Below are 48,489 nucleotides of genomic sequence, written 5' to 3' on the forward strand. Positions count from 1 at the left end.
CGGCTTCACTATAAGTAAGATTAAGCTTTTCTTTTAGTTCTAATGCTCGACGACGAAAATCAATAGAATAAGTCATGTGTTTTTACCACCTTAGTTTATAACTCATTTTATGTTGGATCGACTATATAAAGGCAAACGCAAAAATTTGAATGAAGCATTTGTCCAACTTCATCGCTACGCTCCGGCGTTAGAAAATCCGCCGCTGTTGATTGTTTCTGATATGGAGCGCATTATTATTCACACCGCATTTAATGGCACGGTGCCTAAAGTGCATTCGCTGACGTTGGAAGATTTGCGCAATCCCGATAAATTGCAATTATTAAAATGGACATTTTCTAAACCGGAGCGGTTGCGCCCAACGCTCACCACTGCAACATTAACAGAAAACGCGGCGCGACAATTCGGTGAATTGGCGCAAACCTTGCGCGAACGTGGTCACAATACTCAACAAATTGCGCATTTTTGCCAGCAAATTCTATTTTGTTTTTTCGCTGAAGATATTGGTTTGTTACCTAATCACTCGTTTAGTCAGCTATTGGAAATTGGGCAGAAGCGTTTGGAGAATTTGCTGCCAATGCTCACCAATTTATTTAATACGATGGCAATTGGCGGGTTCTTTGGTACTGAAGAAATTGATTGGTTTAATGGCGGATTGTTTGATGCAGTAACACCACTGCCATTAACCCGCGATGATGTGCGGATGTTGCGAGAATTGGCGCGGTTGAATTGGTCAGCCATTGAGCCGAGTATTTTCGGCACCTTATTCGAGCGCGGACTTGATCCCAATCAACGTGAACAACTCGGTGCGCATTACACCGACCCAGAATCCATTATGCGGTTGGTCAATCCGGTGGTGCTTGATCCATTACGAGAATATTGGCATCTTCAAAAGATTGAAATCACAGCGTTAATGAAAAAAGCAGATACAGCAAAATCAGCAAGCGCCCGCACCAAGGCAATGAAACCTGCACAAGCATTGCTATCAACGGTATTTGAACGGTTGCAAAATTTTCGCGTCCTTGATCCGGCTTGCGGTTCGGGAAACTTTTTATTATTGGCATTGCGCGGATTGAAAGATTTGGAACACGAGGTGATTTTAGACTCTGAGCGTTTGGGATTGCCGCGCAGCTTTATATCGGTCGGGCCGGAAAACGTGCTGGGCATTGAATTGAATCCCTATGCTGCTGAATTAGCACGGGTGACGGTGTGGATTGGCGAAATTCAATGGATGCTGAATCACGGTTTTTCATTGGCAAAAAATCCAATTCTGAAAACCATCAATATCATTGACCAACGTGATGCAGTGGTGAATGCAGATGGCTCGGAACCGAATTGGCCAGACGCTGATGTCATTGTCGGCAATCCGCCATTTTTAGGTGGTAGTAAAAAGCGCGGCGTATTGGGTGATGATTATTTTTCAACATTGGGAACTATTTATGCTGGGCGCATTCCCGCAGGTGCAGATTTGGTGACATATTGGTTTGAAAAGGCGCGAACACAGATTGAAACGGGAAAAGCCAACGCTGCCGGTTTAGTGTCAACGAATTCAATTCGCGGTGGTGCAAATCGTCAAGTATTGGAACGCATTTGTAAAACGACGACCATTTTTAATGCGTGGTCAGATGAGCCTTGGATTAACAGCGGCGCTGCGGTGCGCGTCAGTTTGATTTGTTTTGGGAATACAGAAGTAATGCCAGTATTGAATGGTGAAAAAGTTGCAGCAATTTATGCGGATTTGACGGCTGGCACAATTGAAGCCACTTCGGATTTAACAGACGCCAACACGTTAACTGAAAATGCTGGCGTTGCTTTTCAAGGATCGCAAAAAATTGGCGCTTTTGATATTGCAGGTGAATTAGCACGGGACTGGTTACTATTGCCAAATCCGCACAATAAACCTAATAGCGACGTATTAAAACCAAGCTGGAATGGATTAGATGTAACGCGCCGCCAGCGTGATGGTTGGATTATTGATTTTAATGTGAAAATGCCAGAAATAGATGCGGCTTTTTATGAAGCGCCATTTGATTATGTCGTAACAAATGTTAAAGCAGAACGTATTAAAAACCCGCGATTAGTGAGAGCAAAATACTGGTGGCGTCACGGTGATCCGCAACCCGCAATGCGCACTGCATTGAAAGAGTTACCGCGCTACATTGCGACGCCGCATGTTTCTAAACATCGCATTTTTGTTTGGATGCACCAATCTATTTTGCCGGATAAAATGCTGATTGTCATTACCCGCGCTGATGACACCACTTTTGGTGTTTTGCATTCACGTTTCCATGAAATATGGGCGTTACGAATGGGCACCAGTTTAGGCGCTACGCCGCGCTATACGCCGACCACAACATTTGAAACCTTTCCATTTCCAACTGGATTAACGCCAGCGGATACTGGCAGTGGAATTGAAACATTAGACAGCGGTGCAGTTATTCCAACGGTTGCAACTGCATACCGAAATCATGCAGTCGCTATTGCTGAAGCAGCATTGCAACTCAATCAATTGCGTGAGAATTGGTTAAATCCGCCAGAATGGATTGAGCGAGTGCCGGAAGTGGTGGCGGGTTATCCTGATCGGATCATTGCCAAACCAACTTACGCGGTGCTATTAAAACAGCGCACCCTGACCAATTTGTATAACAAAAATCCGGCGTGGCTGGTGAATGCGCATGTCAAATTAGATCAAGCAGTTGCCGCAGCTTATGGCTGGTCAAACGAGTTGAGCGAAACCGAAGTTTTACAGCAGTTATTGGCATGCAATAAAGCGCGGAGCAGTTAAACAATTTTGGGGCGTGTGCGTAAAATCATTTAACTGCTGGGTGCGTGGTTTATTTCGTCAACGCCATAAATAAACGCGGCAATTTTTCTGGCAACCGCTCCACGCGATCAATCACCGTAAAGCGATTACCAAAGCAATCGCGCACATATTCATCCGCATGAGCATCAAGGTTAATGCAATAGGTATAAATGCCCTGTTGATCCAATTCCTGCACCGCTTGATGGGTGTCTTCAATCAACAAGCGTTCATCGGTGACATCAATATCATGCGGCTGTCCATCGGTGAGAATTAACAGCAATTTCTTTTCCGCTTTACGCGCACTTAAATAATGCGCTGCATGACGCAATGCCGCACCCATGCGCGTTGAATAACCCGCTTCTAATGCCGCCAATCGCCCTTTGACTTGATCGTCCCATCGTTCACTATAGCCTTTAATGTGTTGATAACGCACTTCGTGGCGCGTATTGGATGAAAAACCGGCAATGGCGAATTCATCGCCCAGATGGTCAATTGCCCAACCCAGCAACGCCACTGCTTCCTGACTCAATTCCAAAATGCTCTGCGTACAACCGTCGGGAATCTGGTTAATGGATTGCGACAAATCCAATAATAGCATCACCGCAATATCGCGCCCATCGTGACGATGACTCATATTAATACGCGGATCGGGCGTTGCGCCGCCGCGATAATCAATTAACGAACGAATTGCGACATCTAAATCTAATTCGCTACCTTCTTCTTGATAACGCAGCCGAACGTATTGCTGCGGTTTCAGCAAATCGAGAATTTGTTTTAAGCGTTTGGCTAATTGCCGATGTTTATCAAGCAGCGCATCAATCAATGCCGGATCGCCGCTAGGATGCAACCCTTCATACAAACTGACCCAATCGGGGCGATAAGTCTTTGATTGATAATCCCATTCTGGATAATGACGCGGCGGCAAAGTCTCAATGTCATCTGCCCGCTGCGGCTGGCGTTCGGCGAACGTTTCCTCTTCATCACCCTCTTCGATGTAGCGCCACAGATGCCGATTGTCGTCGCGGTAATCGACGTGGGTGTCAGTGAAATAGACGTTAGAAGACAAATCCTGCTGGCGACGGGTGCGGGCGATGTAAGAAATGGCGAGATTGGCGATTTCGGCGGTGCTGGAGGTTGTGCCGTCGGTCAACGCCGCGTTAAATCGTGCAACAAAATCAAGCAGTTCCGTCTGTTCGTAACCGTGATTGGGATCAAGCGCAGCGCGAGAAAACATCGCCAGCCGATGCCGAATACACGACTCCTGCGCCGAGTCGCAATCGTCGGCGGCGGGATGCGGATGCAGCGCCAACAGGATGCGGCGCAAGCCAGGATATTCGCGCAGCGCCAGCGTATCGACGCGGCAATCCTCGAAGGTTTCAACCGCAACCCGTTGAAAAGGGCTTAAATTATCCGCGACCTGCGGCGTGCTCCAGCGCCAATGCGCAGCGATATGCGCGAGCACGGCGCGATACCGATCAATGCCGCTGACGCCAGCGCGGTCGTCATAACAATCGGGAACGCGCACGCCAAGCGCATCGAAATACGGAAGCGGTTTGCGCAATTCGTCAAATGCCTCGGAATAGGGCACAAGCATTTGATGTTCTTGCCATAAAGCGCGGAGATATAAATCAAGCTGGCGCTCGTGATCGACAAATAAAGTGCCATGCCGTTCGCGTTGTAATACGGCGCGACTATCAGCGGCTTGCAAACTAAAATACTCGCGCTGGCGTTCGGGATGATCGCCGTAATGACGCAGCCCGTAATCAATCCAATTGCGCAAGCCGTGACAGGTTAATTGGCGCAATAAATATGGAATTTGTTCCAATAAATTCGGCAAGCTGGGGCTGGGAATAGTGGTATGAAAACCATGAATAGAGCCGGTCGTGCGCTCCATAAAATCTAAAATAATGTCGATATAACGCCCGAATAAATCGGTACACGGCAAGCGCCGCGACACTTCGGCAATGCTTTGTAAAAATGGCAGAATTGCTTTGCCATTTGGACTGCGCGACATTTTCCACACTGCATCTGAAACTAATGCCAGCGTTTCCTCGCCCAATTCGGCGGCGACTTGCGGCATCTTTTCTAAATACACCAGCACTGGCTCAAAGCCGCGTCCAATGCCGCAAATGATTGAAGCACCGTGTAAATAATCGTGAATTCCCGTGGCACTTAACAGCAATTGCGCTGCTGCCATGCAATCGGGAAATACTTGATCGAGTTGTGGAAAATTGCAGCGCAATTGCTGGCGATACGGTTGGAGTTCGGCAGCAGCGAGCGGGAGGAGTGCGGACATTAGAAACTCCTAAAAAGTGGTTAGATGGATGCAGTATTAGCTGGCGTTTTGGTTAAATCATTATGTATTGAGCTGATATTCGTTGTAGCGGGTTTTGTTGCAAAAAACCAAACGCTATCTACTGGTTAGACGTGTTGAGTTTTCGGCTATTTCCAGTAAATAACGAAGAGCCTTATTGACTGCTTCATCGTTTGGAAATGCTCGTGCAATATCCGGTTCAAGAAGAACGACATTAGATTCTTCTGTAATTCGATCCGCATATTTACCGCGCACAAGTTCACCAAAATCAGACCTTTTATATTCAGACCGCAACTCATCTGTCGTTTCTACTTTAACTTTCTTCATAGATTTGCCTCTCAATGTTGGTGGCTATTCGTGCAGATATAATGCGAATTATATTTCCTCGATCTGTATGTGACACTGTAAGCAAGCGACCTCTGGAAGAAAATCCAAAGGTTATAAAACGATCCTCGTCTTCCGAATGGTCAGGATCATGGCCGGTCATTGAAAGTCGATCACGCAATGCACTAGATGCTTCCTCAAAGCTAACACCATGTTTGCGCTGATTTGCTCTCGCTTTTTTTGGATCCCACTCGAAGCTCATAACTTAACCAAATTTTATTTTTATATGACTAACCGTAACGACCAAAACGACTAAACTCAACGTTTGCATCAGACGTTCCACATAAAATTAAAGCGAGAACTTTATTCACTTTCCCCATACTTTTTTATCTCAAATTGTTTTGCTGGAATGCAGTGGCAGTTGTCAATACAACATTTTCTGACAACTGCCCACTATTTTCCGCCGCCTTATCCAAACACAGCATCAATTGCATGATGCAGCGTCGCACGAATATCATCATCATCAGTAATTGGATCAACCAACGCCATGCGGCAGGCTTCAGTTGGTGCAATTCCAGCCTCTATTAAATTCGCCGCATACACCAGCAGCCGCGTCGAAATTCCTTCATCTAATCCATGCCCTTTCAAATTGCGCGCAGCAAGCGCAATCTTCACTAAACCCGTCGCCAATTCCGTACCAATTCCGGTTTCAGTGGCGACAATCTGCGCTTCCAATTCGGCTGGTGGATAATCAAATACCAAGGCGGAAAAGCGTTGTTTTGTCGATTGCTTCAAATCTTTCATCAGCGATTGATAGCCCGGGTTATACGAAATCACGAGCTGAAAATCAGAATGCGCAGTCACCACTTCGCCTTTTTTATCCAAGGGTAAATTGCGGCGATGATCGGTCAACGGATGAATCACGACGGTTGTATCTTGTCGCGCCTCAACTATTTCATCCAGATAACAAATTGCGCCAATCCGCGCCGCAATCGTTAATGGTCCATCCAGCCAGCGCGTTCCCGTCGCATCCAATAGATAACGCCCGACTAAATCAGAAGCGGTCATATCTTCATTACACGCGACCGTGACCAGCGGTTTGCCCAACCGCCACGCCATGTATTCAATAAAGCGCGATTTGCCGCAGCCAGTTGGCCCTTTCACCATGACAGGTAAACGGCGTTGATACGCAGCTTCATAGAGCGCGATTTCATTGCCTTGCGGTTGATAAAACGGTTCCTGTTTGACTTGGTATTGCGCGATGTCAGTATTCATCATGGCAGCTCAGAATTAAAAAATGAGGAGTGAAGAGAGAGTTGGGTGAATGTTGCCCAATAAAAAGCCCCCGTAAAACGGAGGCTTTTTGAATCAATTAACGCACAGGCTTATTTGTGTTCAGCCGCTGCGCCGAGCTTGTCGCGCCAGCCCGGGAACAGCTTGTCGGCATCGTGCGGGAACGAGGTGAAGGCGCGAGCGAATTCTTTATGTTCCTTCGCAAATTCAATCGGATCCGCGCCAGCTTTCCAGCATTCATACGACTGCCGCAGCGAAATTGCGCCCGCTGCCGGGGAGTCGATGTGACCGTAAGCGCCGCCGCCAGCGGTGTTGATGACGTTGCCGTGACCCAGATTCTCGAAGAAACCGGGCAACCGCAGCGCATTCATGCCGCCAGAAATAATCGGCGTGGTGGGCTTCATGCCGTGCCATTTTTGGAAATAAACCGGCCCTTGGCATTCATCGCGCTCAATCATATACGCGATGATTTTGTCATCCGCGCCGCCTTCCATTTTGCCGTAGCCCATCGTGCCAACGTGAATACCGGACGCGCCTTGCAGACGGGAAATCTTCGCCAATACAAATGCGGTATAGCCGCGCTTGGAAGATGGCGAAGTAATCATGCCGTGACCAGCGCGGTGATAATGCAGGTATTGACCCGGATATTGACGGCGAGCGGTGGTAATCATGCCGGGGCCGCCGACAAAGCCATCGACTAAAAACGCGACCTTGTCTGCATCGGGACCAAAGGTTTCCAGAATGAAATCGGCGCGAGCGCACATTTCATAATGGTCATCGGCGGTGATATTGGCGGAGAACAGCTTGGCTTCACCAGTTTCGTCTTGCGCACGCTTGAGCGCGTCATACACCAACGGAATGACTTTTTTGGACGGGCAGAAGGTTTGATTGCCCTGCGGTTCGTCATTCTTGATGAAATCGCCGCCGAGCCAGAATTGATATGCCGCTGCCGCAAATGGCTCAGGACGCAGACCAAGTTTTGGCTTGATGATGGTGCCGGCGATGTAGCCGCCATTGACCACCGGACGACCAAGAATGCGCCACAGATCGGAGATGTCTTTTGCGGGGCCGTCGAATAATTGAATGGCGCGATCAGGGACATAAAAGTCAATCATCTGCCCGTGTTCGATGTCGCCCATGCCCTGATTGTTGCCGATGCACAGGGTCAGGAAGGACACGATCATCATGCGCCCGTCGGTTATATTGCGGTCGAAGAGATCGAGCGGATAAGCGATGCGCATATCCTCGGTCGCTTCGTCGATGTAATAAACCAGAGCATCGACGCCCTTGGTGAAATCGTCAGTGGTGCAAACTTCGACGTTGGTACCGGTCGAGGATTCGGCTGCAAAATGGGTGGCAGCCTCCAAGTAGCCATAGCCCGACTTCGGCTTCATTTTATATGCGACGAGGATATGGTTGCCGCCCGCAATCAGATCGGCTTCTTTCAGGCTCAAGTCGGAGTAACGTGCTGACTGGTCAAGTGCCATATTAAAGTCTCTGTTATCTGTAGTGATGGGCGTCAACGCCCTAAAAAGAAGCGACTACCGGGACTCGGCAAGCGCAGATTGGTGGTTCCGCGTCCAATCTGGAGGTGATTATAGAGAAATTTTGGCGGGTATATGATGATTTTCTTAAACGCTGCGATGGCTGCGCACCATAAAAAAGCAGCCCCATTGATGGGATGACATGAAGCGATTACAACCACACCGTCAGCGGTTTTTGCTCCTCGTGTTGCGCCTGTACCAGATCGTACACACGGAAGGCGTTTGGCATCTGCTGCGCAAACTCCGCCGCGCCAGCAGTGCGCAGTGGTCAATGACGCGCCAGCCGCGCCCCCAATCGGTTCCCGCCGTTGACCGCCCACTGACCACGCAACCCCAAGTGTTGCTCGTCGATCAGCACCTCCCCACGCCCGACCGCGATTCCGGCTCCCTGCGCCAGCTCAATGTCATGCTGACTTTACAAACGCTTGGGCTGCAAGTGACCTGCGCAGCCGCCAATGTCGCTGCGCCGAGTGCCAGCCATCACTTGCTCGCTGCGCACGGCATCCGCTGCCTGTCACGTCCGGCGGTACGGTCGCTGGCGCAGCATCTCGCTACCGACGGCGACCGTTATCAACTGGTGATTTTGAGTCGGGCGGATGTCGCCAGCGCCCTGCTGCCCAGCGTGCGCCAGCACTGCCCACAAGCAAAAATTGTGTTTGATACCGTTGACTTACATTTCCTGCGCGAAGGGCGACTGGCGGAACTCCATCCCCACTGGAGCAATCGCTGGCTGGCGACGCTGCGCCAACGTCAAGAGCTGGCGCTGGTCGCGGCTGCCGATGCCACGCTGGTCGTTAGCCCGTTAGAACAGGAGCTGGTGCAGGCACACTGCCCACACGCGCAGGTGCATCGCGTCTCCAACATTCACCAGATTGAAGGCAGCGCCACGCCGTGTGCCGAGCGTCACGATCTCCTGTTTATCGGTGGCTTTGCGCACGCGCCCAACGCGGATGCTGTCCGCTGGTTGCTGCGCGACATCATGCCGCTGGTGTGGGCGACGCTGCCGACGCTGCATTGCCATATTATTGGTGCCGACCCACCTGCCGACCTGCGGGCGCTGGCGTCAGAACGCGTCAGCATTCATGGGCATGTGCCTGAAGTACAAGCATTTTTTGCGCACTGTCGGCTGTCCGTTGCACCGCTGCGTTACGGCGCGGGAGTGAAAGGCAAGATCAATCAAAGTCTTGCGCACGGGCTGCCGGTGGTGGCAACGCCGATGGCGGCGGAAGGGATGTTTTTAATTGATGAAGAATCGGTATTCATTGCAGACACTGCACCCGCTTTTGCTGCCGCAATTGTGCGCTTATACACCGATATGAATAGCTGGGAACGATTATCGCGCAATGGCATTCGCATTATGGAGCAGCATTTTAGCGTTGCTGCCGCACAGATGGCATTGGGTCAACTGATTAACGAATTGAGAGTGCCAAATGCTAAAAACGGCAATTTAATCGCTCAACCCAGTTTTTTATCACCACGTCACGGCGAGAGTGAATAATGATTGAGATTGCACCCACTGCGCAGGTTTCACCGCTTGCTGATCTTGAAGATTCAGTGAGAGGCAGCGCAATTGTTATTGGCGCACACAGCAGTATTGACAGCTTTGTTAAAATTAAACCAGCGGGCGGCAGCGGTGATCTGATTATAGGTGAATACGTTAATATCAACTCAGGATGCGTGTTGTATACAGGCAATGGAATTCAGATTGGTAATCACGTTGCAATTGCTGCAAATTGCACTTTTGCACCAGTCAATCACGCTTATTCTGATCGAAATCAATTGATTCGTCAGCAAGGATTTTTGCCCAGTAAAGGCGGAGTTCTCATTGAAGATGATGTTTGGATTGGCGCAAATTGCGTATTACTTGATGGCGCAATTTTGAGACGCGGCTGCGTGTTGGGTGCTGGTTCTATCGTGCGCGGAGAATTAAATGCTTACACGGTTTATGCTGGCGCACCGTTGCGCCCAATTGGCAAGCGCACCTAACGCACAATTGTATTGAATTAGAAACTAAAAATGTTCCCTCATTCCAAGCCACACCAACTCAGCATTTTAATTGTCAATTACAACGGCGGTGAATTACTAACTGCGTGCGTTGCCTCGGCGTTAAATACTGAGTTACCGCTAGAAATTTTGCTTGGTGATAACGGCTCCACTGATGACAGTCTGCATTTTTTGCGCCGTAGTTATGGCGATAACCCGCACTTAACTATTATTGAAAATGGCAGCAATTTAGGTTTTGCAGCAGCGCATAATCGCTTAATTCAACACGCCACTGCGCCCTTGCTATTATTATTAAATCCTGATTGTTTGATTGCGCCCGGCACGTTGGAACAATTACTCAGTTTTGCAAATGCTACTCCCGATGCGGGCATGATCGGCGGCATCGTCCGCGATCCTGACGGGCGCGAACAAGTCGCCAGTCGGCGCGTGATTCCTGATCCTTGGATTGGTTTGGTGCAGGTGTTGCGGCTTGAACGCTGGCTGCCGGAGACGACGCGCCCGTTTCGTTTGAATCTGACCGCGCAACCACTGCCGACGCAACCGCAGCGGGTGGCGGCAATTTCGGGAGCGGCGATGTTGGTGCGGCGGACGGCGCTGGACACCATTGGACTGCTTGATGAGGGTTACTTTTTGCACTGCGAGGATTTGGATTGGTTTGTCCGTTGCAGTCGCGCCAACTGGGGAATTTATCTCGTGCCGACCGCGACTTTCATTCACCACAAAGGGCATTGCAGCAAGGCGCGTCCGCTGCGGGTGGAATGGCACAAGCATCGTGGCATGGCGCGATTTTTCCGCAAATTCCAACAAGATGAACATTCGCTGCCGTTTAATCTGTTGGTTTTATTCGGGATTTGGAGTCACTTTATTCTAAGCGTCAGCCGCAGCAGCCTGCACCAACTTTGGCAGCGCATCCGCCAGCGTTGAGTCGTGAACAGGCGCGACGCAATTTATTTTTTACCTTCAAAATCAACTTCATCCCAAAAATCATCCTTGCCTTCCACTGCCGGCGGATTGCCGTCGTGAACCAGACTCAGGCGGCGCTGGAGATAGGTGTCGCGCCAAAAGCTATAGGTGTCGATGGCGGCATCATCCATAATCTCGCCCGCAGCGAGATAATCCGCCCGCCGATCAATGATTTGTGTGCCGAGCAGCCCGGCGTGGAGCGGCTCATTTTTAATCTGCGTCAGCGGATCGGTCATAATGTCGCCCGCCCAGCCGACGGTGTCGCGGACGCTGCTGGGGCCAAGAATCGGCAGCACGACGTAAGCGCCTGATCCTAAACCCCAATATCCGAGCGTTTGCCCGAAATCTTCTTTATAACTGGGCAAGCCGAGGTTGGTGGCGACATCAAACAAGCCGAGTGCGCCGACGGTGGAATTGATGACCACCCGTCCGACATCGCTGCCAGCGCGGGACATTTTGAATTGCAACAAGTTATTCACCGCCGAGGTCACATCCGCGAGGTTGTAAAAGAAGTTGCTGATGCTGCGATCAAGCGGTTCTGGCGTCACGGCGCGATAGCCTTTCGCCAGCGGTTTCAAAAAGGCGTTATCAAAGTCGGTATTGAACCGGAACAAGGCGCGATTGAATGGTTCCAACGGGTCGCGGGGGTCAGGTGGGCGCTTGGAAACGGTCGCGCAGCCGCTGATGATCAGCACTGCACTGAGTGCTCCTAACCAGTGCCAACGGAATGCGTCCATTATCTTTATCACTTTTTAGTCATTGATTGCGGCGTTGTGTGGAATCCTATCACAGCGTAAATCTTGATCGCAGTTGCGCCCCCCAAAGATGCCACAATGTTTGGCATTCATCGCTGTCGCCCGTATCCTGTCCAAATGAACGCAAAAGAATCAAATTTAAGTGGTATCGCGCAGCGCTTTCGTGGCTTTCTGCCGGTAGTGGTGGATGTCGAAACCGCTGGTTTTGACGCCCAACGTCATGCGCTGTTAGAAATTGCAGCGATCATCATCCGCATGACACCAGACGGTCATTTAGAACCATCAGCGCCGCTGGCATGTCATGTGTTGCCGTTTGTTGGCGCAGAAATTGACCCCCGCGCCTTGGCATTTAATCGTATTGATCCCGATCATCCGTTTCGGGATGCGATCTCCGAACAGGATGCGCTCCAGCGGGTGCTGCTGCCCATTCGTAAAGCAGTCAAAGCAACCGGTTGTAATCGCGCCATTCTGGTTGGTCACAACGCGCATTTTGATTTGGGTTTTGTCAAAGCGGCAGTCGAACGCACCGGATTTAAAGAAAATCCATTTCATGCGTTTAGCGTTTTCGATACGGTGACACTCGGCGGCTTGGTGTTTGGACAAACGGTGCTGGCGCGGACGGCAATGGCGGCGGGATTGTATTGGCAACACAGCGCCGCGCATTCCGCAGTGTATGACGCCGAACAAACTGCGCGGTTGTTTTGCACCATTGTGAATCGCTGGCATGATCTTGATCCAGTGCATTTTTGGAATGCAAATGCCGATGAATCTCGCTTTACGGAGAATGCAGAGTGACACTGCTGCATTAACGTTTTGCCCGCAATTCTGTAAATTATCTGGCTGAATGCAATCACAACTTTAACTGCTCTTTGAAGGTGAGCAATGGGCTTATTTATTTCTCGTATCGTTCCGTTTTTATTATTGGCAATCATGCCGCTGTGGGCGCAATCCTCAACCTTATTCAATAACACCTTGGAAGCATTGCGCGATACCAAAACGGTCGCATTGGACGGCGTGCCATTGTTGTCCGGGCGGTTATTGGCGGAGTTTTATGCGCAGCGCGGCAATGCGTTGGTGTGGACACAACCGGCGCAGATCGCACGGTTACAGCAAGTGGTGCGCGACAGTCGCGCCGAAGGCTTTGATCCGCAAGATTTTCATGCCGCCACGCTGCGAACGTTGAGCGCACCTGAGGCGTTGACCACGTTGACGCCAGCGGCGCGGATCGCTGCTGACCTCAAGCTGAGTGATGCGCTGCTGCGCTATGTTCACCACACCCGCTTTGGCAAGCTCGAGCCGACCGAGGTTGATCCCAAATTCAATGACCGCGATCCGGTACCCGCCAGCCAATTGCTGGACGACATGCGCGGCGCGGTGGATGCGCCTGATTTACAGCACTTTTTGGCGACGCGGTTTCAACATCCGTTTTGGTACACGGCGTTAAAAAACGCGCTGGCGCAGTTCATTTCCCCGGCGGAATTAGCCGACCTGCCGCCGTTGCCGACTGGCGGCAAATTGGTCAAAGGCAACCGTGACCCGCGCATTCCGCTGCTGCGGGAGCGGCTGCGGGTGCTCAACGGTCAGTTCATCACGCCGACGGCGCTGCCCCTGCCGGATGCCGATTTATATGACGCGGCGCTCCACGCCGAGGTGGTTGCGTTTCAGGAGCGGCTGGGATTGTTTCCAGACGGCATCATCGGCCCGTCCACGCTGGCGGCGCTAAATCAAGCTGGCGATCCGGTGAAAGCGGAGAAAGTGCGGCTCAATTTGGAACGGATGCGCTGGTTATTCAATGATTTAGCGGCGGATTATGTGTTTGTCGATGTCGCCAATTATCAGGCGCACGTTGTCCGCGCTGGCGCGATTGCGTGGAGCACGCGGGTGATCGTGGGGGCGCAGGATTCGCCGACGCCGATGTTCCGCGATTTGATGAATCACGTCGTGCTCAATCCGACGTGGACGGTGCCGATCTCGATTCAAAAAACGATGGGGCGGGTGTCGGGGCATTACACGGTGGTGGATCGCCAAACGGGGCGCAAATTCAGCGGCGGTAATGTCAGCAATTACAAACGCTATCGCGTGGTGCAGCAGCCGGGCCCGAAGAATGCGTTGGGGCGCGTCAAGTTTATGTTTCCCAATCGTCACTCCGTCTATCTGCATGATACGCCAAATAAAAATCTGTTTGGACGCGGCAGTCGGGCGCTGAGTCATGGCTGTGTGCGGGTGCAAAATCCGCTCAAGTTGGCGGAGATTTTATTGGCGGAATCTGGCTGGGATCGTGGGCGCATCGATCAGGTGCTCAGTGGCAACAAAACGCGCTATGTCAATCTGCAAACGGGTTTGCCGGTGCTGCTGTATTACCTGACCGCGTTTGCCAACGATGAAGGCAAGGTGACATTTCGCCCCGATATTTATGGGCGCGATCAGCGGGTGACGGAGCTGCTGGCGCAGCCAGTGCTGAGTGCGCGGATTGCGTTTCCAGAAGCGACGCCGCTGTTGCCGGCGGCGGTGCCAGCGCCAGTTGATGAGGAGTTGGATGAAGAACCGATGCCTGATGAAGCGCCTGATCCCAACGCGGCACCTGCACCCAGTGCGCCGCCGTTACAAGCTGCGGTGCAATTGACGCAGGCAGATTTGCAGCTGCTGCGAGACTAAATCCCGCGAGTGGTGAAATGCGTAAAACGCCCGCTGTCAAGGTGGGCGGTGAAGGTGGCGAGGGCTGGCGGCGTGCTGAGGTGCGGATCAAGGGCATGAATTGTGTCGCAGGCTTGCAGCGCAAAATGTGTCACACCTGCATCAGCCAGTGTCTGCGCCAACTGCGCAACTTCCGCTGGCGTCCAGCCGGGCATGATGGTGGTGCGCACTTCCACTGCAATTTCCGCTTCCAGTAACAACGCCAAACTGTCCCACGCCGGAGTGCCGGAGCCGACCACGCCAGTAATCGCTGGATAGTCCAGCGGCAAGGCTTTGATGTCCAAACCGACCCAATCGAGCAGCGGTAACAACTGCCGCAAGCGGTCGGGATACGCGCCGTTAGTGTGCAATCCAACTTTGAAACCCAGCTCCCGCACTTCCGTCATCGCTGCCGCGAGCGCGTGTTGGGTCGTTGGTTCCCCGCCGCTAAACACGACTGCATCCAGTAAATTTTGCCGTTGCTTGAGAAACGCGAGAATCGTTGCCCACGACCACGCGGTCACGGCATCGGGATCAAGTAACGCGGGATTGTGGCAATAACGACAGCGCCACGCGCAGCCTTGGCAAAAGATCACCGCAGCTAATTCGCCGGGGTAATCAATGGTGGTGAGGCGAGTCAACCCGCCGATCCGCAGGGCGGCGGCGGTGATTGGAGTGGAGGTCGGTGCTTGCCCGAGGTCTAGCGATGCGCAGGTGGTAATGGTGTGCATGACATGACTTGGATGGCCGACGCAACGCGGGGCTTTACGCCGCGAGTTGCGCAAACTGCTGCTGCGCCCGTTGCGGATGTTCGGAGAAATAGCAGCGTTCGGCATGTTCGGCGCGTTTGCCGTTATTAAATGCCGACACCGGGCGGTGATAACCCATCACGCGAGTCCAGACTTCACACGCGGTGCGTTCTTCGGATTTGAGTTCGATGGTATTGGTTTGAGTCACGATGGGTCTCCTACGAGGTTGATGATCCAGTTTTAGCGGCACCAATCGGCACTGCGAGGTCGAGCCGGGGTGTGGCGCGATTATGTTCTGCCTGTTTGCGGGCGATGAGTTCTTGATCGCACAGCGGGCAAAAATGATGTTCACCGGCGATGTAGCCGTGTTTAGGACAAATTGAAAACACTGGCGTCACCGTGACATACGGCAAACGGAAATTTTCTAAAGCGCGTCGCACCAGTCGTTTACAAGCATCTGCCGAAGACAATTGCTCACTCATATACAAATGCAACACGGTGCCGCCGGTATATTTACTTTGCAGCGTTTCCTGCATTTCTAAGGCTTCAAACGGGTCATCGGTATATCCAACCGGTAATTGTGAGCTATTGGTGTAATAAGGCGATTCTTGAGTGCCGGCTTGAATGATATTAGGAAACCGTTTTTGATCTTCACGGGCAAAACGATAGGTTGTTCCTTCAGCTGGAGTTGCTTCAAGGTTATACATACTGCCGGTCAATTCTTGAAATTCGATCATTCTCGAACGCACATGATCTAGCAGGCGACACGCCAGTTGATGACCACGCACCGTCGTAATGTCTTCCGCATCTTGGGTAAAGTTGCGGATCATTTCATTCACACCATTCACGCCAATGGTTGAAAAATGATTGCGCAACGTCCCTAAATAACGTTTGGTATAAGGAAATAATCCTGAATCCATGTGACGCTGAATTAACTTGCGCTTGATTTCCAAACTATTCCGCGCCAATTCCATCAGCGTATCTAACCGCGCCAATAATCCGCGTTCATCACCGCGATGCGTAAATCCGAGCCGCGCACAGTTAATCGTGACCACGCCTAGCGAACCCGTTTGTTCTGCCGAACCAAATAAACCATTCCCGCGTTTTAGTAATTCAGAAACATCTAAACGCAGCCGACAACACATTGACCGCACCATGTGTGGGTCCATATCAGAACTGACGAAGTTGGAAAAATAGGGCAACCCGTACTTTGCAGTCATTCCGAATAACAAATCAGTATTTTTTCCTTCCCAAGGAAAATCAGAAGTAATGTTATATGTTGGAATTGGAAAAGTAAAAATACGACCTTTGGCATCGCCCTCAGTCATTACTTCAATATAAGCGCGGTTGATTAAATCCATTTCCGCTTGCAGCTCGCCATAAGTAAATGGCTGCTCTACGCCTGCAATGACGGGAACCTGATTGCGCAAATCTTCTGGACACACCCAATCAAAAGTTAAATTAGTAAAGGGCGTATTGCCGGTAATAAAGGTTTTTCCGTGTCGCCGCGCTACAAATGTACCGTTGCGCGTTGTAGGACACCATACTTTTCCTTTATAAGGACGGCGAGTAATTAACTGAATATACGTTTCACGGTTACGGATGATATTAAGTACATGCACACCGGAATCTTTACGCGTATAGACGGTGCTGCCATAACCAGCAAGAACGCATAATTCTTGTAACACATCGAGGTTCGCTTGATTATTGGTATAAATACGAATGCGACCATTCTCCTCGATATGGCCATCACCTTTAACATAAGTCTCTAAAAACAAGCGAATTTGCCGCACAGATAGCGTGCGAATGAAGTCTGGAACACATTTACTGTCCAGATAACTAAGAATAAAGTTGCTTGCATCCTTATTTAAGCGATAACGACATACTGGATAATTAGCATAGGTTCCGGTATGTTCGTATTCGTGCCAGCTTAAATTAAGGTCTTGTAACAGCCACTCAATTTCAGCGGTGTTCTTTTGATTTCCCGTTGATTGATACAAACTGACACGCCGCCGTCCGCCGCTAAAATCAAAGTTGCCTTCAGCAACGATCCAAGCAATCAGCATCACAAGGCTGTCGTCAATTTCATGTGTCGCCGCAGTTTCCCAAGCATTCGGAATCACGATTGGCGATTTTAATTGCGCAACGGTTTCAATATCTTCTAAAACCCAACGGCTCTCTGAATTAAACACTTTGCGCAGTACTTTGTGACCGGGCGTAATCCATTGTTCTTGGGTGCGATTGCGCAGCACATACATCTCACCATCAAAATCATAAGATTTCAGTGCCAGCGGTTCGAGATATTCCAAACAGTTGTTATGCCAATCAAAGGTTGCAATCCGCTCTCCTACTGTGATTTGGTCGTAGCGTTTCCAGCCATGTTCAGTTAAACATTCAGTTTCTTCATCAACACATTGGCACCCCCACCGCGAGGGAACATTCAAATTATAAATCAATTCCTGAATCGCTTGTTTTACCTGCGTATAATTCAAACCATCCACCCGTACAAAGGGTGCCATATAAGTATCAAAGCTCGAAAAGGCTTGCGCACCAGCCCATTCATTTTGCAATGTGCCGAGAAAATTAACGATTTGTCCAACTGCTGAAGACATGTGTTTAGGCGGATCGGCTTCAACTTTACCGGGGACGCCATTGAGACCTTCATTTAATAAAGTACGCAATGACCAACCTGCGCAATTATGAACGAACACCCCATCCGCTAAAGCAAAGTTTTCGTAGTCCTCAACAGTCAAACAATACACATCTTCTTGCCCAATCAATTGCGGAGCGCAGCGGACGGTATGATTATAAAAACGTCCGTCCGAATCTCTTGCGCGGGTTTTAGCAAACTGAGAAATTGTTTCTCTTTTACTGTCGCTGCGGTTGTATTCATTGAGTCGAGCGGTTTGCGCTGCACGCCAAACCTGACCGCTTGTTGTTGCGCACAGTTCCATACGTCGATGGTCAGCATCATCCATCACGCGCAAATTTTCAGGACGGTTATCTGTTTTATTGCCGTTGATATGATGAACAGATTTTCCAGTTAAATCACCGTAATAACTGGATGCAATAATGCGGTGAACATATTCGCGTAACTTTAGTTTTGCATCTGACAGTCGTAAATAACCAGAACCAATCTGGCTTACATAAAGCGGAGAGAGTGAATCATCTTGACGCAAAGCACTGGCTTTTTTATAAGTGCCGTCGCGCAACATAAATTCGTGATCAGGAGTGCATTTAATAGTATGCCCACCCGAAATGATAACGGCGACCACATCAACATTTTTACGGGTTAAGCGCGGACTATGCGCTTTGCCGGGAACAACATTCCCTTCGCTGTCTCGGCTGTAAACCCAAAAAGATTCATTTACTTTAGTTAAAGCAAGTTCTTTGAGCGTTGGCGTTGTGCCATCAAGTAAGGCAATGCGAGTATCGCCAGTGAAACAATAGCCCGCCAACATATCTAAATCGTGGATATGAAAATCACCTTCACGATGCGCTTCACCAATTTCGGGCGGATACACATGATTGAGCCAATAATTTGCAATCATTTTGCCCGATGTATTCAGAATTAAACCACCTAATGAATAACCTTGATTGGCATTTGCGGCCACACGCCAATCAGAACGATCAAGGTATTCATCAATTGAGCTGCTGACATCCACTAAAGTACGATGGTCAATGCGCAATTTATGGCGTTGTTCACGATAAATAATATAAGCCCGCGCCGTACTGAGATAATTGGCGCTAATTAATGTTTGCTCAACGACATCCTGAATACTTTCAACATCCGGCACCCGCCCCTCACCAAATCGGTGCGCCAGCACTTTAATAACCTGCGCCGTGAGCAATGCCACTTCATCTGCGCCAAATTCGCCGCTGGCTTGACCGGCACGACGCAGCGCCGACTCAATGCGAGTCGCATCAAAAGGCGTTTTCAGTCCATCGCGCTTGAGAATGTGCGGAGGTAACGCCAAAAAATCAGTCTGGGTTCCCATCGCGGTTCCTCTGGGTCTTGATCGCAGGTCGGGGAGCAAATGTCGGGGCAAAATGCGGTCGCGCTAAACGCTGGAGCAGAATGGTCAAACCACTACATATAGTGGTTTGCAAGTGTAGCGGTAACAAGATGATGTGGATAGGGCAAAAAAGAGGGGGTAAAAACGGCGATAAAAATGTCAGCAAAAGCATCCGCGCCGCAGAATTTTTCAACGACTTGTCACCTGTTCTTAACCTGATTTTTCAGATGCCCGATTTGGCACAAGAGGCTTGATTTCACAAAATTTTCACGCTGCTGCACTCCAGTGGTGCAGATTACGAAATGCCAATTTCTTGATCTGAGTCAAGAAACCAGCACAAATCGCTTGCATTGCCGCGTAGGGCGCTGGAAAGCGGTCAGGAGCGCGTGATGCGCACGATGCGAGTAATGAGCGGAATCTGGCGCAATCGCCGCATGATGCGGGCAAGATGTTGGCGATTTTTCACCACCAGCAGAAATTCAAGATCAGTCGTCATCCCGTCTTTTTCACGCGACACGACGTTTTCAATGTTCGAGCCTTGCTCCGCAATCGCGCCAGCCACCACCGCCAGCGCCCCGCGCCGATTGCCGATTTCTACCCGAATCTCGGTCGGATAGTCGCCAACAGCGTCTTCAGACCAGCGCACATCAAGACGTTGATCGCGCTTGGAATCCAAACCGCCCAAGTTCCGGCATTCCGCCCGATGTACCACGATGCCGCGTCCGGGGCTGAACAGCGCCCGGATGTCATCACCCGGAATCGGGCGGCAGCACCGCGCAAAGTTGACCACCATCCCCTCGCTGCCTTGGATCGCCAATTGATACGGCAGCTCCGCCGCTTTCGTCTCCGGCGTACCGTTATCAACCAGCCGCCGCGCTACCAAAACCGCCAGCCGATTGCCCAAACCGATCTCGTTGAGCAATTCATCCACAGTGGTCAAATGGGTGTCTTCCAAATACGCCGCCAGCCGCACCAGATCGAGATGCTCAAGATCGGTTTTGAATGCTGCGAGTTCCGCGTTGAGCAGGCGCTGCCCAAACTGATGCGCTTCAAGCTGCTGCACATTTTTGAGATAGCCGCGAATGTTCATCCGCGCCTTGGCCGTCACTACAAAATTGATCCAACTGGGATTGGGCGATTTGCCCGGCGCGGTGATGATTTCCACCGTCTGCCCGTTGCGCAGCACCGTGTTGAGATTCGCCATCCGCCGATCAATCAACGCGTGAACGCAGCGATTACCCACATCCGAATGAATCGCATAAGCAAAATCAACCACCGTTGCGCCGCGTTTGAGCGTCAAAATTCGCCCCTTCGGTGTAAAAACGTAAACCTCGCCGGGAAATAAATCGACTTTAACGTGCTCTAAAAATTCAACTGAATTACCCGCCTCACGCTGCATTTCCAATAAATTTTGCAGCCAATCGGCTGCCAATGCAGTGGGATTAACGGCAGTTTGTACTCCAGTTTTATACATCCAATGCGCTGCGATACCGGATTCCGCGATGCGCTGCATATCTTCTGAACGAATTTGGATTTCAATCTGCACGCCCTGCGGCCCAACCAGCACCGTGTGCAGCGATTGATAGCCGTTGGCTTTAGGAATGGCAATGTAATCCTTAAATCGCCCCGGCACCGGTTTATACAGGTTATGCACCAGCCCCAGCACCCGATAACAGGTGTCCACCCGATCCACCGTCACGCGAAACGCAAACATGTCGGCAACATCGGCAAAACGCCGCCGTTTCGTGCGCATCTTGTTGTAAATGCCATACAGATGTTTGCGGCGTCCCTCCACGCGTCCCGCGATGTCCTCCTGTTGCAACGCCCGTTTCAGCGCCGTTTCCACCGTGCCGACCACCTCCAAACGTGCGCCAACCAGCTTTTGTAACGCCCGCTGCAACACGCGCCGCCGCCACGGCCAATAATGCAGAAATCCCAGCTCTTCCAGCTCCACCCGCACCCAATTGATGCCCAGCCGATTAGCGATGGGCGCAAAAATGTCGAGCGTTTCGCGGGAAATACGGCGGCAGGCTTCAGGGCGCATCGACTCCAACGTGCGCATATTGTGCAAACGGTCGGCGAGCTTGATGAGAATTACCCGAATATCTCGCGTCATCGCCAACAGCATTTTGCGCAAACTCGCCGCCTGCGCCTCCGCTCGTGATTGAAAGTCGATTTGATTCAGTTTGCTGACGCCATCAACCAATTCAGCGACATCTTCGCCAAACAATTCCGCCATTTGTTCTTTTGCAATTGCGGTGTCTTCCAATACATCGTGCAAAAACGCCGCAATCAAGCAGCGATAATCCATTCGCATTTCCGCGAGAATTCGCACCACCGCCAGCGGATGATAAATGTACGGCTCCCCAGATTTACGCGTTTGTCCTAAATGCGCTTCCGCTCCAAATAAATAAGCGCGATAACATTCACGCACTTGTTCAACTGGTAAATAACTATCGAGATACGCGCACAAATCGCTGATGAGATAGCGTTGCGCCTGTTCTGGCGGCGTCAATGCAATCTTGCTGTCCGTTATCAGCGCAGCAGCGGGATCGGAATCGGATGCGATGATAGCAGACGGCATACAGCGGGCACCTGTTTTTTATTAACGTTGATGAAGTGAAGTGGTTGAAAAAAGTTGTCAGGTTTCAGTTGACAGTGACAACGTTTTTTTACTGACAACTGACAACCGCTAACTGACAACTCAAAAGCGCAAACTAATCGCGGGATTTTTCCGCACGTTCTGCACGTTCCGCACGTTTTGTCGGCGGCGCTGGCAAATCATCCGGTGGTTCTGGCTTAAAACTGGTCGCCAGCGCCAATTGTTGCGCCGCCGCCGTTTCATCAATTTCCCGCTGCGCCGCCATTACCATCGCATTGGAAATGTAGCCTGCTGCAATTTCTCGCAGCGCCATCACTGTCGGTTTATCGTTCGCCCACGGCAGCAGCGGTTCCACCCGATTGGATAATTGCCGCGCTCGTTTGGTTGCCAATAGCACCAAATCAAAACGGTTATCAACGTGCTTCAAACAATCTTCAACGGTAATTCTTGCCATTTCAAAACATCCTTAATTCAATCTGTGAATAAAGCGGTTAAATGCAATTGCTGGCGCGTCAACCGCAACCGTTCAGCCGTCACAATGGCTGCCAAGTGCTGAAGCGCGGTCTCAAATTCATCATTAACCACCACATAATCATATTCCACATAATGCGTGAGATCGGAACGCGCCTGCGCCATGCGTTGCGCAATGACCGCCGCGCTATCGGTGGCGCGACCGCACAACCGCCGTTCCAATTCCGCCACATTCGGCGGCACCACAAAAATGCCGATTGCCGCCGGAAATCGCTGCCGCACCTGCTGTGCGCCTTGCCAATCAATTTCCAACACCAAATCGCGTCCCGCCGCCAAACAAGCGCGGACATCCGCAGCGCGAGTGCCGTAGTGATTGCCGAACACCTCGGCGAATTCTAAAAACGCGCCGTCAGCAACTGCTTGTTGAAACGCAGCGGGCGATAAAAAGTGATAATGAACGCCATCAGTTTCACCATCACGTTGTAAGCGCGTGGTGCAGGAAGTTGACAGCGCCAACGCTGCATCCTGCGCCAGCAGCGCATTGATTAAGCTCGTTTTCCCCGCGCCAGAAGGTGCGGAAATAATCAATAACAACCCGTCATTCATCGTCGTGATCTATTCCAGATTTTGAATTTGTTCGCGCAATTGCTCAATCAATACTTTCATTTCAATTGCTTCTCGCGTCACCGCCACATCAGCAGATTTAGAGCCGAGCGTATTCGCCTCCCGATTCAATTCCTGCATTAAAAAATCCAAGCGCCGTCCCACTGGCTCAGTGCGCGTCAACACCTCGCGCACTTCGGCAACATGTGCCTCCAGCCGATCCATTTCTTCATCAACATCGAGCTTGGCAGCCAGCAGCGACAATTCCTGCTCCAGCCGCTGCGGATCGAGTTCAGCGCGTAATTCGACGAGACGATCCGCCAGCCGCTTGCGCACGTTGGCGAGCACCTCCGGCATCTGCACCCGCACCCGCGTCACGCTGTCTTGCAAACGGTCGCACCGCTCGCGCAGCAGCACTTCCAGCCGCGCTCCTTCACGTTCCCGCGTCGCCAACAAGGTATCCAGCGCCTCTTCCAGCAGTTCTAGCGCCGCCGTTGTCAATTGATCGACATTGACTTCCTGTTGCTGTAACACGCCGGGCCAGCGCAGCACTTCAAATGGCGCTGGCTCCGCGCCGCGCCCGATGAGATGACCGACCTCCTGATTGGCAGCCAGCAATTGTTCTACAAAGGTGTGGTTAATCCGTAAGGTGCCGACTGCGCCCACTGCCGGGACGTAGCGCAGGCTGCAATCCACCTTGCCGCGCTGTAAACGGGCAGCGAGGCGGGTGCGCACCGCCACATCCAAGCTGCGCAATTCTTCTGGCAGGCGCAGATGCGGTTCCAGATAACGGTGATTGACGGTGCGCAATTCCCAAGTGAGTTCGCCAAACTCACCACTGCGGGTTTCACGGGCAAAGGCGGTCATACTTTTAATCATGGTGGTTCAATGAGGTCTCGAAGCGGTGAAAAAGCAAATGCGCAGCGGGGTTATCCGAGCGCACGAAGGCGGTATTATAACGGGCGAATTTCACCCGCGTTTCCTCGGACAATAGCAACTGCACTCATGGCCAGCGACCGCGAGACTCTCCCCCCCGGCACCCCCGTTGGCGCGTATCGCGTCATCAAGCAGATTGCGAAAGGGGGTTTTAGTCTCATCTATTTAGCGACTGATGAAGACAGCGGTGAAGAGGTCGTCATCAAAGAATACATGCCGAATAAAATTGCGCGGCGTGATCATCTGCTGCGGGTCATCCCGATTAAATTTGATTACACCGAAAACTTTTATTACGGCAAAAAACTCTTTTTTCAAGAAGTGAAAGCCTTGGCGCTGTTGCGACATCCGAATATCGTGCGGGTATTGTCGTTTATTTTGGCGTATGACACCGGTTATTTAGTCATGCCCAATGAGCGCGGGCGCAATCTCGCCACCTATTTGCAAGAGCGCAAAGGGAGTTTGAGCACCACTTCTATTTTGGAGATTTTCATTCCGATTCTGGACGCGCTGGCGCTGCTGCATCATCACGCCATGGTTCATCTCGATGTCAAGCCCGGCAACATTCATCTCCGACATGGGCAGCAACCATTGCTGCTTGATCTGGGCGCAGTGCAGCCGCTCAATCGGGAGCGTTCTCGCGGCGGACAGGTCATCACCGCCGGGTTTTCACCGGTGGAGCAGTATTTTCAAGCCGGACAACTCGGCCCTTGGACGGATGTGTACGCGGTCGGCGCCAGCATCCGCAATTGCATGGACGGGCGCACGCCCATCCCCGCTCCTGAACGACAAAAGTTAGACCTGCTGGTGCCGGCGCAACAGGCATTAAAAGGACGTTATCCACCGTTTTTGTTAGCCGCCGCCGATTGGGCGATGCAGATGGACCCGGCGCAGCGCCCGCAAGATGCCGCTGCGTTATTGGCGATGCTGGCAAAACACGCTGATGACTCACCGCGCTCACGCTTCAGCGAACTTCCTTCATCACAACAGTTCAACTGATCTCAGACTGCCGACTTAAATAACCAACGTCACTTCAAGGATTTCAATGCGACCTTCTCTCCGCCAGCCCCACGAACTGCGCCCGCTCCGTTTCACCCGCCACTTCACCCGCTACGCCGAAGGTTCGGTGTTGATTGAATGTGGCGACACCCGCGTGCTGTGTACTGCCAGCGTAGATAACCAGATTCCGCCGTTTTTGCGCGGGCAGGGCAAAGGTTGGATCACGGCTGAATATGGCATGTTGCCCCGCGCCACGAACCAACGCTCGCCCCGCGAAGCGGCAAAAGGTAAACAGGGCGGGCGTACTTTAGAAATTCAGCGCCTGATTGGGCGCTCCCTCCGCGCTGCGGTGGATTTGACTGCGCTGGGCGAGCGGTCGATCACGCTGGATTGTGACGTGTTGCAAGCCGATGGCGGCACCCGCACCGCGTCAATTACCGGCGCGTGGCTGGCGCTGCGCGATGCGCTGAACGGTTTGATTAAAAAAGGGGATTTGACGACTGATCCGCTGCACACGCAGATCGCGGCAGTGTCAGTCGGAATATATCAGGGCGAGCCAGTGCTTGATCTGGATTACGCCGAAGACAGCGCCGCCGAAACGGATATGAATGTCGTCATGGATGAGCACGGGCGTTTTATTGAAATTCAAGGCACGGCAGAAGGAGTACCGTTTCGTCGTGAGGAATTGGACGCGCTGCTGGCGCTGGGCACGGCGGGAATTCACCAATTACAAGCGGCGCAATTGGCGGCACTGGCGACTTGAGACGAGCGAGAAATTTAATATGAAACAAACACTTCAACACACCATCGTGCTGGCCAGCAACAATGCCGGCAAGGTGCGCGAGATCGGGCAATTGCTTACCGCTGCGCAGTTGCGCGTGGTGCCACAAACGGAGTTTGGCGTGACCGACGTGGCGGAAACCGGTTTGACCTTCGTTGAAAACGCACTCATCAAGGCGCGTCATGCCGCGCAGATCAGCGGTTTGGCGGCAATCGCGGATGATTCGGGCATCGAAGTGGACGCGCTGCACGGTGCGCCGGGGATTTATTCGGCGCGTTATGCTGGCGCGGGAGCGAGCGATGAAGCCAATGTAATCAAGCTGTTGGCGGATTTAAGCGACGTTGCTGAGGCGGAGCGGACGGCGCGATTTCAGTGCGTGGTGGTGTATTTGCGTCATGCCACCGATCCGACGCCATTGATCTGTCACGGCACTTGGGAAGGGCGCATCTTGACGGCACCGCGTGGTGACAACGGTTTTGGTTATGACCCGATTTTTTGGGTGCCAACTCACCAGTGCAGCTCGGCGGAACTCGCGCCGGAGGTGAAGAACCAACTCAGTCATCGCGGGCAAGCACTGCGCCAATTACAGGCTAGTTTCCAGCGCAGTTGACCGCTCGGCGGCGGTGGCAATCTGCCCCGCCTGCGCTAACCGCGCTATATTCGCAGCCCTATTGTTAGTTTTTGTAGCGGAGATGATGTGATGACCACAGCCAGAATTGCGTTTATCGGTGGCGGCAACATGGCCACCAGTTTGATTGCCGGCTTGATCGCCGATGGTCATGCGTTGCCGAGTATTCAGGTCGCTGATCCGAGTCAGGAGCGGCGCGAAAGTGTGCAGGCCAACTTTGGGGTACGCGCTTTTGCCGATAACACGGCGGCGCTGGCGGGTGCCGAGGTGCTGGTGCTGTGCGTCAAACCGCAGCAGGCGGCGGCGGTGTGCCGCGAGCTGGCGACGGCGGTGCAGGACAGCAAACCGTTGATTATTTCGGTGATGGCGGGCGTGACCGAGCAGGCGCTGCAACAGTGGTTTGGCGCGGCGCTGCCGGTGGTGCGGGCGATGCCGAATACGCCAGCGATGGTGCAAACCGGCGCGATTGGATTACACGCCAGCCCGGAGGTGGATGCTGAGGGGCGCAATCGGGCGGAAACGATTTTGCGGGCGGTCGGATTGATTCGCTGGGTGACGGAAGAGGCGCAAATTGATGCGGTGACGGCGATTTCTGGCAGTGGGCCGGCGTATTTCTTTTTATTGATGGAGGCGCTGGAAACGGCCGGCACCGCCTTGGGTTTAGATGCGCAAACCGCACGCTTGCTGACGATTCAAACCGCGCTGGGAGCGGCAAAAATGGCGATGGAACATGCCGCTTCACCGGCGCGATTGCGCGAACAAGTCACCTCGCCGGGCGGCACCACAGAACGGGCGCTGGCAGTGTTTCAAGAAGCTGATTTTGCAGCACTGGTTGCAAGGGCAACGCGGGCGGCACGGGATCGGGCGGCTGAATTATCACAAACTTTGGTGAATTAACGATGAGCAGCTCTTATTTAATAACGCCGCTAGTGTTTTTAATTCAAACGCTGTTCGGTTTATATGCTGCGATTGTTGCCATGCGCTTTTTGCTGCAATGGGCACGCGCAGATTTTCATAATCCCGTATCGCAATTTATTGTTAAAGCAACTTCGCCGGTATTGCGCCCACTGCGTCAATTCATTCCCGGCTATCAGGGCATTGATGTGGCATCACTCGTGTTAATTTGGTTGCTCACCACCGTTGAATTGGCGCTGCTGGCGCTGTTACACGGCTTGCTGCCCTTCGGTGCAATTGGCTGGGCAATTCCAAGCACGGTCGAACTCTTTATTAACCTCTTCTTGTTTACGATATTGCTGCGGGTGGTACTCAGTTGGCTGAATCCTGATCCGTACAATCCGATGGTGATATTGCTCACACAATTAACTGATCCGCTGCTGCGTCCAGCACAACGGCAAATTCCTGTGTTCAGTGGCGTTGATTTTTCACCCATGCTAGTGCTGATTGGATTAACACTGTTGAATATGCTGCTGATCCCACCATTGAATTGGCTCGTCGGCAATCCCTTTTAATAGTGAATGGATGTTGCAATGCCTTGGTATCGCTGGCACGGTAAAGATTTAGAATTATCACTGCGGGTTCAACCGCGAGCGCCGCATGATCGTTTTGTTGGCATTGATCCGAGTGGTGACTATTACCGCGTGCGAATTCAAGCGCCGCCAGTGGATGGCAAAGGCAATCACGCCTTAAAACGATTTTTAGCCGACGCTTTTGGCGTTGCGCCTTCACACATTAACGTGGTGAGCGGAGATCATGCCCGCTATAAACGGGTGCGAATTATCGCACCACAACGTTTGCCATTACCGCTGCAACAAACTGAATTGATCATATAGCGTCTTATTATTGATCCTAGTAGATTTTCTTAGCAGCAGCACGGAGTAAAATATGAAAATTCGCATTACTAGCAAGTTGCTCATTATTTTAATTTTAACTGCGTTGGTACCGCTGTTAATTATTGGTTGGGTAGGGTATCGCAGCACCTTAAACATCGGACAAATTGCCTCACAAGCCAATCGTGATATTGCAGAATTGGCGATGACGGATAGTAGTGCGGCACTGGCAGCAGAATTAAAAACCCGCTTAATGGCACTCACAGAACGTCATGCGGGAGATGTGAATGAAATCCTACAGCGTGTGCAATTTGATACCCTGCGTTTAGCTGATTTTGGCACCTATCTTTATAATTATAATGACACCTTAAAACGTTACGCCAAGCCAAGCGTTTACGCGCCAGCACCGGAACATGATTCTTTTGGCAGTCGTCAGGAAAACCGGAATTCATGGTTAGCTGTTTTTGGTAACGGCGTTGATAATAAAGGACAGGTGAACAAGGAAACGTTAAAGGAAATTTATTTCACCGAATACATGGATATTCTTTTTAATAGCATTGCCACCACCAATCCGTATGCCGTACAGCTTTATATTAACACTGCCAGTCAATTATCACGCGGTATGCCCTTTGTTGGTGGTGAATTCAAATGGACAGATGGACCAAAACAATTCAGTCATAGCCCGGATGTGACCGCTTTTGATTTTTATTATTTAGCGGATGCGCAACACAATCCAGATGGCGGGCCAGAATGGACAGAATTGTATTGGGACCCGGCGGGATTAGGGTGGATGGTCTCTAGTATTGCGCCAGTTTATCGCAAAGAGAAGGTGGTAGCAGTCACCGGAATTGATATTACCCTTGACCAAATTGTGAAGGGCATTTTGAATCTTCAGGTTGAGCAAAGTGGTTTTGCATTTTTAATTTCGCGGACTGGTCAAGCCATTGCATTTCCAGAACGCGCTGCCGATTTTCTTGAATTTCGTGGCAGCTTTGCGGGTGAATTCAAACGAAATGAAGCGTTTGTTCACCAATTAAATAAAGCGCGTGATCCGGCATTTCAAACAATTATTGCAACCATGATGCAAGGTGCGCACGATCTCACCACCTATGTTGATGCTAACAACCAACAAGAGTATTTCATAGCGTATCATGCAATTCCGGTGACAGGTTGGAGTGTGGCAGTGGTGGTACCCGTGCAAGAAGTGATTGCGCCAGCGGTATTAACCAATCAAAAAATAGAGAAAAGTCGTGATCGTACTGATGTGATGTTGAGTGAGCGTACACAAACGCTGATCCAAACGTTTATTTGGTTATTGTTGGGGATTATTCTCGCATTGGTACCCGTTGCATTATTGTTTGCGCGTACCATTTCCAAACCGATTCATGCACTTGCTGAAGGATCGCGCCGCGTTGGTGCCGGAGAATTAGAGCACCGCATTTTTATCAGCTCTGGTGATGAAATTGAGGATTTATCCGTCACCTTTAACCAGATGGCAAATGATCTGCAAACCAAAATTAGAGAGATTGAACGCGTCAATCAAGAATTACTTGAACTCGATCAATTAAAATCCAAGTTTATCTCTATGGCATCGCATGAATTGCGCACTCCCTTGATTGCTATTCAAGGCTATGTTGATTTAATTCGTGAGGGCAAAGGTGGCGGTATTTCTGAAGAACAGCGCAAGATGCTGGATACGGTATCACGCAATGCCACACGGTTGGCGCGAATTGTGGCTGAATTATTAGATATTTCGCGGATCGAAGAAAATAAACTGGTATTAGAACGCACGCCGATTTCATTAAATCAGGTGATTCAGGAAATTGCTGACGAGCAACAACCATATCTCGACAGTCGTGGTCACATCTTAACGTTAGAGCTGGCAGACCAATTGCCACTGGTCAATGGCGATTTAGATCGTTTGTCGCAGGTAGTGATTAACCTGTTAGGAAATGCAATTAAATACACACCCGATCATGGACAAATTACCATCGGTACTGCAATAGAAGATGGCATGGTGCATTTAGCAGTTTCCGATAGTGGCATTGGAATTAAACAGGAGGATATTGGTAAGCTCTTCAAGCGGTTCTCAACCTTGGGTGATATTACGAAACATCGCACGGGGAAAAATGAATTTATGGCGGGCGGTACCGGATTAGGATTATCTATCGTGCAAGGAATTGTACAGGCGCATGAAGGACGCATTTGGGTTGAGAGCGAATTCGGTAAAGGAAGCACTTTCCATGTTGCCTTCCCTATTGCTGAAGATCAAACGCTAACGCCGCAAGATTCTGTAATGACGCCGCCGCCAGCGCCGGTTGTCACGAATGCGGCTCCGGCGTTCAAAGTCATTCACTTTGAGAAAGAAGAAGCACCACAAATTGATCTTCCTGAAGATGAACGACTTTCAATTTTAGTCGTTGATGATGAAGCAGATGTCATTACCTTTACGCGGGATTTGTTGGAAGATAATTACAACATTCTCAGTGCATTGACTAGTGCGACCGCCATTAAAGAAGCCATTAGTCAAAAGCCTAATTTAGTGCTGCTTGATGCGTGGATTCCCGGCATTTCCGGTTATGACATTTGTCGCACCTTAAAACGCAATAGCAATACGAAGGACACGCCAATTATTATCTTCACTGCTGCCACACAACAGATTGATGAAGAACGCGCCCGTGAAGCTGGTGCTGACGGCTTTGTTACCAAGCCTTTCCGCCGTGAACAAATTATTGAATTGATTGAAAGTTTCCGAGGGCGCGAGTAATGGATACGCGTCCGCGTTTATTAGTTGTCGATGACGAACAAAGTATTCGGGATTTCATTACTGATCTGTTTAAGGATCAATACGATATATTGCAAGCATCTGATGGTACCGATGCTTTGGTTGCGCTGGAGTCTGAAACTGGCATTGAGATCGTATTACTTGATGCCATGATGCCCGGATTGGATGGTTTTGAGGTATTGGAAATCCTTAAATCAAATCCGCAGATGGCACATTTACGCATTATCATGTTAAGTGCGCGTACTGATGTTGAAAGCAAAGTTAATGCGTTTACATCAGGTGCGGTTGATTTTGTTAATAAACCGTTTAATGTGGGTGAATTGGCAGCGCGGATTAACACGCAGTTGCGCTTAGGTCGTGCTGATGCTGAGTTAAAACAGGCGAAGACGGAAGCGGAAGCTGCAAATCGGGCAAAAAGCGAATTTCTGGCAAATATGAGCCATGAAATTCGCACCCCATTGAATGCCATTATTGGCGTTAGTGAGTTGTTGGCAACTACGCAATTGGATGTAACGCAGCGCGAGTATGTAAATACCATTGAAACTGGCGGTAATGCGCTGCTTGTGTTAATCAATGATATTTTGGATTACTCTAAAATTGAAGCGGGGATGTTGGAGCTTGATTATGTGCCGTTTGTGTTGAGTAATTGCGTTGCAAGTGCGCTGAATTTGATTAAAAATTATGCGCAAGAAAAACAACTGAGTTTGCAATTTAGCTTTGATCCCAACTTACCAAAAGCATTTATTGGCGATGACCATCGGTTGCATCAAATCGTGATTAACTTAGTGAATAATGCGGTGAAATTTACCGAGCGCGGTAGCATTCACATCAATTTGACCGGGCAGAAATTGTCAGCGCCAGCGGTAAAAATGAAAAAAATCGCCGGCGCGGGCGCATTTTATCAATTGGTGTTGAGTGTTACGGATACCGGAATTGGTGTTCCTTTAGAATTGCAATCGCGCTTATTTAAGAAATTTAGTCAAGTAGATAATTCGGTAACACGTCGTTATGGTGGGACTGGTTTAGGATTGGCGATTTGTCAACGCCTTGCTGAATTGTTTCACGGCGGAATGACTCTGGAAAGTCGCGGTGTGCCGGGATTGGGTAGTACGTTTCGCTGCACGTTATTGATGCCAGTGTGTTTGGATCAACAGGCAACCGACATCCGCACTTGGGGCGATGCTGAACAAGATAAAAAACGTTATGTATTCAATCAAATGCAAACGGCACCATCTTTAACATCGCCTGCCGCTGCCGCCCCAACTCCGCCGCCGGCAGCAGCACCTTCATCGCTGCGGGTATTATTGACAGAAGACAATCCTATCAATCAGCAGGTCGCAATGAAAATGCTAAAATCATTGGGATTAAATGCGGATTTAGCAAAAAATGGTTTAGAAGCGGTCGCGGCAGTGCAACAGCGGGAATACGATGTGATTTTAATGGATGTGCAAATGCCAGAATTAGATGGTATTAGCGCCAGTCGTCAAATTCGGCAATTATTGCCAGCGCAACAGCAACCAAAAATTATTGCGTTAACTGCGAATGCTACAGAAGAAGATCGTCGCGCATGTTTGGAGGCGGGAATGAATGATTTTGTGACCAAACCAATTCGGATTGGTAAATTAACTGAGGTATTGCGCAGTTGTGGGTTGCCGGAATAAATGTCAAAAACGCTGGACAAAAAAACGGGGTTCATGTGAACCCCGTAATTACTTTATTCAGTCAGCAAGTAACCCGCTGTTGAACGGTCGATCAACTCGGGGTGACATTCTCAGCCTGCGGTCCTTTAGGACCTTGCGTCACTTCCATCGTGACCCGCTGACCTTCGAGTAACGTCTTACGTCCTGCGCCATTGATGGCGCTATGGTGGACGAATACGTCCTTGCCACCTTCCCGTTCAATGAAGCCGTAGCCTTTTTCGTCATTGAACCACTTGACCGTACCGGAAACCAATTCGCCTGCCATATCAACCTCATCACTTTAGACGTACCAGCCGCAGCTGGCATTACTCAAACCCGATCTAGCGATCAGGGTTATACCCGTTCGGAACCGAACGGAATCGCTTTAGACATCACCTATCAACCGAGGCAGTATCTCGTGGTTTTTTCTAACCATCACCACCTGCGATTCGAGACGGCGATCTCGTTTCGCAGCGCAAGTGTAACGCGAAATGCCACAAAAGCTGCGGTTAATGTGAAATAGTTTAGCACGGCTTGTCCCACTCGCGCCGCCAATTAACGCATAACACTGCGAACAACCTGATTTCTTAAATACACCGGTGCGGCGACAGCGGCTGCAACCGCGCCTCCGGACGCCAAATCCGCCGCCGCTAAGGTCGCCACATCTTCAGCCGCACAATCATCATGCGCCGCCACCCCCGCCATAGCCGTCCCCACCGTCGCCGCCAACGTCGTCCCATACGCCGCCCAACCCGATCCCACGCCAAACCACGTTGATGCGGGCGGACAAGTCACCTGCGTTGGCGCACACACCCGCTCTGGAGCCAATGCCGACGCTAAGTGCTTGTCATCAATCATAAAACATCCCCAGTAAACCTCATTCATCCGCGCATCCAGCGCCGTCAACACCAGCCGCTGCCCCCCCCGCCGAAATTGCCCCTGCGCCAAAGCCCGCAGCGTGGAAACCGCCACCACCGGCACTTCTGCTGCAAAAGCAACGCCTTGCACCACCGCCGTTGCAATGCGCACTCCGGTGAAAGAGCCCGGACCACATCCAAATGCCAACGCATCAAGTTCGCGCACCGACAATTCCGCCTCAGCCAATAATGAATGCATCATAGACAAAATCAATTCACCATGCCGGCGTGGTGCATATTCTAACCGCTGCAGAATAACACCATCAATCAATAATGCTGCGGAACATAACGTTCCAGAAGTTTCAATCGCCAATAATTGCATAATCTTACAACTGCAATAAATGATGTTCTAATACATAACCACGTTCACGGTATACACGAAAGCGATCCCGCCCGGCATCACGCTGCACCGGATCAAGATCAATCACTTCGCATACCCGCGCAAAGCGATCGACAAAACTGGGAATCACTGAAGACAGATTGATTAATACCTGTTGTTCCGTTTCTGGATCACCATTAACACTAATGAGCACTGGAGTTAATGTCGGATCAACCGTTCCAACTAAACCATGTGGCAAAAAACTATCTTGACGAAACGTCCAGAGTAAGCGATTGAGTTGCTCCGCCTGTTGAGGTTCTGGACAATAGATTAAAATGCGTAAGTGCTGCGCCAAAATGCGCTCAACTAAACGACACGCAAGCAACAAACGATCTCCCCGACTACCGGTGGTTAAACTGTAAAAAGTCACGATGGTCATTATAAAAAAGGACTATAACAAGGATGATTGATAAGCGGTTGCTGCGTGGTCACTGGCAACCGCGTTGGCGTTTTTAGCAGACAGTATTTACTACAATGATCGCCAGCACTCACAATTTGTCCAAGTGTTGAGCATGGCGCTGTAGCGCGTAAATGGGTTTGTTCATACAGTGCTAAAATAATCGGTTCTGGAAACTGCCACTCGGTTACGATACGACAAGAAAACTGTTTTGCGAGTTGCACAAATGCAGTATAAAAAGCTGGTGTATGTGGCACGCCAGATGCACGAATGTTTAAGAATTGATCTAAATAATGCAACCCAGATAACACTCCGATATTTGCCACCAAACCTGCGAGATATGCAGCAAAGGTATCTACTTTTTTATGGTCAGCAAGACAACGACAAATCAATGCACATTGCTCCGACTGTGCCCATAGATGCGCACCAGCTAATCGCGTTATTGCCCCAGCCCGCAGATTAAGAATTGGATAAAATGCAATGCGAGAAACCAATTGCCGTAAGCCATTTTGACCTAATAATAACACCGCCTGCTCAATACTTGAAATTTTCTGCTGGCGACGATAATAAGGGCTATTGGCTAAACAAATCACTTCACCAACTAACACCGGATCGCGTTTAATTTGTTGCGCTAACTGTGCAATGCCAACAGTGTCATCTTTCAAGCTGTGCATGAGCTGCGGAATAATAGCAGGCAAGCGCGGCACCACCTGCATAGTGTCTAAACTACCGCTCACCATTTGTTGTAATAAATCTAAAGCGTTGGCTTCAAGATCAGTCAATGGTAAGTCACAAAAGTCATTTACTCCAACTAACCATGCTGTATACACAGACTCCAGTTCCGGCGGATACCACTGCACATCTAAAATATCAACAGTCGTACAAGGAACAAGCGTATGTTGAGGCAATGATTTCGGTACATTTGCCTGAGCAGTATGATGAAAAATCCAATATAACCAACGCGGTAACCAGTGTTTGCTGTGGGTCATCTGCGCCTCTTTTTAAGTCGTTTACACAACAAAACGTAGTGGAGAGTGATGACTTTAATCTGCAATCGTTAACAATTCGAGTTGCGCGTACTGTTAACGATTGAATGACTACATTACCTAAAAACCATCGGTAGAGGTAAATAAACCAACCCGCAGTTCTTTGGCTGTGTAGATAGTACGACCATCAACTTGCACCACGCCATCACCAATACCCAGTACCAGCTTGCGCGTGATCACCCGCTTCATATCAATGTGATAGGTGACTTTACTTGCATTTGGTAATACCTGCCCAGTAAATTTCACTTCTCCAACTCCAAGTGCGCGTCCATGTCCGGGATTACCAATCCAGCCTAAATAAAAACCTACCAATTGCCACAACGCATCCAAACCGAGGCACCCCGGCATTACCGGATCACCGGGAAAATGGCATTGAAAAAACCACAATTCTGGGGTGATGTCTAATTCAGCAAGAATTTCACCTTTAGAATTGGCACCACCAAAATTAGCGATGCGCACAATCCGATCCATCATCAACATATTTGGTATTGGCAGTTGCGCATTACCAGGTCCGAAGAGTTCACCTTGACCACAGGCAAGGAGTTCATCACGATTAAAAGTCGCTTCTTTATTCATGTATGCGTCTGGAATCTCATGTTATTGGTAAGTTGTGACTGTGAGTTACGATAACCGCTGCCGAATAAACTCCACGATGTCAGTGAGTGGAATCAGTTGCATCTCTTCATCGCACCGTCCTTTGTATTCAACCTGACCTTCATCAATGCCTTTATCACCGATGACGATGCGATGAGGAATCCCAATAAGCTCCATGTCTGCAAACATAAAACCGGGACGCGCATCACGATCATCAAGTAAAACATCAATAGCAGCATCTTGGAATGCAGTATACAATTGTTCAGTCACATCGCGCACCCGATAAGATTTGTTTAATTTCATCGGAATTAACGCGACGACAAAGGGAGCAATTGGAGTTGGCCAACAAATACCGCGTTCGTCGTGGTGCTGTTCAATAGCAGCCGCGACGACGCGAGAGACGCCAATGCCATAACAGCCCATCGTTAAAGTGGTTGCGCGTCCATCTTCACCAAGCACAGTTGCTTTTAATGCGGCGCTGTATTTACGCCCCAATTGAAAAATATGCCCAACTTCAATGCCGCGAGCAATGGTTAACGTACCCATTCCATCGGGACTAGGATCGCCTTCAACTACATTGCGTAAATCAGCAACTTCTGGCAATGGTAAATCCTGCCCCCAATTCAATCCAAACCAATGTTTGCCGTCTTGATTAGCGCCGGCACTAAAATCTGCTGTCACTGCTACCGTGTGATCAACAATACAAGGAATTGGTAAGTTTTTAGGACCCAGTGAACCGGGACCGGCACCAATAATTGTGCGGATTTCGGCTTCAGTTGCCATGCGTAATGGCGTTGCCACTTGCGGTAATTTTTCGGCTTTAATCGCATTTAATTCGTGGTCGCCGCGTACTAATAAAGCAATGAGTTCTGCATCCGCCGTTGCCGCTGCTGCCACGATTAACGTTTTCACCGTGCGGGTAATTGGTTGTTGAAATTGCGTCACTAAATCAGCAATGGTACGGGCATCTGGTGTGTCAATTAAACGCGCTGTTTCTGTTGCAGCGGGCAAGGTAGTTGCCAAGGGTAAGGCTTCTGCTAATTCTACATTGGCGGCATAATCACTGGCAGTAGAAAAAGCAATGGCGTCTTCACCAGAAGTAGCTAAAACATGGAATTCATGTGACGCATTGCCACCAATGCTTCCCGTATCTGCTTGCACGGGACGAAAATCTAAACCACACCGAGTAAAAATGCGACAATAGGTGCTGTGCATCTGTTGATAGGTCGCAGCAAGTGAGGCGTCGTCGAGGTGAAATGAATACGCATCTTTCATCAAAAATTCTCGCGCTCGCATTACTCCAAAACGCGGGCGAATTTCATCGCGAAATTTGGTTTGAATCTGATAAAAGTTAATCGGTAGTTGCTTATAACTTTTCAGTTCATTCCGCGCTAAATCGGTAATAATCTCTTCATGCGTTGGCCCAAAACAGTATTCACGTTGATGACGATCATGGAATCGCAGCAATTCCGGCCCGTATTGTTCCCAACGTCCCGATTCGCGCCAGAGTTCGGCCGGTTGTACGGCTGGCATTGCCACTTCCAAAGCGCCCGCACGATCCATTTCTTCGCGCACAATGCGCTCCACTTTGCGCAATACGCGCAGCCCCAATGGGAGCCAAGTGTACAGACCGGCGGCAAGTTTGCGGATTAAACCAGCGCGTAACATGAGGCGATGACTAGCGATTTCAGCGTCGGCGGGAATTTCTTTGATGGTATGCAGCGGAAATTGTGAGGTGCGCATGAGTAAGATCATTGTCAGTGAAAGCTGGTGAGTTTATGGTTCCATTCCGCTGGAAACAACTTTTTTACGGTATGACCTGCGGCGCAGTAGACGTTTATCGGAGCTTTGTTATGAATCAAATCCACAGTGAAATTAGTGTTGCTGATCGCCGCACTCAAACGCGAATTCAAGTCAATATCCCTATTAAAGTGACTTTTTCGCGGATGGTTGAACCTATGAACGCAGTTAATCAAGATATTTCATGGGGTGGGGTGCTCTTTGTGATTGCTGACCCTCCACCACAAGAAACTGGTTCATTGCGAATCGTATTACCGTGGAAGCAAAATGAAAAAATTACTGCGGATGCGCATTTGGTACGGGTGAAGCGATTGCAGAATGGTAGCTATTTGATTGCAGCGCGTTTTTATAGCTTATCGCCACGCAGTCATGCGCGTCTTGAACGCTTATTAAAAATGCTACATGGTGACCAAGTAGACCCATTAGAAACGAACTCGTTTTTAGTGCGTGATTTGGAAGTGACTGTGAATGATACGAATGAATTGCGCCGGATTTTATTGCAAATATCTACTGGCAGATATACGGTGACGGTATCTAGCGCGTATGAAAAAAACCAGAGTATTCGTTTATCAATTGCGGGCACTCGTGGCTTGCCGGTAATTCGTTTGCGGGCACGCATCACTGATGTTGAAAAACTCAGTTCTAGTTATTTTGATTGGGCTGATTTGTTTACTCTGAAATTGTTGTTTGAACATCCGCGCTCTGCTATCAAAACGTTTGTGGATTTGCTTTTGAATAGCTTGCCAGAAACTTGCTACAATGCCAATTCAGAACTCATAAATTCTCCTGAGCAAATTCGGGCGACGGTGTTTGCAAATCCAACAGCGGCAGATCAGGCGCAAAGTGCTGGAAAAAGTGGGGTTTTATGTATACTAGAAACGCAATTTCCTGAAGCACTTAATCATTTAACTGTGGGTTGGGGAGATGTATCCGCTTTTGAATCGTTCTTCCGTGATTTAATTCTTGGCGATCAAGGAAGTCCAAGTGGTTGGCCACCAGAAGCGTGGGCAGAATTGGAATTTTTGCAAAGTATTCACGACCGCGCCTATGGCGTATCAGATTCGCGTCTGAACGTGCTGAAAGTGGGGCGAACAGTGTGAAAACGTGTGCTGCACTGCAACAGGCTTGACCGCCTCTAACGATCAAGGTAGCTTCAAAACTTTTTCGAGATGCCGCCCAATCCCGGGCGCTGATTGCTGAGAGGTCGCAGCACGTGATGCACATTAAAACCACAACAGATGATACGGGCGCGGTCTTGAGCGGCGCAGAAATCGTGGTGCAGGCGCTCTGTGACGAGGGCGTTGACCTAGTATTTGGCTATCCGGGCGGCTCGGTGTTGCACATTTACGACGCGCTGTTCAAGCATGGGGGAATGCGCCACATCCTCGTCCGCCACGAACAGGGCGCGGCGCACGCAGCGGACGGCTATGCGCGAGCCACCGGCAAATGCGGCGTCTGTTTAGTCACTTCTGGCCCGGGCGCAACAAATGCAGTGACCGGTATTGCCACTGCGTATATGGATTCAATTCCATTAGTGGTATTAACTGGACAAGTACCGACGCCAGTGATTGGCAGTGACGCATTCCAAGAAGTGGATACGGTTGGCATTACCCGTCCGTGTGTAAAACACAACTTTTTAGTAAAAGATGTGCGCGATTTGGCAGTGACTATTCGCAAAGCCTTTCACATTGCGACCACCGGTCGCCCCGGTCCAGTCGTGATTGACATTCCTAAAGATGTCACTGATCCCAATATCAAAATTCCCTATTATTACCCGCGTGACATTCAGTTGCGCTCATACAATCCAATTACAAAAGGTCATCCCGGACAAATTAAAAAAGCGGTCGAGTTGATGCTGCAAGCAACCCGTCCGATTTTTTACATTGGCGGTGGTGTCATCCTTGGTGAAGGTTCTGCGCCATTGATTGAATTGGTGCGCATCAGTGGTTTTCCACTCACGAGCACTTTAATGGGATTGGGTGCGTTTCCCGCCAGTGATCGTCAATTCATTGGCATGTTGGGAATGCACGGCACCTATGAAGCGAATATGGCAATGCACGATACTGACGTGTTAATTGCAATTGGAGCGCGATTTGATGATCGCGTCACCGGCAAAATTGCTGATTTTTGCCCACACGCTAAAATCATTCATATTGATGTTGATCCGTCATCAATCTCGAAAAATGTGCGAGTGGACGTCCCTATTGTTGGTCAAGTTGCCAACATATTGACAGATTTAACGCAGCTCTATCAAGAACGCCATACCGAAGCACAAACGCTTACGGAATGGTGGGCAAAAATTGATGGTTGGCGGCAATTGAATTGTTTGGAATACGACCGCACCAGCACCTTGATTAAACCACAATTTGCCATTGAAACTTTGTATCAAGTGACTAATGGCGATCTGTATTTAACTTCTGATGTGGGACAGCATCAGATGTTTGCAGCGCAATTCTATCCCTTTGATAAACCTCGGCGCTGGATCAATTCCGGTGGTTTAGGCACGATGGGATTTGGTTTGCCAGCGGCGGTGGGAGTGCAGTTAGCATTTCCGAATGCACCAGTGGCTTGCGTATCTGGAGAAGCCAGCATTTTAATGTGTATTCAAGAATTGGCGACCTGCAAGCAATACAACTTGCCAATTAAAATACTCTTGCTCAATAATGGTTACATGGGCATGGTGCGGCAATGGCAGGAATTGTTTTATGAGAGCCGTTACTCGCATTCTTATGTCGATGCGCTGCCAGATTTCGTTAAACTCGCTGAAAGTTTTGGGCATGTGGGAATGCGGGTGACGCAACCAGCAGATTTAGCAGGTGCATTGCAGGAGGCATTTGCATTGCAAGATCGCTTGGTATTTCTTGATGTGGTGGTTGATCCAACTGCGAATGTTTATCCGATGATTGTTGCGGGTAAAGGGCAACATGAAATGCACCTCGCGCCCGGTATGGCAGAGCGGGAATTAGCCTGATTAAAAATCCCAACCCCTTATGAAAAAAGAGGGGCTTTTCGAGATAATAACCATGAGACATATCATTGCCGTGTTGCTGGAAAATGAAGCTGGGGCGCTGTCGCGGGTTGCCGGGCTTTTTTCGGCGCGGGGCTACAATATCGAATCGTTGACGGTGGCACCAACTGATGATCCAACGCTGTCGCGCATGACGTTAGTGACGACTGGCAGTGAGGAAATCGTTGAGCAAATTAAAAAGCAACTCAATAAGTTGATTGATACTGTCAAGTTGCTAGATTTATCTGATGGCCCGCACATTGAGCGCGAAATGATGATGGTCAAGGTGCGAGCGGAGCGTCCAGATCGAGAAGAACTCAAACGATTAGCGGATATTTTTCGCGCTAAAATCATTGATGTTACAGATACCAGTTATGTCATCGAATTAACTGGTGCTTCCAAAAAATTGGATGCGTTTATTGATGCTGTTCCCGAAGGGTTATTGATTGAAGTGGTGCGTTCTGGTCCAACGGGGATCACGCGGGGCGAAAAAGGATTGACGTTGTAAATGGTGCAACTGCAATATCATTCTGCATTCAGTCGCGCACCATTGATGAACCATTTGTTTTAATGCGGTTGTTGCGTCATTGGGTGACGCCAAATTTTATTGCGTTGGCAGCAACGCTGTTTTCAATTCACTGTGTTATTCACTAGGATCAATTGCATGGCAATTAACGTGTATTACGACCAAGATGCTGACCTGTCACTGCTTAAAAATAAACAGGTCACCATTATTGGCTACGGTTCGCAAGGTCACGCTCACGCTAATAATTTGAAAGATTCTGGCGTGGCAGTAACCGTTGGCTTGCGCCCCAATTCAGCTTCCGCTGCTAAAGCGACGGCGGCTGGTTTGACGGTTAAAGCGATTGAAGATGCAGTAGCAAATGCAGATGTGGTGATGATTCTTGCGCCTGATGAGCATCAAGCGTCGCTGTATCGGGAACAGGTTGCACCGCATATTAAAGCAGGAGCGGCACTCGCTTTTGCACATGGGTTTAACATTCATTTTGGACAAATTGATCCGCGTGATGATTTAGATGTCATTATGATTGCGCCTAAAGGCCCTGGGCATTTGGTGCGTTCGACCTATACGCAAGGCGGCGGAGTACCGAGTTTAATTGCCGTACATCAGGATGCAACGGGACAAGCGCGGGCAATTGCGCTGGCGTATGCGTCAGCAAATGGTGGCGGACGCGCTGGTATTATTGAAACCAGTTTCCGCGAGGAATGCGAAACCGATTTATTTGGTGAGCAGGTTGTATTGTGTGGCGGTTTAACATCATTGATTCAAGCGGGATTTGAGACGCTGGTGGAAGCGGGTTATGCGCCAGAAATGGCGTATTTTGAATGTTTGCATGAGGTGAAACTGATCGTCGATCTCATTTATGAGGGCGGCATTGCCAATATGCGTTATTCCATTTCCAATACCGCTGAATATGGCGATTTCACTCGCGGTCCGCGCATTGTGACTGCTGAGACCAAGGCGGAGATGAAGCGCGTATTAACTGAGATTCAAAACGGTCAGTTCGCTAAGGAATTCATTTTGGAGAATCAGGCGGGTGCGGCGTCAATGAAAGCGATGCGGCGGCTCGGTGCGGAACATCAGATTGAGGTGGTGGGAGCGCGGCTGCGGGAAATGATGCCTTGGATTCGGGAGAAGAAGTTGGTTGATAAATCGCGCAATTGATAAGCGTGTAGCAACGTGATGTATTTTACCCCCGCTTGCGGGGGTTTTTTATTGGCGGCATTTCAAAACATGAATTTGATTTAACGCATTCTGCTGGTGAATTGTGCTCGCGGCGGTGATTTGAGATATTGCGGCGCTGGAATCTGGATGCGCAAGCTCGATACATTGAGTGCGGGAGGAGGCTTTACTGTTGTTAATAAATGTCGATTTTGCGCTTCAAGTTGTGCTTTTAATTCGGGTTTCAATTCGGGTTGTTTGAAGGTTGCTTGCCAGCGCAAATCAGGTTCTGGAGTATAGGTTTTTAATGGTTCAGGCTCCGGTTCATGCGCCGGTTGAGTCATGGTTTTATTCAATGGTTTGCGAGTGCTGATTGCGGGTTGCGCAGTGGCCATTTTTGGATTGAGATCAATGCCAGTCACGGCACGCGCTTCGGGTGAATAGGGCGCAATGCCTTTGCTTTTCAAATAAGTGGTTAATACTTGATGCGTGTAACGTTGTGTTTCCGCATAGTTGACGACGCCACCGCCGCGTTCTAATGCGCCTTCACCTGCGTTATATGCCATGACGGCGGCGGCGATGTTGTCATACTTATTTAATAGTCGCTTAAAATGACGCATTCCTGTATTTAAGTTAGTTTTCGGTTCAAATAAAGCGGCAGAATGATTAACGCCATAATCAGCAGCAGTTGCGGGCATTACTTGCATTAAACCAACTGCGCCCGCTGGCGATACAGCTTGGGGATTGTAAGCGGATTCGGCGCGAATGAGCGCGTGAATTAAATCACGATCTAAACCGTGCGTATGCGCAGTTTGATCGACCATCGTTTTTAAGGTTGTTGCTGACATGGGTGCGGATGGTGAAGCAGTTGTTTCTGTATTCGCAGCGGGAATTTCTAATGCGGGTTCTGTCGCCGCAGTTGGCACTGGTAGCAATACAATAATCGCAAGAATTAGGTGAAATAGTGGTATTGTGGGCGCTGACATAAGTTGTTTTCCAGACTATAAATGAGTGCCGTTGGTGTGATGATTCAATGACGATTGAATCACAATTTTCACGCGATATTGCACTGTTAAACTTTCGCTGCACACGCTGTTTTTTGCTTTGCGGAAACGCGCCAGCAATGGCGGCCTGATGGCAGTTGGCGCGTATCATTGCGGCTGTTTCCAGCGATTTTAGGATGTGATCGTGCAAGCGTTGCTCCGCTTTTTTATCGAACTCTGTGCGCTGCGTCGTGCCCCGCAGGATTTACCATCATCGCCATTTTTATTGGGCATCACGGCGCTGGCAGATTTGGGTGCCGGCATCTTGATCGGTCTCACCGCTGACGTGGCGTGGTGGCTGACGACGCTGCAAAGTGCGACCGAAATCGCCTTCACCTTGCTGGTGCTGTACGCCGTGTTGAGTGTGCGCCAGCGCCCGGCGCGATTTCTGCAAGCGGCGACCGCGTTGACGGGCAGCAGCGCGGTGCTCGGATTGGCGGCGCTGCTGCCGTTGAGCCTCAACGCACCGCCGTTGCAAGAGACTGATTTGGCTTTAATTGGCGCATTTGTGCTGCTCGGACTGGTGATTTGGGGCATCGTTGTGAGCGGTCACATCTTCCGCCACACCTTTGATCTCACGCTGGGAGCGGGCATCGCCGCCAGCATCGCGTTAGAAATCATCACCGTAATGCTGGTCACTGGACTGTTTGGCGCAGGCTGACTGCCGCGTCCTTCTTTTTTTCATCGCGCAGAATTGACTCATGCACCTACACATTCTCGGCATTTGCGGCACGTTTATGGGCGGCATCGCGCTGCTGGCGCGGCAATTGGGACATCACGTCACCGGCTCGGATGCCAACGTCTATCCGCCGATGAGCACCCAATTGGAAGCGGCCGGCATTCAACTCAGCGAAGGGTATGACGCCGCCGTGCTCCAGCCTGCACCCGATGTCGTCGTGGTGGGTAACGCGATGCGGCGCGGCATTCCGGCAGTCGAATTCATGCTTGACGAGGGACTGCGCTATTGCTCCGGGCCCGAATGGTTACACGCCAATTTGTTGTCTGATCGCTGGGTGCTGGCGGTGGCGGGTACGCACGGCAAAACCACGACCGCCAGTTTATTGGCGTGGGTGTTGGCGGAGGCGGGGCTGGAGCCGGGCTTTTTGATTGGCGGAGTGCCGCGAGATTTCGATGTGTCAGCGCGACTGGGCGCGGCACCATTTTTCGTGGTGGAAGCGGATGAATACGACACCGCCTTTTTTGATAAACGCTCGAAATTCGTCCATTACCACCCGCGCACACTCATTTTGAATAACTTGGAATTTGATCACGCCGATATTTTCGACGATCTCGCGCAGATTCAGCGGCAATTTCATCATCTGGTGCGCACGGTGCCCAGCAGCGGGTTAATTATTCAACCGAGCGCCGATGCCGCGCTGGACGCGGTGATCGCGCAAGGTTGCTGGACGCAGCGGGAGCAGTTTGGCGCAGGCGGCGCGTGGGCGGCAGAAGTGCTCGCGCCGGATGGTTCGGCGTTTAACGTGTTGATTCACGGAGAAAAAGTCGGCACGGTGCGCTGGGCGCATACCGGTTGGCATAACGTCAACAATGCGCTGGCGGTGCTGGCCGCAGCGCGTCACGTCGGAGTGCCGGTGGCGCTGGGAATTGCGGCGGTGAGTCGGTTTGGCGGCGTCAAGCGGCGGATGGAGCTGCGCGGCGAAGTGGGCGGAGTGCGGGTGTTTGATGATTTTGCGCATCATCCGACCGCGATTGCGACCACGCTGGACGGGCTGCGCCAGCAAGTCGGGGCGCAGCGGATTGTGGCAATTGTGGAGCTGCGCTCGAACACGATGCGGCTGGGCGTTCACAACGCGCACCTCGCGCCTGCGCTGGCAGCGGCAGATCGGGTGGTGGTGTTTGCGCCGCCAGATTTGGGCTGGGATGTCGCCGGAGTGTTGACGCCACTCGGCGAGCGGGTGACGACCTGCGCGACGGTGGCAGAGATTGTGGCGCTGGTGGTCGGCGAGAGTCGCGCTGGCGATCAAATTGTGGTGATGAGCAACGGCAGGTTTGGCGGGATTCATCAGCGGTTGCTGGCGGAGCTGGCGCAGTTGCCAGTTGGCGGTTGTCAGTAACATGCCTTGGTCAAAAACCATCACCGTCGCCCTCACCGGCGCATCTGGCGCACCGTATGGATTGCGCCTCATCGACTGCCTGCTCCGCGCTAACGTGCGGGTTTATCTCCTGATTTCGCAAGCCGCGCAGATCGTGTTGAAGCTGGAAACGGGGCTGGATATTCCGGCGCGTCCTCACGACGCCGAAGTGTTTTTAACGGAACATTTCCACGCCGCTCCCGCGCAATTGCACGTTTTTGGTCGCCAAGAATGGACGGCACCCGTTGCCAGCGGCAGCAATCCCGCCGCCGCGATGGTGATTTGTCCATGCACCGCCGGCACTCTCGGTCGCCTCGCCGCCGGTCTCTCTGGCTCGCTGATTGAACGCGCCGCCGATGTCGCGCTGAAAGAACGCCGCCCACTCATTCTCGTGCTGCGCGAAACGCCGCTGACCACGATTCACCTAGAAAACATGCTGCGACTGGCTCACGCCGGCGCACTCATCATGCCCGCCGCGCCCGGCTTTTATCACCAACCGACGACGCTGGATGAACTGGTCGATTTCATGGTCGCTCGCGTGTTGGATCATCTCGGCGTCCCGCATGAATTGATGTCGCGCTGGGGCGAAGCGGGGGCTGGCACATGCTGACGCTCGCCGCTCAGTTCGCCATTCCGCAGCCGATTCGCGCCATCGCTCCGCTGGGACGCGGTCTGATTAACGAAACTTTTCGCGTCACTGCCGCCGATCAGCACTTCGTTCTCCAGCGCATCAATGCTGCCGTCTTTCCCGCGCCGGAGCAGATCATGGCGAATTGGCGCGTGTTGAGCGCCCATCTCGCCACCACTCCAGCAGCAGCGGTGCGGATTCCGAGCTTGATTCCGGCGCGAGATGGCGCGGATTTTGTGCGCGATGCCGACGGCGCGATCTGGCGGATGCAGGAATGGATCGCCGCCAGCGCCTCGCTGCCGCAACTGACCACCTCGGCGCAGGCGTGGGAAGTCGGCGCGATTTTGGGACAATTTCATCGCGCCACCGCCACGCTGCCGCCGTCACATTTGCACGTCACGCTGCCGGATTTTCACGCCACACCCGTTTATTTAGCGCGATTGCTGGCGCGGGGCGCGGTGCCGGAATTTGTCGCAGCGCGGCAAGATTTAGCTGCGGTGTTGGCGACCGCGCAGCGCACCGGACAGCTTGCGCTGCGGGTCACGCACGGCGATCCCAAACTCGATAACATCTTGTTTTCTGAAGAGAAGCAGCGGGCGCTGGCGCTGATTGATCTCGACACCGTGCAGCCCGGCTTGATCCAACACGATCTCGGCGACTGTCTGCGCTCGTGTTGCAACCGCAGCGGTGAGCACGGCGCGGGCGCGGTGGCGTTTGATGTAGCGATTTGCGCCGATCTGCTCGCCGGTTATAGCGCGGCAACGGCGGGATTGTTGACGGCAGCGGACATCGCCGTGCTGTATGACGCGATCCGGTTATTGCCATTTGAATTGGGAATCCGTTTTTTAACCGATCATTTAGATGGAGATCGTTATTTCCGCGTGAGCGAGCGTGGGCAAAATCGCCATCGCGCCGAGATTCAATTTGCTCTCGTCGCCGCAATTGAACGACAAGAACGGGCATTGCGAATGCTGCTGCGGGAACGTTTCAGCGTTTAGTTAAAATCTCTTTAACCCGCTTTTGCAAAAACGTGAATTGTGACAAATAAAAAACCCGCTCACCAAGTCAATTGGGAGCGGGTTTTTTATAGCGCCGGTGCGTTATTGCGGGTTGGTAGTCAGCAGCGCGTGGTCAGTAATAAATGTCTCCAGCCGCTGCAATAATTCGGGGAACCGATCCACGAAAAACAGCGGTTGCGTCTCGCGGGGATTGTTGGGGCTGGTTTCATTGCGCCCGTATTGCAAACCCTCAGCGGTGAGATTCCTTTGTCACATATTCAATAACGTTAACTGCTTTTTCAACGCCGCAATCAAACCATTCACCACGAATGTGATTGGGTGTTTGAGTATGTGCTAATTGCTCATCCTGAAAACGGTTTGGAGCTGGGACATAATGCAGCAATCTTAGTTCTTGGCTATTAGCAGTTTGAAGCTGCTTAACGCGGCGTTCAGGGTCTTTACTAATACCGATCTTGATATGACCTGTTTCGCATTCCTGAATTGCGTAAACAAAGTATTCATCATAATTCTCAATATCAAGATCAGCAAACAAATTAAGAATTCTTTCTTTTGAAAGAGTAATATTTGAGAGAATTGTTTTTTGAAGGTTTTTAGCTGCTTTACTACGGCAGCGCGAAACCAATCTAAACAAACCTGTCTCATTGATGATGTTAATTTTATTGATTTTGTACAGCGAGTGAGGATCAATAATTTGCGATTTCTCGTCTGCATCTAATTTAGACAAAGCGTCACGAGAATTAACAATCCCAAGTGCTGCACACACATCAACGGCATAGAACCAAGGCTCGCCGTTACCATCAGTGATAATACGAATTTGCTGTTGTCCGAAGGGAATGATATTGCAGTTATCCATGAAGGACTCCTTAACTGATTCTCTTTAGGAAAGACCGCGAAGGGTCGCTGTGGGGCTAAAGACCGCAGTAAGACGGCGGGATTATTCGTGGGATTTCTCCCCTTATTTCTCCGCACCCCCAGCGAAAACTGGAGACATTAAAGCACATGGCTGTCGTGTGTGATAACGCTTACTGAGGTGTTCTTTAGCACCTGAGATATATAGTTATCCGCAAAACATACTATACTATAAGAGAAAATGTAGGAGCTTACGACAGTGAAACTGTGCAACGAAGACCAACTTTTGAATTTCTTAAGACGTGAAGAAGACAGTTCAGTTAAGTATAG

Annotated in this window: 45 protein-coding genes; 23 read left to right on the forward strand and 22 right to left on the reverse strand. The window is 50.5% G+C overall.

The features are described 5' to 3' along the window. Nucleotides 1-109 precede the first annotated feature (109 nt). Nucleotides 110-2,782 (forward strand): class I SAM-dependent DNA methyltransferase, encoded by a 2,673-nt coding sequence (locus tag CKO12_RS09700; RefSeq protein ID WP_200154547.1) that lies wholly within the window; start codon nt 110-112, stop codon nt 2,780-2,782. A gap of 49 nt (nt 2,783-2,831) precedes the next feature. Here CKO12_RS09700 and CKO12_RS09705 read toward each other — a convergent pair whose 3' ends face one another. The 5 genes from CKO12_RS09705 to CKO12_RS09725 form a co-directional block, all read right to left on the reverse strand. Then, entirely contained in the window at nt 2,832-5,096 is a 2,265-nt protein-coding gene (locus CKO12_RS09705; protein ID WP_200154548.1) for a nitric oxide reductase activation protein NorD, read from the reverse strand. Between the two features lie 114 nt (nt 5,097-5,210). Further along, nucleotides 5,211-5,441, reverse strand: coding sequence for a hypothetical protein (locus CKO12_RS09710; RefSeq protein WP_200154549.1), 231 nt, complete (start codon nt 5,439-5,441; stop codon nt 5,211-5,213). Further along, the gene (locus tag CKO12_RS09715) at nt 5,428-5,700 is read right to left on the reverse strand and encodes a BrnT family toxin (RefSeq protein ID WP_200154550.1); all 273 of its coding nucleotides are present in this window, start codon (nt 5,698-5,700) and stop codon (nt 5,428-5,430) included. The genes CKO12_RS09710 and CKO12_RS09715 overlap by 14 nt, the downstream gene beginning before the upstream one ends. 206 nt (nt 5,701-5,906) lie before the next feature. Further along, on the reverse strand, nt 5,907-6,713 hold the full coding sequence (locus CKO12_RS09720; RefSeq protein ID WP_200154551.1) for a CbbQ/NirQ/NorQ/GpvN family protein: 807 nt from the start codon (nt 6,711-6,713) through the stop codon (nt 5,907-5,909). Between the two features lie 110 nt (nt 6,714-6,823). After that, nucleotides 6,824-8,218 (reverse strand): ribulose-bisphosphate carboxylase, encoded by a 1,395-nt coding sequence (locus tag CKO12_RS09725; protein ID WP_105073703.1) that lies wholly within the window; start codon nt 8,216-8,218, stop codon nt 6,824-6,826. Between the two features lie 199 nt (nt 8,219-8,417). On the opposite strand from CKO12_RS09725, the gene CKO12_RS09730 reads away from it, so the two are divergent. The 3 genes from CKO12_RS09730 to CKO12_RS09740 are packed head-to-tail and all read left to right on the forward strand — an operon-like array spanning nt 8,418 to nt 11,203. After that, complete coding sequence (locus CKO12_RS09730; RefSeq protein ID WP_200154552.1) at nt 8,418-9,773, forward strand: glycosyltransferase; 1,356 nt, start codon at nt 8,418-8,420, stop codon at nt 9,771-9,773. After that, entirely contained in the window at nt 9,773-10,261 is a 489-nt protein-coding gene (locus CKO12_RS09735) for an acyltransferase (protein WP_200154553.1), read from the forward strand. The genes CKO12_RS09730 and CKO12_RS09735 overlap by 1 nt, the downstream gene beginning before the upstream one ends. Nucleotides 10,262-10,291: 30 nt before the next feature. Beyond that, nucleotides 10,292-11,203 (forward strand): glycosyltransferase family 2 protein, encoded by a 912-nt coding sequence (locus tag CKO12_RS09740; RefSeq protein WP_200154554.1) that lies wholly within the window; start codon nt 10,292-10,294, stop codon nt 11,201-11,203. Nucleotides 11,204-11,226: 23 nt separating this feature from the next. On the opposite strand, the gene CKO12_RS09745 is transcribed toward CKO12_RS09740, so the two are convergent. Next, a complete protein-coding gene (locus CKO12_RS09745; protein WP_200154555.1) occupies nt 11,227-11,979 on the reverse strand; it encodes an MlaA family lipoprotein in 753 nt (250 codons plus the stop codon). 135 nt (nt 11,980-12,114) lie between these two features. On the opposite strand from CKO12_RS09745, the gene rnt reads away from it, so the two are divergent. Both rnt and CKO12_RS09755 read left to right on the forward strand, forming a co-directional pair. Beyond that, nucleotides 12,115-12,792 carry a ribonuclease T gene (gene rnt / locus CKO12_RS09750; RefSeq protein WP_242466292.1) on the forward strand — a complete coding sequence of 226 codons (678 nt, stop codon included), beginning with the start codon at nt 12,115-12,117 and terminating at the stop codon, nt 12,790-12,792. A gap of 87 nt (nt 12,793-12,879) precedes the next feature. Then, nucleotides 12,880-14,652: a L,D-transpeptidase family protein gene (locus CKO12_RS09755; RefSeq protein WP_200154557.1), complete on the forward strand. Its 1,773-nt coding sequence runs from the start codon at nt 12,880-12,882 to the stop codon at nt 14,650-14,652. Here CKO12_RS09755 and CKO12_RS09760 read toward each other — a convergent pair. Genes CKO12_RS09760 through CKO12_RS15170 form a run of 3 tightly spaced genes read right to left on the reverse strand, consistent with a single transcriptional unit; the run spans nt 14,649 to nt 19,417 of the window. After that, on the reverse strand, nt 14,649-15,401 hold the full coding sequence (locus CKO12_RS09760) for an anaerobic ribonucleoside-triphosphate reductase activating protein (RefSeq protein WP_200154558.1): 753 nt from the start codon (nt 15,399-15,401) through the stop codon (nt 14,649-14,651). The two genes, CKO12_RS09755 and CKO12_RS09760, sit on opposite strands and share 4 nt — an antisense overlap. Before the next feature lie 34 nt (nt 15,402-15,435). Next, nucleotides 15,436-15,627, reverse strand: coding sequence for an anaerobic ribonucleoside-triphosphate reductase (gene nrdD / locus CKO12_RS15165; RefSeq protein WP_200154559.1), 192 nt, complete (start codon nt 15,625-15,627; stop codon nt 15,436-15,438). A gap of 10 nt (nt 15,628-15,637) precedes the next feature. After that, a complete protein-coding gene (locus CKO12_RS15170; RefSeq protein ID WP_274599914.1) occupies nt 15,638-19,417 on the reverse strand; it encodes a ribonucleoside triphosphate reductase in 3,780 nt (1,259 codons plus the stop codon). A gap of 128 nt (nt 19,418-19,545) precedes the next feature. On the opposite strand from CKO12_RS15170, the gene CKO12_RS09785 reads away from it, so the two are divergent. Continuing rightward, a complete protein-coding gene (locus tag CKO12_RS09785; RefSeq protein ID WP_200154560.1) occupies nt 19,546-19,689 on the forward strand; it encodes a hypothetical protein in 144 nt (47 codons plus the stop codon). Between the two features lie 122 nt (nt 19,690-19,811). Here the strand turns inward: CKO12_RS09785 and CKO12_RS09790 are convergent, their stop codons facing one another. From CKO12_RS09790 to CKO12_RS09805, 4 genes are all read right to left on the reverse strand, one after another. Continuing rightward, complete coding sequence (locus tag CKO12_RS09790; protein ID WP_200154561.1) at nt 19,812-22,019, reverse strand: RelA/SpoT family protein; 2,208 nt, start codon at nt 22,017-22,019, stop codon at nt 19,812-19,814. A 133-nt stretch (nt 22,020-22,152) separates the two neighbouring features. After that, nucleotides 22,153-22,491, reverse strand: coding sequence for a DNA-directed RNA polymerase subunit omega (gene rpoZ / locus CKO12_RS09795; protein ID WP_200154562.1), 339 nt, complete (start codon nt 22,489-22,491; stop codon nt 22,153-22,155). A 17-nt stretch (nt 22,492-22,508) separates the two neighbouring features. Beyond that, the gene (gmk, locus tag CKO12_RS09800; protein WP_200154563.1) at nt 22,509-23,114 is read right to left on the reverse strand and encodes a guanylate kinase; all 606 of its coding nucleotides are present in this window, start codon (nt 23,112-23,114) and stop codon (nt 22,509-22,511) included. Between the two features lie 9 nt (nt 23,115-23,123). After that, nucleotides 23,124-23,990, reverse strand: a complete 867-nt coding sequence (locus CKO12_RS09805; protein ID WP_200154564.1) for a YicC/YloC family endoribonuclease — start codon at nt 23,988-23,990, stop codon at nt 23,124-23,126. Between the two features lie 126 nt (nt 23,991-24,116). Between CKO12_RS09805 and CKO12_RS09810 the strand changes: the two genes are divergently transcribed. From CKO12_RS09810 to CKO12_RS09845, 8 genes are all read left to right on the forward strand, one after another. Next, nucleotides 24,117-25,043: a serine/threonine-protein kinase gene (locus CKO12_RS09810; protein WP_200154565.1), complete on the forward strand. Its 927-nt coding sequence runs from the start codon at nt 24,117-24,119 to the stop codon at nt 25,041-25,043. Between the two features lie 46 nt (nt 25,044-25,089). Beyond that, on the forward strand, nt 25,090-25,806 hold the full coding sequence (rph, locus tag CKO12_RS09815; RefSeq protein WP_200154566.1) for a ribonuclease PH: 717 nt from the start codon (nt 25,090-25,092) through the stop codon (nt 25,804-25,806). Between the two features lie 19 nt (nt 25,807-25,825). After that, nucleotides 25,826-26,434, forward strand: coding sequence for an RdgB/HAM1 family non-canonical purine NTP pyrophosphatase (gene rdgB, locus CKO12_RS09820; protein WP_200154567.1), 609 nt, complete (start codon nt 25,826-25,828; stop codon nt 26,432-26,434). Between the two features lie 90 nt (nt 26,435-26,524). Next, entirely contained in the window at nt 26,525-27,349 is an 825-nt protein-coding gene (gene proC, locus CKO12_RS09825) for a pyrroline-5-carboxylate reductase (protein ID WP_200154568.1), read from the forward strand. A 2-nt stretch (nt 27,350-27,351) separates the two neighbouring features. Then, nucleotides 27,352-27,921 carry a YggT family protein gene (locus CKO12_RS09830; protein ID WP_200154569.1) on the forward strand — a complete coding sequence of 190 codons (570 nt, stop codon included), beginning with the start codon at nt 27,352-27,354 and terminating at the stop codon, nt 27,919-27,921. Nucleotides 27,922-27,939: 18 nt separating this feature from the next. Next, nucleotides 27,940-28,242 (forward strand): DUF167 domain-containing protein, encoded by a 303-nt coding sequence (locus CKO12_RS09835; protein ID WP_200154570.1) that lies wholly within the window; start codon nt 27,940-27,942, stop codon nt 28,240-28,242. A 52-nt stretch (nt 28,243-28,294) separates the two neighbouring features. Beyond that, complete coding sequence (locus tag CKO12_RS09840) at nt 28,295-31,006, forward strand: hybrid sensor histidine kinase/response regulator (RefSeq protein ID WP_200154571.1); 2,712 nt, start codon at nt 28,295-28,297, stop codon at nt 31,004-31,006. After that, nucleotides 31,006-32,685 carry a response regulator gene (locus CKO12_RS09845; RefSeq protein ID WP_200154572.1) on the forward strand — a complete coding sequence of 560 codons (1,680 nt, stop codon included), beginning with the start codon at nt 31,006-31,008 and terminating at the stop codon, nt 32,683-32,685. The genes CKO12_RS09840 and CKO12_RS09845 overlap by 1 nt, the downstream gene beginning before the upstream one ends. 91 nt (nt 32,686-32,776) lie before the next feature. Here CKO12_RS09845 and CKO12_RS09850 read toward each other — a convergent pair whose 3' ends face one another. The 6 genes from CKO12_RS09850 to CKO12_RS09875 form a co-directional block, all read right to left on the reverse strand. Continuing rightward, a complete protein-coding gene (locus CKO12_RS09850; protein WP_274599915.1) occupies nt 32,777-32,989 on the reverse strand; it encodes a cold-shock protein in 213 nt (70 codons plus the stop codon). Nucleotides 32,990-33,258: 269 nt separating this feature from the next. After that, on the reverse strand, nt 33,259-33,942 hold the full coding sequence (gene tsaB, locus CKO12_RS09855; protein ID WP_200154573.1) for a tRNA (adenosine(37)-N6)-threonylcarbamoyltransferase complex dimerization subunit type 1 TsaB: 684 nt from the start codon (nt 33,940-33,942) through the stop codon (nt 33,259-33,261). A gap of 4 nt (nt 33,943-33,946) precedes the next feature. Continuing rightward, nucleotides 33,947-34,378, reverse strand: coding sequence for a DNA polymerase III subunit chi (locus CKO12_RS09860; RefSeq protein ID WP_200154574.1), 432 nt, complete (start codon nt 34,376-34,378; stop codon nt 33,947-33,949). Beyond that, a complete protein-coding gene (locus tag CKO12_RS09865; RefSeq protein ID WP_200154575.1) occupies nt 34,378-35,178 on the reverse strand; it encodes an HDOD domain-containing protein in 801 nt (266 codons plus the stop codon). Before CKO12_RS09865 ends, CKO12_RS09860 begins: the two co-directional genes overlap by 1 nt. A 324-nt stretch (nt 35,179-35,502) precedes the next feature. Next, nucleotides 35,503-36,018 carry a 3-hydroxyacyl-[acyl-carrier-protein] dehydratase FabA gene (fabA, locus tag CKO12_RS09870; protein WP_200154576.1) on the reverse strand — a complete coding sequence of 172 codons (516 nt, stop codon included), beginning with the start codon at nt 36,016-36,018 and terminating at the stop codon, nt 35,503-35,505. Between the two features lie 45 nt (nt 36,019-36,063). Next, a complete protein-coding gene (locus tag CKO12_RS09875; protein ID WP_200154577.1) occupies nt 36,064-37,779 on the reverse strand; it encodes a proline--tRNA ligase in 1,716 nt (571 codons plus the stop codon). A 110-nt stretch (nt 37,780-37,889) separates the two neighbouring features. Here CKO12_RS09875 and CKO12_RS09880 point away from each other — a divergent pair, with 110 nt between their 5' ends. The 4 genes from CKO12_RS09880 (at nt 37,890) to ilvC (ending at nt 42,530) form a co-directional block, all read left to right on the forward strand. After that, the gene (locus CKO12_RS09880) at nt 37,890-38,936 is read left to right on the forward strand and encodes a PilZ domain-containing protein (protein ID WP_200154578.1); all 1,047 of its coding nucleotides are present in this window, start codon (nt 37,890-37,892) and stop codon (nt 38,934-38,936) included. A 116-nt stretch (nt 38,937-39,052) separates the two neighbouring features. Beyond that, entirely contained in the window at nt 39,053-40,807 is a 1,755-nt protein-coding gene (gene ilvB, locus CKO12_RS09885; protein WP_200154579.1) for a biosynthetic-type acetolactate synthase large subunit, read from the forward strand. A 52-nt stretch (nt 40,808-40,859) separates the two neighbouring features. Next, on the forward strand, nt 40,860-41,351 hold the full coding sequence (gene ilvN / locus CKO12_RS09890; protein ID WP_200154580.1) for an acetolactate synthase small subunit: 492 nt from the start codon (nt 40,860-40,862) through the stop codon (nt 41,349-41,351). Nucleotides 41,352-41,513: 162 nt separating this feature from the next. Further along, complete coding sequence (gene ilvC / locus CKO12_RS09895) at nt 41,514-42,530, forward strand: ketol-acid reductoisomerase (RefSeq protein ID WP_200154589.1); 1,017 nt, start codon at nt 41,514-41,516, stop codon at nt 42,528-42,530. 80 nt (nt 42,531-42,610) lie between these two features. Here the strand turns inward: ilvC and CKO12_RS09900 are convergent, their stop codons facing one another. Continuing rightward, on the reverse strand, nt 42,611-43,513 hold the full coding sequence (locus CKO12_RS09900; RefSeq protein WP_200154581.1) for a lytic transglycosylase domain-containing protein: 903 nt from the start codon (nt 43,511-43,513) through the stop codon (nt 42,611-42,613). A 202-nt stretch (nt 43,514-43,715) separates the two neighbouring features. Between CKO12_RS09900 and CKO12_RS09905 the strand changes: the two genes are divergently transcribed. From CKO12_RS09905 to CKO12_RS09920, 4 genes are read left to right on the forward strand one after another with little or no spacing between them, the layout of a single operon-like run. Further along, nucleotides 43,716-44,231 (forward strand): hypothetical protein, encoded by a 516-nt coding sequence (locus tag CKO12_RS09905; RefSeq protein WP_200154582.1) that lies wholly within the window; start codon nt 43,716-43,718, stop codon nt 44,229-44,231. 40 nt (nt 44,232-44,271) lie between these two features. Continuing rightward, a complete protein-coding gene (gene mpl / locus CKO12_RS09910) occupies nt 44,272-45,645 on the forward strand; it encodes a UDP-N-acetylmuramate:L-alanyl-gamma-D-glutamyl-meso-diaminopimelate ligase (protein ID WP_200154583.1) in 1,374 nt (457 codons plus the stop codon). A 1-nt stretch (nt 45,646) separates the two neighbouring features. Continuing rightward, nucleotides 45,647-46,273, forward strand: a complete 627-nt coding sequence (locus tag CKO12_RS09915; RefSeq protein WP_200154584.1) for a flavin prenyltransferase UbiX — start codon at nt 45,647-45,649, stop codon at nt 46,271-46,273. Next, nucleotides 46,267-47,289 carry a phosphotransferase enzyme family protein gene (locus CKO12_RS09920; RefSeq protein ID WP_200154585.1) on the forward strand — a complete coding sequence of 341 codons (1,023 nt, stop codon included), beginning with the start codon at nt 46,267-46,269 and terminating at the stop codon, nt 47,287-47,289. The genes CKO12_RS09915 and CKO12_RS09920 overlap by 7 nt, the downstream gene beginning before the upstream one ends. Before the next feature lie 102 nt (nt 47,290-47,391). Here CKO12_RS09920 and CKO12_RS09925 read toward each other — a convergent pair whose 3' ends face one another. Next, complete coding sequence (locus CKO12_RS09925; RefSeq protein ID WP_200154586.1) at nt 47,392-47,535, reverse strand: hypothetical protein; 144 nt, start codon at nt 47,533-47,535, stop codon at nt 47,392-47,394. Nucleotides 47,536-47,539: 4 nt separating this feature from the next. Further along, the gene (locus CKO12_RS09930; RefSeq protein WP_200154587.1) at nt 47,540-48,163 is read right to left on the reverse strand and encodes a BRO family protein; all 624 of its coding nucleotides are present in this window, start codon (nt 48,161-48,163) and stop codon (nt 47,540-47,542) included. Nucleotides 48,164-48,489: the final 326 nt, after the last annotated feature.

The sequence above is a fragment of the Chromatium okenii genome (assembly GCF_016583745.1).
Lineage (GTDB): Bacteria > Pseudomonadota > Gammaproteobacteria > Chromatiales > Chromatiaceae > Chromatium > Chromatium okenii.

What these genes read in the sequence shown, in the direction of transcription:
- CKO12_RS09900 (WP_200154581.1), bottom strand. Translation starts at nt 43,513, where the DNA reads ATGTCAGCGCCCACAATACCACTATTTCACCTAATTCTTGCGATTATT.
- tsaB (WP_200154573.1), bottom strand. Translation starts at nt 33,942, where the DNA reads ATGCAATTATTGGCGATTGAAACTTCTGGAACGTTATGTTCCGCAGCA.
- CKO12_RS09790 (WP_200154561.1), bottom strand. Translation starts at nt 22,019, where the DNA reads ATGCCGTCTGCTATCATCGCATCCGATTCCGATCCCGCTGCTGCGCTG.
- gmk (WP_200154563.1), bottom strand. Translation starts at nt 23,114, where the DNA reads ATGAATGACGGGTTGTTATTGATTATTTCCGCACCTTCTGGCGCGGGG.
- CKO12_RS09840 (WP_200154571.1), top strand. Translation starts at nt 28,295, where the DNA reads ATGAAAATTCGCATTACTAGCAAGTTGCTCATTATTTTAATTTTAACT.
- CKO12_RS09880 (WP_200154578.1), top strand. Translation starts at nt 37,890, where the DNA reads ATGAATCAAATCCACAGTGAAATTAGTGTTGCTGATCGCCGCACTCAA.
- CKO12_RS09830 (WP_200154569.1), top strand. Translation starts at nt 27,352, where the DNA reads ATGAGCAGCTCTTATTTAATAACGCCGCTAGTGTTTTTAATTCAAACG.
- CKO12_RS09845 (WP_200154572.1), top strand. Translation starts at nt 31,006, where the DNA reads ATGGATACGCGTCCGCGTTTATTAGTTGTCGATGACGAACAAAGTATT.
- CKO12_RS09850 (WP_274599915.1), bottom strand. Translation starts at nt 32,989, where the DNA reads ATGGCAGGCGAATTGGTTTCCGGTACGGTCAAGTGGTTCAATGACGAA.
- CKO12_RS15170 (WP_274599914.1), bottom strand. Translation starts at nt 19,417, where the DNA reads ATGGGAACCCAGACTGATTTTTTGGCGTTACCTCCGCACATTCTCAAG.
- CKO12_RS09730 (WP_200154552.1), top strand. Translation starts at nt 8,418, where the DNA reads ATGAAGCGATTACAACCACACCGTCAGCGGTTTTTGCTCCTCGTGTTG.
- CKO12_RS09740 (WP_200154554.1), top strand. Translation starts at nt 10,292, where the DNA reads ATGTTCCCTCATTCCAAGCCACACCAACTCAGCATTTTAATTGTCAAT.
- CKO12_RS09860 (WP_200154574.1), bottom strand. Translation starts at nt 34,378, where the DNA reads ATGACCATCGTGACTTTTTACAGTTTAACCACCGGTAGTCGGGGAGAT.
- CKO12_RS09710 (WP_200154549.1), bottom strand. Translation starts at nt 5,441, where the DNA reads ATGAAGAAAGTTAAAGTAGAAACGACAGATGAGTTGCGGTCTGAATAT.
- CKO12_RS09755 (WP_200154557.1), top strand. Translation starts at nt 12,880, where the DNA reads ATGGGCTTATTTATTTCTCGTATCGTTCCGTTTTTATTATTGGCAATC.
- CKO12_RS09700 (WP_200154547.1), top strand. Translation starts at nt 110, where the DNA reads ATGTTGGATCGACTATATAAAGGCAAACGCAAAAATTTGAATGAAGCA.
- fabA (WP_200154576.1), bottom strand. Translation starts at nt 36,018, where the DNA reads ATGAATAAAGAAGCGACTTTTAATCGTGATGAACTCCTTGCCTGTGGT.
- CKO12_RS09745 (WP_200154555.1), bottom strand. Translation starts at nt 11,979, where the DNA reads ATGGACGCATTCCGTTGGCACTGGTTAGGAGCACTCAGTGCAGTGCTG.
- rpoZ (WP_200154562.1), bottom strand. Translation starts at nt 22,491, where the DNA reads ATGGCAAGAATTACCGTTGAAGATTGTTTGAAGCACGTTGATAACCGT.
- CKO12_RS09930 (WP_200154587.1), bottom strand. Translation starts at nt 48,163, where the DNA reads ATGGATAACTGCAATATCATTCCCTTCGGACAACAGCAAATTCGTATT.
- rph (WP_200154566.1), top strand. Translation starts at nt 25,090, where the DNA reads ATGCGACCTTCTCTCCGCCAGCCCCACGAACTGCGCCCGCTCCGTTTC.
- CKO12_RS09835 (WP_200154570.1), top strand. Translation starts at nt 27,940, where the DNA reads ATGCCTTGGTATCGCTGGCACGGTAAAGATTTAGAATTATCACTGCGG.
- ilvB (WP_200154579.1), top strand. Translation starts at nt 39,053, where the DNA reads ATGCACATTAAAACCACAACAGATGATACGGGCGCGGTCTTGAGCGGC.
- CKO12_RS09720 (WP_200154551.1), bottom strand. Translation starts at nt 6,713, where the DNA reads ATGAATACTGACATCGCGCAATACCAAGTCAAACAGGAACCGTTTTAT.
- CKO12_RS09785 (WP_200154560.1), top strand. Translation starts at nt 19,546, where the DNA reads ATGATGTGGATAGGGCAAAAAAGAGGGGGTAAAAACGGCGATAAAAAT.
- mpl (WP_200154583.1), top strand. Translation starts at nt 44,272, where the DNA reads ATGCACCTACACATTCTCGGCATTTGCGGCACGTTTATGGGCGGCATC.
- CKO12_RS09810 (WP_200154565.1), top strand. Translation starts at nt 24,117, where the DNA reads ATGGCCAGCGACCGCGAGACTCTCCCCCCCGGCACCCCCGTTGGCGCG.
- ilvN (WP_200154580.1), top strand. Translation starts at nt 40,860, where the DNA reads ATGAGACATATCATTGCCGTGTTGCTGGAAAATGAAGCTGGGGCGCTG.
- CKO12_RS09715 (WP_200154550.1), bottom strand. Translation starts at nt 5,700, where the DNA reads ATGAGCTTCGAGTGGGATCCAAAAAAAGCGAGAGCAAATCAGCGCAAA.
- CKO12_RS09735 (WP_200154553.1), top strand. Translation starts at nt 9,773, where the DNA reads ATGATTGAGATTGCACCCACTGCGCAGGTTTCACCGCTTGCTGATCTT.
- CKO12_RS09805 (WP_200154564.1), bottom strand. Translation starts at nt 23,990, where the DNA reads ATGATTAAAAGTATGACCGCCTTTGCCCGTGAAACCCGCAGTGGTGAG.
- CKO12_RS09705 (WP_200154548.1), bottom strand. Translation starts at nt 5,096, where the DNA reads ATGTCCGCACTCCTCCCGCTCGCTGCTGCCGAACTCCAACCGTATCGC.
- CKO12_RS09760 (WP_200154558.1), bottom strand. Translation starts at nt 15,401, where the DNA reads ATGCACACCATTACCACCTGCGCATCGCTAGACCTCGGGCAAGCACCG.
- proC (WP_200154568.1), top strand. Translation starts at nt 26,525, where the DNA reads ATGACCACAGCCAGAATTGCGTTTATCGGTGGCGGCAACATGGCCACC.
- CKO12_RS09725 (WP_105073703.1), bottom strand. Translation starts at nt 8,218, where the DNA reads ATGGCACTTGACCAGTCAGCACGTTACTCCGACTTGAGCCTGAAAGAA.
- CKO12_RS09920 (WP_200154585.1), top strand. Translation starts at nt 46,267, where the DNA reads ATGCTGACGCTCGCCGCTCAGTTCGCCATTCCGCAGCCGATTCGCGCC.
- rdgB (WP_200154567.1), top strand. Translation starts at nt 25,826, where the DNA reads ATGAAACAAACACTTCAACACACCATCGTGCTGGCCAGCAACAATGCC.
- CKO12_RS09875 (WP_200154577.1), bottom strand. Translation starts at nt 37,779, where the DNA reads ATGCGCACCTCACAATTTCCGCTGCATACCATCAAAGAAATTCCCGCC.
- rnt (WP_242466292.1), top strand. Translation starts at nt 12,115, where the DNA reads ATGAACGCAAAAGAATCAAATTTAAGTGGTATCGCGCAGCGCTTTCGT.
- CKO12_RS09915 (WP_200154584.1), top strand. Translation starts at nt 45,647, where the DNA reads ATGCCTTGGTCAAAAACCATCACCGTCGCCCTCACCGGCGCATCTGGC.